This is a genomic window from Shewanella sp. 10N.286.48.B5, from assembly GCF_002874355.2.
Classification (GTDB): Bacteria; Pseudomonadota; Gammaproteobacteria; order Enterobacterales; family Shewanellaceae; genus Shewanella.
The window spans coordinates 3,402,614-3,460,284 of sequence record NZ_MCVG02000001.1; the positions used below are offsets into that span (position 1 = coordinate 3,402,614).

The 57,671-nt window shown below is 43.3% G+C and carries 40 protein-coding genes (1 of these 40 cut by a window edge); 9 read left to right on the forward strand and 31 right to left on the reverse strand.

The window, feature by feature from the left end; genetic code table 11:
• Positions 1-170 precede the first annotated feature (170 nt).
• The 10 genes from BCU57_RS14555 to BCU57_RS14600 form a co-directional block, all read right to left on the reverse strand.
• Positions 171-299 carry a hypothetical protein gene (locus BCU57_RS14555; protein ID WP_277869103.1) on the reverse strand — a complete coding sequence of 43 codons (129 nt, stop codon included), beginning with the start codon at positions 297-299 and terminating at the stop codon, positions 171-173.
• The gene (locus tag BCU57_RS14560) at positions 289-1,431 is read right to left on the reverse strand and encodes a PcfJ domain-containing protein (RefSeq protein WP_102439968.1); all 1,143 of its coding nucleotides are present in this window, start codon (positions 1,429-1,431) and stop codon (positions 289-291) included. Before BCU57_RS14560 ends, BCU57_RS14555 begins: the two co-directional genes overlap by 11 nt.
• 180 nt (positions 1,432-1,611) lie before the next feature.
• Entirely contained in the window at positions 1,612-3,750 is a 2,139-nt protein-coding gene (locus tag BCU57_RS14565; protein ID WP_102439969.1) for an AAA family ATPase, read from the reverse strand.
• On the reverse strand, positions 3,747-4,163 hold the full coding sequence (locus BCU57_RS14570; protein ID WP_102439970.1) for a VPA1267 family protein: 417 nt from the start codon (positions 4,161-4,163) through the stop codon (positions 3,747-3,749). The genes BCU57_RS14565 and BCU57_RS14570 overlap by 4 nt, the downstream gene beginning before the upstream one ends.
• A 4-nt stretch (positions 4,164-4,167) precedes the next feature.
• The gene (locus BCU57_RS14575; protein WP_102439971.1) at positions 4,168-4,608 is read right to left on the reverse strand and encodes a hypothetical protein; all 441 of its coding nucleotides are present in this window, start codon (positions 4,606-4,608) and stop codon (positions 4,168-4,170) included.
• Positions 4,609-4,610: 2 nt separating this feature from the next.
• Positions 4,611-6,656 carry an integrase gene (locus BCU57_RS14580; RefSeq protein ID WP_102439972.1) on the reverse strand — a complete coding sequence of 682 codons (2,046 nt, stop codon included), beginning with the start codon at positions 6,654-6,656 and terminating at the stop codon, positions 4,611-4,613.
• Between the two features lies 1 nt (position 6,657).
• Positions 6,658-8,214: a site-specific integrase gene (locus tag BCU57_RS14585; protein ID WP_198589968.1), complete on the reverse strand. Its 1,557-nt coding sequence runs from the start codon at positions 8,212-8,214 to the stop codon at positions 6,658-6,660.
• Positions 8,207-9,490, reverse strand: a complete 1,284-nt coding sequence (locus tag BCU57_RS14590; protein WP_157936452.1) for a site-specific integrase — start codon at positions 9,488-9,490, stop codon at positions 8,207-8,209. The genes BCU57_RS14585 and BCU57_RS14590 overlap by 8 nt, the downstream gene beginning before the upstream one ends.
• Positions 9,491-9,641: 151 nt before the next feature.
• Entirely contained in the window at positions 9,642-10,364 is a 723-nt protein-coding gene (locus tag BCU57_RS14595; RefSeq protein WP_102439974.1) for a single-stranded DNA-binding protein, read from the reverse strand.
• A gap of 65 nt (positions 10,365-10,429) precedes the next feature.
• Entirely contained in the window at positions 10,430-11,797 is a 1,368-nt protein-coding gene (locus BCU57_RS14600) for an MFS transporter (protein ID WP_102439975.1), read from the reverse strand.
• 340 nt (positions 11,798-12,137) lie between these two features.
• Between BCU57_RS14600 and uvrA the strand changes: the two genes are divergently transcribed.
• The 3 genes from uvrA (at position 12,138) to BCU57_RS14615 (ending at position 18,341) form a co-directional block, all read left to right on the forward strand.
• Positions 12,138-15,056 (forward strand): excinuclease ABC subunit UvrA, encoded by a 2,919-nt coding sequence (gene uvrA / locus BCU57_RS14605; protein ID WP_102439976.1) that lies wholly within the window; start codon positions 12,138-12,140, stop codon positions 15,054-15,056.
• Positions 15,057-15,145: 89 nt separating this feature from the next.
• Entirely contained in the window at positions 15,146-16,186 is a 1,041-nt protein-coding gene (locus BCU57_RS14610) for a M20/M25/M40 family metallo-hydrolase (RefSeq protein ID WP_102439977.1), read from the forward strand.
• 325 nt (positions 16,187-16,511) lie between these two features.
• Positions 16,512-18,341 carry a DEAD/DEAH box helicase gene (locus BCU57_RS14615; RefSeq protein WP_102439978.1) on the forward strand — a complete coding sequence of 610 codons (1,830 nt, stop codon included), beginning with the start codon at positions 16,512-16,514 and terminating at the stop codon, positions 18,339-18,341.
• 132 nt (positions 18,342-18,473) lie between these two features.
• On the opposite strand, the gene BCU57_RS14620 is transcribed toward BCU57_RS14615, so the two are convergent.
• Positions 18,474-19,409: a DMT family transporter gene (locus BCU57_RS14620; protein ID WP_102440044.1), complete on the reverse strand. Its 936-nt coding sequence runs from the start codon at positions 19,407-19,409 to the stop codon at positions 18,474-18,476.
• 269 nt (positions 19,410-19,678) lie between these two features.
• On the opposite strand from BCU57_RS14620, the gene BCU57_RS14625 reads away from it, so the two are divergent.
• The gene (locus tag BCU57_RS14625; RefSeq protein ID WP_102439979.1) at positions 19,679-20,782 is read left to right on the forward strand and encodes a phosphoribosylaminoimidazolesuccinocarboxamide synthase; all 1,104 of its coding nucleotides are present in this window, start codon (positions 19,679-19,681) and stop codon (positions 20,780-20,782) included.
• A 90-nt stretch (positions 20,783-20,872) separates the two neighbouring features.
• Here the strand turns inward: BCU57_RS14625 and BCU57_RS14630 are convergent, their stop codons facing one another.
• The 3 genes from BCU57_RS14630 to BCU57_RS14640 all read right to left on the reverse strand — a co-directional run bounded on the left by BCU57_RS14630 (position 20,873) and on the right by BCU57_RS14640 (position 26,102).
• Positions 20,873-22,006 carry a DUF1624 domain-containing protein gene (locus BCU57_RS14630; RefSeq protein WP_102439980.1) on the reverse strand — a complete coding sequence of 378 codons (1,134 nt, stop codon included), beginning with the start codon at positions 22,004-22,006 and terminating at the stop codon, positions 20,873-20,875.
• A 228-nt stretch (positions 22,007-22,234) separates the two neighbouring features.
• Positions 22,235-24,343 (reverse strand): ExeM/NucH family extracellular endonuclease, encoded by a 2,109-nt coding sequence (locus tag BCU57_RS14635; protein ID WP_413211458.1) that lies wholly within the window; start codon positions 24,341-24,343, stop codon positions 22,235-22,237.
• A 274-nt stretch (positions 24,344-24,617) separates the two neighbouring features.
• Positions 24,618-26,102 (reverse strand): S10 family peptidase, encoded by a 1,485-nt coding sequence (locus tag BCU57_RS14640; RefSeq protein WP_241903575.1) that lies wholly within the window; start codon positions 26,100-26,102, stop codon positions 24,618-24,620.
• A 324-nt stretch (positions 26,103-26,426) separates the two neighbouring features.
• Here BCU57_RS14640 and BCU57_RS14645 point away from each other — a divergent pair, with 324 nt between their 5' ends.
• Complete coding sequence (locus tag BCU57_RS14645; RefSeq protein WP_102439983.1) at positions 26,427-27,443, forward strand: phosphotransferase; 1,017 nt, start codon at positions 26,427-26,429, stop codon at positions 27,441-27,443.
• A 110-nt stretch (positions 27,444-27,553) separates the two neighbouring features.
• On the opposite strand, the gene BCU57_RS14650 is transcribed toward BCU57_RS14645, so the two are convergent.
• Positions 27,554-28,918, reverse strand: a complete 1,365-nt coding sequence (locus BCU57_RS14650) for a hypothetical protein (RefSeq protein ID WP_102439984.1) — start codon at positions 28,916-28,918, stop codon at positions 27,554-27,556.
• Between the two features lie 194 nt (positions 28,919-29,112).
• Positions 29,113-30,456 (reverse strand): metalloprotease PmbA, encoded by a 1,344-nt coding sequence (gene pmbA, locus BCU57_RS14655; protein WP_102439985.1) that lies wholly within the window; start codon positions 30,454-30,456, stop codon positions 29,113-29,115.
• A gap of 355 nt (positions 30,457-30,811) precedes the next feature.
• Here pmbA and yjgA point away from each other — a divergent pair, with 355 nt between their 5' ends.
• The 4 genes from yjgA to BCU57_RS14675 all read left to right on the forward strand — a co-directional run bounded on the left by yjgA (position 30,812) and on the right by BCU57_RS14675 (position 35,696).
• A complete protein-coding gene (yjgA, locus tag BCU57_RS14660; RefSeq protein ID WP_102440045.1) occupies positions 30,812-31,345 on the forward strand; it encodes a ribosome biogenesis factor YjgA in 534 nt (177 codons plus the stop codon).
• 24 nt (positions 31,346-31,369) lie between these two features.
• Entirely contained in the window at positions 31,370-33,925 is a 2,556-nt protein-coding gene (locus BCU57_RS14665) for an Ig-like domain-containing protein (RefSeq protein ID WP_102439986.1), read from the forward strand.
• 244 nt (positions 33,926-34,169) lie between these two features.
• A complete protein-coding gene (locus BCU57_RS14670; protein ID WP_102439987.1) occupies positions 34,170-35,048 on the forward strand; it encodes a LysR substrate-binding domain-containing protein in 879 nt (292 codons plus the stop codon).
• A gap of 150 nt (positions 35,049-35,198) precedes the next feature.
• Positions 35,199-35,696 carry a hypothetical protein gene (locus BCU57_RS14675; protein WP_102439988.1) on the forward strand — a complete coding sequence of 166 codons (498 nt, stop codon included), beginning with the start codon at positions 35,199-35,201 and terminating at the stop codon, positions 35,694-35,696.
• A 197-nt stretch (positions 35,697-35,893) separates the two neighbouring features.
• On the opposite strand, the gene BCU57_RS14680 is transcribed toward BCU57_RS14675, so the two are convergent.
• The 15 genes from BCU57_RS14680 to BCU57_RS14750 form a co-directional block, all read right to left on the reverse strand.
• Positions 35,894-37,042 carry an ABC transporter permease gene (locus tag BCU57_RS14680; RefSeq protein ID WP_102439989.1) on the reverse strand — a complete coding sequence of 383 codons (1,149 nt, stop codon included), beginning with the start codon at positions 37,040-37,042 and terminating at the stop codon, positions 35,894-35,896.
• A complete protein-coding gene (locus BCU57_RS14685) occupies positions 37,039-38,223 on the reverse strand; it encodes an ABC transporter permease (RefSeq protein ID WP_102439990.1) in 1,185 nt (394 codons plus the stop codon). The genes BCU57_RS14680 and BCU57_RS14685 overlap by 4 nt, the downstream gene beginning before the upstream one ends.
• Positions 38,224-38,261: 38 nt before the next feature.
• Complete coding sequence (locus BCU57_RS14690) at positions 38,262-39,236, reverse strand: HlyD family secretion protein (RefSeq protein WP_102439991.1); 975 nt, start codon at positions 39,234-39,236, stop codon at positions 38,262-38,264.
• Positions 39,226-40,626: a TolC family protein gene (locus tag BCU57_RS14695; protein WP_102440046.1), complete on the reverse strand. Its 1,401-nt coding sequence runs from the start codon at positions 40,624-40,626 to the stop codon at positions 39,226-39,228. The genes BCU57_RS14690 and BCU57_RS14695 overlap by 11 nt, the downstream gene beginning before the upstream one ends.
• Positions 40,627-40,819: 193 nt before the next feature.
• A complete protein-coding gene (gene tldD / locus BCU57_RS14700) occupies positions 40,820-42,268 on the reverse strand; it encodes a metalloprotease TldD (protein WP_102439992.1) in 1,449 nt (482 codons plus the stop codon).
• A 90-nt stretch (positions 42,269-42,358) separates the two neighbouring features.
• Positions 42,359-43,189 carry a carbon-nitrogen hydrolase family protein gene (locus BCU57_RS14705; RefSeq protein WP_102439993.1) on the reverse strand — a complete coding sequence of 277 codons (831 nt, stop codon included), beginning with the start codon at positions 43,187-43,189 and terminating at the stop codon, positions 42,359-42,361.
• Entirely contained in the window at positions 43,113-47,480 is a 4,368-nt protein-coding gene (locus tag BCU57_RS14710; protein ID WP_241903574.1) for a YhdP family protein, read from the reverse strand. Before BCU57_RS14710 ends, BCU57_RS14705 begins: the two co-directional genes overlap by 77 nt.
• Positions 47,480-48,970 carry a ribonuclease G gene (gene rng, locus BCU57_RS14715; RefSeq protein ID WP_102439994.1) on the reverse strand — a complete coding sequence of 497 codons (1,491 nt, stop codon included), beginning with the start codon at positions 48,968-48,970 and terminating at the stop codon, positions 47,480-47,482. Before rng ends, BCU57_RS14710 begins: the two co-directional genes overlap by 1 nt.
• 94 nt (positions 48,971-49,064) lie before the next feature.
• Complete coding sequence (locus BCU57_RS14720) at positions 49,065-49,652, reverse strand: Maf family protein (RefSeq protein ID WP_102439995.1); 588 nt, start codon at positions 49,650-49,652, stop codon at positions 49,065-49,067.
• A 2-nt stretch (positions 49,653-49,654) separates the two neighbouring features.
• Positions 49,655-50,143, reverse strand: a complete 489-nt coding sequence (gene mreD, locus BCU57_RS14725) for a rod shape-determining protein MreD (RefSeq protein WP_102439996.1) — start codon at positions 50,141-50,143, stop codon at positions 49,655-49,657.
• Positions 50,140-51,042 (reverse strand): rod shape-determining protein MreC, encoded by a 903-nt coding sequence (gene mreC / locus BCU57_RS14730; protein WP_102439997.1) that lies wholly within the window; start codon positions 51,040-51,042, stop codon positions 50,140-50,142. Before mreC ends, mreD begins: the two co-directional genes overlap by 4 nt.
• Positions 51,043-51,105: 63 nt before the next feature.
• Complete coding sequence (locus BCU57_RS14735; RefSeq protein ID WP_076538556.1) at positions 51,106-52,155, reverse strand: rod shape-determining protein; 1,050 nt, start codon at positions 52,153-52,155, stop codon at positions 51,106-51,108.
• Between the two features lie 309 nt (positions 52,156-52,464).
• On the reverse strand, positions 52,465-57,129 hold the full coding sequence (locus tag BCU57_RS14740) for a DUF6701 domain-containing protein (RefSeq protein WP_102439998.1): 4,665 nt from the start codon (positions 57,127-57,129) through the stop codon (positions 52,465-52,467).
• 1 nt (position 57,130) lies between these two features.
• Positions 57,131-57,607 (reverse strand): MSHA biogenesis protein MshP, encoded by a 477-nt coding sequence (locus BCU57_RS14745; protein ID WP_102439999.1) that lies wholly within the window; start codon positions 57,605-57,607, stop codon positions 57,131-57,133.
• Positions 57,597-57,671 carry the 3' portion of a PilW family protein gene (locus BCU57_RS14750; protein ID WP_102440000.1) on the reverse strand. The gene runs 792 nt beyond the window's last position, so only the last 75 of its 867 coding nucleotides appear in the window; the start codon falls outside the window, past its right edge — the gene reads right to left on this strand; the stop codon is at positions 57,597-57,599. The genes BCU57_RS14745 and BCU57_RS14750 overlap by 11 nt, the downstream gene beginning before the upstream one ends.

The window sequence follows — 57,671 nt, forward strand, 5'->3', positions numbered from 1 at the left end:
TGATAAAAATCAAATAGATCTAAGTTCTTTGTTGCTGCGCTTACCTTTACACTTAAAAGGGTCAAAAACAAAAAACTATAGAAACATCCGAGTATACTAAAGTGTCGTGTCAGAAGTTTATGAATCAGCAGCTAAAGCTATAGATAGGCTACGCTTTAACTGCTCAAAACTTAAGACTGCTTATTTATGAGTAGAGCCAATAAATCTAGAGAAGAATATTTTGTTTTTCCTGAATCCAACCCTATTTTCACTTTAGCTTTTACTTGCTCTTTAGCTTTTGCTTGCTCTTTATTGTTCATACTTACCTCTTTTTATCCACGTTGTTATGAAATCAGATGTTTCTTTGTTTACTTTGGCGTTTTTGTAGCCTCTTACTTGATCAAGAGTGATATTACCGTCAGCATCAACTCTAAATCCAATAGTGGCTCGCTGTGGCTTAGTAACTCTGTAAGCACAGTAACTGCCGAGCTGGATGCGCTCGAAATACGAGCTAATGCAGTGGGCTAAAGTGATGCCTTCTACACTCAGCTCCCCTCGATTTCTAATCGCTTCAATCCCATCAACATCTGGCAAAGGAAAAAAATGAAACGGTGTATCGTACTCTTCAACGGGTATGTCTTCGATGGACTTAGCGTTTACCCTCGTCACCCATCGTTCATGGAGCGCTTGAAGCTCTTCTAACCCCTTTAAGGAGCTAATTACTCGCTTTTCATTCCCAATACTAAGAGCTGAAGCGAGCATTAAACAATCATCGATCAATGAAATAAAACTCTTCCTTTTTACTTTTTGTAAATTTCTAACACCCCGCCATAAGACTGTCGAAATCAACCACGGATGAGCATTTGCAACTCTCACGGTCACATCAGTAATGTATGCCTCGTGCTGAAATGCGTCACTATCAGGATTAGATCTAAGGAACTCCAACAGCCTGTCCATCGATGACCTATCAAAACGCTCACATGAATACTTGCTAAGCACTTTTAGTGACCTCTTGGATTCAGGCATGCCAAGTATTTGTAAAATATCTCTCTGAGGCTTTGAAGCCGTTGCAATCAATGCTTCATGCCCGTTGATGTTAAAAAACAACAATGCAAGAAGAGCTGGTCTCACTGCTACAAGATCGTATATGCCTTTATGTTCGCTTGCTAGTTGAAGCACGTAAGCCGATTCATCACTGAACTGAAGTACATTAGATTTAAAGGCAGAACTCAGCTCATTCCACCACCCGATGCTCAATTCATTATCCGCTAGGCAAGCTGCTAAATTGATACCAGGTGGTGTGGATTGAGGCTCAAATTTTTCATCGTTTACAGCAACACTCCAGCTCAAGTTTTCATCCCAGCTTTTAAAAACAACTCGATACCTATTGCCATTGCACTCCTCCGTATCTAGAAGCAATTCTTCACGAATAACCAATTTTACAGTGAACATGTTTCCTCTCCAACATGGCTAAAATACTCGATTAGCACTCAAATGTTAGTGTGGTATAGCACTGAATTTAACTGATACAAAGTACGAACTTGAAGTAAAAATCAGTTCACATAACGAAAGTATTGAATAAGTTAAGTAAAATAAAAAATATTTTTTGCTCTAAATGAATTGTTTAGTGCTTTATTGCTGAAGCAAGTAAGCAAGATGAGTTTGACGCTTATGATGAGCACTGAGACTTCGCACTGACTTTTCAAAGCATTCCTGTGAGCCGACAATGTGTAATTCATCCTCCGAACGAGTGACGGCTGTATACAACCAAGCTCGATCCAGCATCTTTGCGCTACTAAGTGCGACTATGACTCGCTTAAACTGAGAGCCTTGAGCCTTATGTAAAGTGATGCAGTAACCAGCTTCCAACGAGTCAAGAAGTGCTCTAGTTATAACAATTTCGTCATGGCTATCATCTAGTTTTACTAAGCCATGGCTATCTGCTGTTTGTGCCAATGAGGTCAACCGACCAAGGGAGCCATTTTGAACACCTGCATCATAGTTATTCTTGGTGAATAACACTGGATCGTTCAACAATAAATCGGTTCTATACCGCTCACCGAATTCTTCAAATTCTAATCGCTGACCATTAGCGTTAATACTATTTTGGCATTGGATATTAATGTCGTGAGTTAGCTTTTTAGTTGCAGCAACAACCTGACTGCCTAATGGGAATTGGCTATAAAGTTCGACGCATTTAACTGCTACATCATCAAGTGCAACATCATGAAAGTGAATATGACCAATAGACAACTCTTCGGGTATTTCGCCATTTTTAATGGACTGTGAGTAGCATGGAATCCCTGAAGCAGAATCCTGCCTCTGAACAATGTCTAGCTCAGTGTTCTTGATGACACCAGACTTAACAATGTCAGCCAGAATCAAACCCGCACCGATGGGTGGCAATTGATGGTAATCCCCAACAAATAGGAACCTTACGGCAGGATTGGTATGAGCAACAATTTTATACATGGTGGGCAAATCAATCATGCTAGCTTCATCAATGACCACAATGCATTTTGAGTCCGTATCAATCGGCTCCTGCCGCAAGAATGCAGCGATGGTGGATGTCGTAAACCCAATACTTTGATGTAGACGCATTGCCGCACGACCAGAAAGAGCAATAGCTTTAATGTCATACCCCATATGGCTATAGGCTTTTAATACTGTTCTGAGTACAGTCGTTTTACCCGTGCCTGCGCCACCAGTGATGCATGAAACGTGTGAAGCTAAAGAGGTGAGCACTGCATCAGTTTGTTTACTTGTTAAACTGTAGGGCAATTCTTTACATGCTTCCGCATAGGCTAAGTCGAACTCCAAACTGGTTCCATCCTCCCTGCAATTTAGAGTTAGCAGTCGCTTAGCCACTACCTTCTCCATAACAAGTAAAGGCGTGTGATGATAGCTTCCTGTCTCGCTGTCGATAAAATAAGACTTACCAATGTCAGCAATTTTTAACGCTTGAGATGCTAATTCTTTGCTACCAAGCAAAGTCCATACTGAGCTATGTATATCTTGATGTGATGCAACCGTATGACCACCACTCTTTGAGTGCTTTTTGAGAGCGTACTCAACAGAGCCAATCAATCTTCTAATGTCACCAAATGGAATGTCGAAGCTCTCGATAGCTATGGCATCAGCAGCTTTGAAAGGCATCCCGAAAGTCACTAATCTGTATGGGTTATCGATAATCGACTGAACAGAATTTTCTTTGTGGTACTTGAAAAGTTTCTGCTGAATATATGGCGGGATTTTTCTATCGGAGAACCACGTTGAGTATTTGAGATTGGCGTATTTTTGGAACCCGTCAATCAAACTTTGAGCTGATTGCTCAGACAAAATTTTAGTGAGTCTACTGATATCTTTTTGCTGAAGGAGATTAAAGATGCTGCTTTGGAAGGCTTGCCAAAGCTCTCTGGCTTTTACTTCACCTATGCCCCTAAAGTCTTTTTCTTTGGCAATAAAGCGAATGAAATTTTCACCATCATGGGGCAGAGTAACCTCACAGCGCTCTGGGTCTATGAAATGGTGCTCGTTCACCTTGAAATCACCATGAGCCGCAATACGACTCGTAGATACTCCTGTTATTCGCCAATGTTGCCCTACAGCAGGTTTTATTGGCAACAACTCAGGTTTGGTCTTAACTACAACAATATCTTTTCCGCTGGTGCGAGCAAAGCCTTCGCTAACAATAGGAACGCCTGAAAAGCATGCCCACTTCCTGCTGTACACCCACACAGAGGTGATTCTAAGATCGGCAACTTCATTCATAATTCATCAAGCCCCAGCTCGTGAATTACTTCTGAAAGCTCTTTAAAGCGCTCTAGCTGCATTTTTAACGTCAAGATCTCCTGTTCTAGCTCAGCAACACGCTTTGAGTCTTGTGAGCGTCTTAAGAGGGTTCTATCGTGAACTTTAGGTAGATCTTGAACTGAATTTGCAGCATCAGTCAGTTGAGGCAATACACCTCGCTTTCTTAAGCCAACTTCAAGCTCATCTAATAGTGCTCGTACCCTAGGGTTTTGAAGCAGGACAGACTTTGCACAACCTACCCCCTTTGAAACCTCAACTCGATTTAACTGTCCACGGTGAACTATCTGACGAAAACCGTCATCTGTCATCGTGCTTGACCAGCTAATAAAGGCTTCTAAGTTCTGCTGTGCTTTTTGCTGTCCATTAGCCACTACCTCACCCTCCTTTGGCTCGATTTACCGCTGTTAAAGGTTTATTTAAGACATCAGCTACATCATCAAGCCGACTGACTCGAACACCATTCAAATACGCATTGTACTGCCAAAGAATGAATCGCTCTTTGTACTTTGAATTCTCATTTTTTAAGAGTGTCACTTCAGCTTGCAGGTTTTTGACTTGATTCTTCAGGTACTCCACCGTCACATCATCAGAGACTCTCTGAACCTCATGCGATTTAGTGCGCAACTCTTCTTTTCGCTCGCTATAAGCTTTTTGAATTGCTGTATAAGCAGCTAAAGATTGACGCTCTACCTTGTCAACCTGAAGTTCTCTGGCAATCCTTTCGCACAACAACCCCCACGTTAGCTTCCCCTCCCAAGTAAGGATAAGCTTCAGAACTGTATTAATATTTTCTTGTGTAATTACAATTTTCGGCATCGTTACAACCCTAGCAATTTATACACATCATCATCTAATGTGATTGAGTCTGATTTCTGAACTTCGGTGTCATAACCCTTTTCCAATAGAACCGTTTTAACAGGAGAAGGGTCAAACTCTTCAGGAATGCGGATCGCAGAGCCATCAGGCACTCTGTCGTCTTCGAGTAAGCGAATTTTGGTTCGAATATGAGAAAGTCGCCACCCAAGAGAACTCACCCAGCGATCTGCTCCGAATGATCCCATTTCATGGTCTTTACCTGCTTTATTGAACTGGGCTTCAACTTCTTTCTCACGCTTTTTAAGAAGCTCTAGCGATGATACGAAACCTTTAATACATACAAGTTCTTTACAGGTCTCGCAGTCACCGTGGCGCTGACATGGCATCATAGAATAATCGTGCTCACAAATTCCAAGCTCAGTGACGATAGCAATACCGAGCATGTCCTTTCTGCCAATATCTTCATAAGACACGGGTAAATTCACGTTAATTTTATCAAGAGCATTGGCATCTTCTGGAAGCAGCAGACTTCTGGCTGCATCGCTCTTCTCACTTTCAGTCCTATGGTCATAGTGTTTATTATCTGAAATTTTTGCACGACCAGCCCAATTTGCCAGCGTTAACTCATCCATACCGCCACGTTCTGCCATCGTAGATAGCCAATGGCGGGCATTGTGAGACTGAAGCGATATTGGTGAACCATCTGATTGTTGGATGTTTAACTTTGACCAAAGAGACTGTGCGCCTCTAGCTCCAGACTGCACAAAACGATCATTGATATGATTTACCGTGGGTAAAACAAAAGAAAAATTACGAGGTGAGAAGTCAGCATGAAATTCATTTTCACGATGTAACAACAAGGCTTCTGATACTTTTACACTGGATTTTTTATCTGCATAAGGCCAATTATTGAACTTAGAAGTATAATTCTCATATTCATGCCGCCCAAGTGCTTTATAAGATATAAAACCATTGTTTGTCTCAAGTAACTTTAAAAACCACAGAGTTTTATCTTTGCTGGGAGATAAACTACTTAATCGCAAACTCAATGCTTCATTAACTTGCTGCACATTTAAGGCCGTATCTTCGCCAATATGATTTGATCGCATAAAAACATTAGGGTTATCTTCTGCAAATTTTGCCGCCAAACGTGCTGACGCACCAATCCTCTCTAGCCTAGCAACAGCTTCAACAACCACATCCTGCATAACGGAAGGAACCCATTTTAACCCCGCCTTACCGCCTTTTGCTGGATTCCAGCGAATGCCGAGCTGACGTTTTCCAGCTCTATCATCTTCCCACTCTAGACAGTTAACAGGTACAACCGTCAATTCTGAACTGCGAGAAGGTGCAACCATCAAGAGTGCCATAACGGCGCTGTAATACTCGGCTTCGACACCCAAACTTGGGGCATCATTGAACAGTTTAGAAACCAACATCATGACTTCATTTGATGGCAGCTTATTGGACCGATATTCCGTTCCTTTCTCATCCAAAGCGATAGTTAAATCTTTTGGTTTTGAATAAGGGTTAGACCACTCTGGCAGAGAGGGCGTTATTTGTTTGGAACGACAAAAATCCAAAATTCTTTCAAGTTGGTAGCCGATCTTATTCAGCGCTGTAGTGCTTGGATATCTTTCAGGTAGGGTATTTGTTAATGCACTAAGCACACTTCCATCTAGTTCGGTAATATCCGCTACCCCTTTGACTGAAAGCAGCGACTCTTCTAAGCCTCGTAATGCTTCCATATAACGCTGCAAGTTTGAAACAGGATTTAATGAGTAAAAGTAACGAATGTATGCTTTAGCAAAGTCAATAAATGGGTCAGCCATTGGTTCAAAACTGTAACTTGTAGAGGGCTGTGTATTAGTCGAGAAACGAGCATTAACTTTTTTATTAGACTTGCCGTAAAAGGTTTTCCAATTGTCACCTTCCCAGCACTCTTCACCAAAAGCGGTTAGCTCATCCCGACAAAGATTAATAAACTCGTTGAGGTTTTCTTTGGCTGTATGTACTGACTTAGGTTGAAACTGAACAATGTCACTCATATTATGCTTCTCCCTTTGTCACTTTAATTTCCTGACACATGCTAACGACTTGCTCAACAGCCAAAATTAAACGGTCTTTAACGCTTGCATACTGAACGCTACCCGTATTTTTCAACCGCTGTTCTTTTTCTTTGTAGAGGTTTTCCAAAAACTGCTCATGAGGGGCGTCTAACAAAGGACGGAATTTATGGCAGACATAGCATGACTCGTATCCATTAACGCAAAAGTCATTTGTTCCGCAAGCTCCAATAGCCTCATTGTTATCATTAGGGATTTGAGCCGTAAGGTCATTACCTCGCTCGCCATCTTCTAAATTTTCAATAACTCGACCTAGAAATGCATTGGCATATTTAGCTAATTCTTTGCCGACAGCTTTATCAATATACTGAACAGTATCAGCCGTGTTCTCAGTATAAACTTTGGCATTTTGACTATCGGATTGATCTAGAGCTTCGGCAATTATATTTACACCAAAGCCTTTGCGACCAAGGTTGGTGCCACGAGTATTTCGAAACCTGCGTGAGGTAATGTGAATGGTGTCACCTGTGCGTTCTGAAATTGCCCTCTGCTTTTTTGCAAATACGTTCATCAAGGAATGCCCAAGATCTTTTGCGGCTAGGTGCATCACATCTAAGTCCAATATCTCAGTAATTGATGCACCAGAAGAAAATAGATGACGACAATAGCTTACATCTAAAAATAGAGGAACTTTACTCTTATGTTTTTCATCCAAAGTTAATTTGAATATTGATTCAACAGCAGCGATCTGAATATCTAGTAAATTCCTCAATATGAGATACAAATCCTCGGTAATATCTAGTCTATTAAAAGCGCCTCTAAAACCTATTCCACGTTGCTTTGAACGAGGGATGTTGAGGCTATATAACCTTACACCTTGAATCGTATTTTGAAGTAAATCCCCCGCTTTCAGTTGCCGTAACTGAATAGGTCGTCTCGCAGACGCTTGAGTTAAACTGACATATGCATAGCATTCCAATGAAATATATTCATCACGTAGCAAACGATTCAACTCATCGTTGATTGCTAATACTTCATTTTCAGTAAAAGCCCCCGAATACGGGCAACGATTAGCAATAGCTACTCCTTTTTCATTTCCTGCTAATCTTAAACTTTCTAATAGCTCAACAGTTTCACGAGTAATTCCATCGTAGCCATAGTCAAACCATGATATTAAGAAACCTCGAAGAGCACCTAGATACCATTCATGATCTTTACCTAAAGCAGCTTTCCAGTTTAAAAGAGTTGGAACATCAATTTTATTGCACTCAGTATCTCTGACAAATCGCTGAAACTGAAAATACATGTTTGATGTATGGTGTGCAGACAATTCCTCGGCGTACCTAGCCAACGTAGATCGAAACCCTTTAATAATCCTCCCATCAAGTGCTAATATCTCTTTCTGAAAAGTTATATTACTATCTTTATTCAACATCCAGTTATCAGCATTCTTATCGAATGAGTAGCCATCTTTAGAAACACATAACGTTAACTTGGATTTTTTCGTAACTCTACTACTAGCTTCCTTTTCTCTATTCATTATTCATCCTTGTTTGTCTATTACGAAGCTTATCCTCAAGATCTAGCTGCTGCTCAAGTGAGGCTTTACGAGCTTTTTTTCTGGTATGCCTCTTATTATAAATATCACCCGACTTTTCCGATGAATGACCCATTAGATACATTCTCATTTGGGCCTCTTTCTCAGGAGGAATCCCATTAGCATCACATATTCTAGAAAAGTCATGATTCCACTCATGCCTAAATAGATGAGCATTAATCACTAAAAATCTTGGATCAACACTCTTCATTTTGCCGATAATATCACTATTAAAATAGCTCACACTAATAGGCTGTCCTTGTGTTGCGCACTTTCTATGGGTAATAAAAAGATAAGGGTGCTTACTTGAATTTGGAGTAGATGCTCGCTCATTTAAAATGTAGCTATCAAGTAATTGAGCAAGCTCTTTCGAAATCGGCAATTTACGCTCTTTCGTTTTGGAAACAGGCTGATGAAGCCTTGAATCATGCTTGTCGTCATGCTTCCGCCTTACCCAAATAAATGGTTTATCTCCATGTAATTCAAGATATGACATCGACAAAGATAGCACCTCCCCACGCCTAATCCCTACACTTCTCAACAGCCTGAAAATCAGAGAATTCCTTACCTTAACCTTATAATTTTTGAAAGGATTTAACGGGTTATCAAGATTGGCCACATCCATAAAATCACCGAATAACCCATCAGGAAAATCATTCGAATCCAGCTCTTTAGACACATTATGGCCACGCCCTTTGGGTCTATGCTGCTTTATAGTTTTAGACATGTGACTTATAGCTTTCGATACTTCGGGGGAATTACGGTGCTGATTGGTTACAGTGGCAAGGAAATGTAGATATGCTGCAACCGCAGTCAATCGATTATAGTGATGGTCTCGACCAACCGAAGCTACCGTATTAGTAATGCTAGCTGAATCATTCAGATTAATGACTCTGCGCTTTAACTTTGATTTTCCTGTGTCATATTTTTTTTGTTCAGCAGCATTTAGCTTCATATGGTCACGAAGGCTTAGTATATCTTCAACAGTTAAAAATTGTGCTTGCTCAAATTCTTCAATTAAACATCGAGTATGCATCTTTTCCCACTCGAATAACCATAAAATTGCCTTGAGCCTATTAGCAATAGTATTGAAAACCATCTCGGTACGGAGTTTTGTCGTGACATACAAGGTCACGTAAAAATGAGGCATACCGTCCTCACCCATTAAAATCGGATAACGCTCTCCGTTATCAAATATATGTATATCCTTCTTATACATAACCACTCCTTTTCTGACACTATTTATAACCGCTAGTCTAATATAGAACATATTTAGACAAATAAAAGTGTCAGAAAAAGAAAACCCAGCTTTTATGCTGGGTTCATATATAGTTTGAGCTTTAACTTTACAGTTTTAAATAAACCGCCTGCTAGAACGGGATATCATCATCCCAATCACCGCCTAAATCAGGTGTAGTATTTTGTGGCTGTGGCGTTGGCGCTGGGCGCTGTGCTGGAGCTGGTTGTTGAAAACCACCTTGCTGCTGCGCAGGAGCAGCTTGCTGATATCCACCTTGTGCAGGTTGGTGAGCTGGCGCTTGTTGGAAGCCACCTTGTGCTTGTTGGGCAGGCTGCTGAGCTGGCGCTTGAGGCTTAGGCGTGTAAGCAGGCTTTTGCGCTTGAGCTGGTTGTTGGAAACCACCTTGAGCTTGTTGCTGCTGACCATAACCACCTTGAGCTTGCTGAGGAGCACTTTGTTGCGGCGCGTTACCGTAACCTTGGTTCATGCCACCTTGCTGACCACCACCTTGACCGCGGCTATCAAGCATTTGCATTTCCATCGCATTGATTTCAGTTTTATAGCGATCTTGACCTGTAGTCTGATCTTGCCATTTACTGGTTTGCAATTTGCCTTCTAAATAAACTTTAGAACCTTTCTTTAGGTATTCGCCAGCAACTTCAGCTAAACGACGGTACATGACGATATTGTGCCACTCGGTGCGCTCTTGCTGCTGACCCTGTTGGTCTTTCCAAGTTTCACTTGTAGCTACAGTAAAGTTGGCTACGGCATTACCGTTTGGCATGTAACGAACTTCAGGATCTTTACCTAAATTACCAACCAAAATTACTTTATTTACACCACGACTGGCCATCGAAAATCTCCTGCGATTTTATCTATTATCTAATCTAAATTACAAAACTGAGCGATCAAAACGATCTAATTGACAGAGCCTAACACAGCTCGCGCTTCACTCAAATCGAATTGATCATCAACTTTCAAATAAGCTGCTCTCTCTTCCATGACGACAATGGCTTCTGCTACCCCAGATAGCTGTGATAGCTGGGTTGCCATGTCTTTCGCCTGATTTCTATCTTTAACTTGTGCCTCAAGGGTATAGCTTTTTAGCAGTACGGGTTTTTCCATGCCTATGGTTAATAATAACCAAATAAACATCAGTCCAAGTGCCACATAAAATACCCCTGCAGCGCCAACCAGCTGATAAGCTCCGCCACCTAGCATACCGCCACAAAATGCCCCTAAAAATTGGCTAGTGGAATAAACGCCCATAGCTGAGCCTTTATCGCCCACCGGACAAAATTTAGCAATTAAACTAGGCAATGACGCCTCAAGATAATTAAAACCAGTGAAAAATAACACCACAGCGGCACTTAATACCCAGAGGTTATCAGCATAAGATCCCATAGCTGCCAATGCCAGCATCATGATCATTAGTGATATTTGGAACATGGTTTTAGTGTTGTTACGTTTAACACCAATAATAATTAACGGCACCATTAAGAAAAACGCGCCGATAAAGGCAGGGAAATACAGCATCCAGTGTTTTTCTTTTACTAAACCTGCATCCACTAAATCTAATGGCAAGGCCACAAATACGGCGGTAAGCACTAAATGCAAAATAAAAATCCCTGCATCGAGTCTGAACAGTTGCGGGTCCATTAACATACGCTTTAATTTAGTGGGCGTAGCAACAGTATCGCCTTTGGGCGCTTGTGAGACTGGGTTAGGTACCAACACCTGCACAATGATCATGCCCACTACCGCTAAGATAGCGGTTAAAAAGAATAGCCCTTCTAAACCTGCATATTGGGCCACTATCGGCCCTGCAAGCAATGACAATGCAAACGAGAAACCAATACACATGCCAATAATAGCCATCACTTTAGTGCGTTGCTCATCGCGGGTTAAATCGGCGGCCAGCGCTAACACTGCAGCGGCAATAGCACCCATCCCTTGAATGGCTCGGCCAAGCACAACCCCATAAATATGATCTGACATTGCAGCAACCACGCTACCTATAGCAAACACCACCAGCCCAGCCAAAATAATCGGCTTACGGCCATATTTATCTGACAACATGCCCATGGGAATTTGTAACACCGCTTGGGTCAAGCCATAAGCACCGATAGCGATACCCACCCATAGAGGTGAAAAACCCTCTAAATGTTGGCCGTAAAGCGCGAATACGGGCATGATCATGAATAAGCCCATCATTCGTAAACCAAACACGCTGGCTAACGAAAACGCGACTTTCTTCTCAATGCCTGATAATCCATTGTTGGCCATTCAGTTGCCCTTAAATTGTGTATCTATAGAAAAATGCGAGTTGCGCATATTATCACAGCGTTCTAATTTAGCTCAAAAGGAATAATGAACCAATAGGCAACTGTTTGTCGTATTTGTTAATAAGGTTAAACAAACAGGTTATAATGTGTTTTATATCCCAGTCGTTTTTTTATGGTTTCAGCCGCTATTAGTCTGGCTCCCTGGGTACATTTAGTGTCACCAACACTGTATAAAACACTGTATAAGCGAGTTAATTAACGATACACTAACGGCTATTTACTAAGCTAACTCAAATTTTGCTACTTTGACAAGGTAGCTAAAACAACCTCTAGAGTGATGAATGGATACCATTGAAATTCGCGGTGCACGAACCCACAATCTTAAAAACTTTGATTTAACCATCCCCCGAGACAAACTTATTGTCATCACAGGTTTATCTGGCTCAGGTAAGTCATCGTTAGCCTTTGATACCTTATATGCCGAAGGCCAGCGCCGTTATGTTGAGTCACTATCAGCCTATGCGCGCCAGTTTCTAAGTTTGATGGAAAAGCCTGATGTGGATCATATCGAAGGCTTAAGTCCTGCTATTTCAATTGAGCAAAAATCCACATCCCATAATCCACGCTCAACCGTGGGTACCATCACTGAGATTTATGATTATCTTAGACTGCTGTTTGCCCGTGTTGGTGAGCCGCGCTGCCCAACCCACGGCCAAGCATTAACCGCGCAAACGGTCAGCCAAATGGTAGATAAAGTATTGGAACTGCCTGAAGGCAGTCGCCAAATGCTATTAGCTCCCGTGGTCAAAGCCCGTAAAGGTGAACATGTAAAATTACTCGAAAGTTTGGCTGCTCAAGGTTATGTGCGCGCCAGAATTGACGGTGAGGTTTGTGATTTATCCGATCCGCCAACCCTTGAGCTACATGTTAAACACACCATTGAAGTGGTGGTTGATCGCTTTAAAGTGCGTGATGATTTAAAGCAGCGCTTAGCTGAGTCTTTTGAAACGACGTTAGAGTTATCAGGCGGTATTGCTATTATTGCCGACATGGCCGGAGAAGCAGACGAGTTGATGTTCTCGGCTAACTTTGCCTGTCCATATTGTGGCTACTCCATGGCAGAGCTTGAGCCACGTATTTTCTCATTCAATAATCCCGCTGGCGCTTGTCAAACCTGTGATGGTTTAGGTGTGCAGCAGTACTTTGATGCAGAAAGAGTGATTGCCAATAGCGAGCTGTCATTAGCAGGCGGGGCGATTAGAGGCTGGGATAAACGTAATTTCTATTACTTTCAAATGCTCAGCTCCTTAGCTGAACATTATAAATTTGATGTCGAAACCCCCTTTGAGCAGTTAAGCGCTAAAGTACAAAAAATTATTCTATCTGGCTCAGGTAAGCAAAACATTGCCTTTAAGTACATTAACGATCGTGGTGATGTGGTTATTCGTAATCATCCATTTGAGGGGATCCTCAATAATATGGATCGCCGCTACCGCGAAACTGAAAGTAATTCGGTACGTGAAGAGCTATCAAAGTTTATTAATACCCAATCCTGTAAAAGCTGTGACGGCTCGCGTTTGCGTGAAGAAGCCCGTAACGTATTTATTGGCGAGTTAAACTTACCGCAGCTGACTCAGTGGTCCATCGGTGAAGCCATGAGCTATTTCACTGAGATTAAATTCGAAGGGCAAAAAGCGCAGATCGCTGAAAAAATTCTTAAAGAAGTTGGCGATCGTTTAGGCTTCTTGGTCAATGTCGGTCTTAACTACCTAAGCTTAGACCGCTCAGCAGATACTTTATCAGGGGGTGAAGCCCAGCGTATTCGCTTAGCCAGTCAAATTGGTGCCGGCCTTGTGGGCGTAATGTACGTGCTGGATGAACCTTCAATTGGCTTGCATCAGCGCGATAACGAACGTTTACTGCAAACGCTAATACACCTGCGTGATCTCGGTAATACCGTGATTGTGGTTGAGCATGATGAAGACGCAATTCGCATGGCTGATCATGTGATTGATATTGGCCCCGGCGCAGGCGTTCACGGCGGCGAAATCATTTGCTCTGGGCCTCTGCAGGCCATTCTCGACTGTAAAGAGTCTGTCACTGGCCAATATATTTCTGGCACCAAGCAAATCCACATTAGTGATAAACGCACCCCAATGGATCCGAAAAAAGTCATTGAGCTATGCGGCGCCACTGGTAATAACCTTAAAAATGTCGACTTAACCATTCCTATTGGTTTATTTACCTGTATTACTGGGGTATCAGGTTCGGGTAAATCAACCTTAATTAACGACACCTTTTATAAAATTGCCCACAGAATGCTAAACGGCGCTACCATTGATGAGCCAGCAGCCCATAAAAGCATTACCGGCATGGAGCAATGCGATAAGGTGGTTGATATTGATCAAAGCCCAATCGGGCGAACACCGCGTTCAAATCCTGCTACTTACACCGGCATATTTACCCCTATTCGTGAATTATTTGCTGCAACTCAAGAGTCTCGAAGCCGCGGTTACTTACCGGGTCGCTTCTCTTTTAACGTTAAAGGTGGCCGCTGTGAAGCCTGTCAGGGTGATGGCTTAATAAAGGTTGAGATGCACTTTTTACCAGATGTGTATGTGCCTTGTGATTCCTGTAAAGGTAAACGCTATAACCGCGAAACCTTAGATGTTAAATACAAGGGCAAAAATATTCACGAAGTGCTGCAAATGACCATTGAAGAAGCGCGTGTTTTCTTTGATCCAATCCCTGCGATAGCAAGAAAACTGCAAACCTTAGTGGATGTAGGCTTGGCGTATATTTGTTTAGGTCAAAGTGCGACAACACTGTCCGGTGGTGAAGCTCAACGAGTGAAGTTAGCAAAAGAGTTATCCAAACGTGATACCGGCAAAACCTTATACATTCTTGATGAGCCCACTACAGGCTTGCACTTTGCTGATATTCAGCTGCTACTAGATGTACTGCATCGCTTAAAAGCCAAAGGCAACACCATAGTGGTCATTGAGCATAATCTTGATGTGATTAAAACGGCAGATTGGCTAGTGGATCTAGGCCCTGAAGGCGGCTCCGGCGGCGGCACTATTTTGGCAAGCGGAACCCCTGAAGAGGTGGCAAAACATAAAACATCCCATACTGCACGCTTTTTAAAGCCGCTATTGACCAAGAAGGCTGCGGCCCCAAAAGGTGTCGCTAATAAAGGTGTCACCAATAAAAGTAGCGTGAAGAAAACTCCAGCAAAGAAGGCCACTAAAGCCAAATAGCGATTACACTGTTAGTAATTGCACAGAATACACCTGCTGCGGTATGCGCACCATTGAGTTAGTTTACTCATCAAGCCAGAGGGATATAAATGGAATTTTACCAAAATACTCTGGCTTATTTATCCTCGGTATTAGCATCATTTCTGCAAAAATATCATTTTCAAAAACCACCCTGTTTCACTGTATCGATTAGATTGACGCCAGTGGCATTGTGTTTTTTGCTAAGCGGCTGCGCTTCGCAAAACTGTGGAAATGACACTTCCAGTCAATGGGCTGATAAAAATCAACTCATCGAAGATATTCGCATATTAACCAGTGATGATTTGGCTGGCCGTAAAACCAATACCATAGGTGCAGAAAAAACCCGCCAATACCTAAGTGCGCGCTTTATTGAACTGGGGTTATCACCTTGGCAAAAAGAATTTATGCTGCCATTTGTTTATCGGCAAAACTTTGCTGATAAACAGGGTATTAACCTCATTGCCACGATTAAATCAAAGCAAGCATCCCAGCGCTGGCGCATTATTACCGCCCACTATGACCATTTAGGCAGTCGTGGCAGTAAAGTCTTTGCTGGGGCTGATGATAATGCTTCAGGCATTGCTGCAATGTTAGCGATTGCAAAGCAATGGCAGCAAGATGGCGATCCGGCGGTTAACTTAATGCTAGTTGCCACCGATGCTGAAGAGCCGGGGTTATTTGGCTCATACGCGCTAGTTCAGCAACTGTTAACACTGCCAGATATGCAGCTAGAAATGTCGCTAAACTTAGACATGATTGGCCACCCTTCTAGACCCAAAGCCATTTATATTGAAGGGGAGCAAAATGTATCTCAATTTAAGCAGATAAAACACCAGCTCCAAGACTATAATAATCTATGTGTGAGACAGAGTCGTTCAAGGCTAAATGATGGCAGTATGCTCAAAATTAATTGGCTGCGAGCATCAGATCATTACCCGTTCCACAAAGCTGGTATTCCTTGGCTCTATTTAGGCGTGCCAACCCATAAGCAATATCACACTGTTGAAGACACCTTAGATACTATCGATATTAACTTTTTAGCAGCAGTCACTGAAACGGCATTCACGCTACTTAAACTGGATAAACAGCGCATCATTGTAAAGCGCTAGAAATTGAGCACTAAGGCGATTACTGCAACTGCATTTGCGAAAAGGCTTGTTTATCCGCTATAAAAAATGGATTAAATGAATCACGGCCATAAAACAACCGTTTCTGATTTAATTACGTCAAAAGTTACTTAGTTAATCGCTCAGTAAGCGCTACAATAATCAGGCCAATTTTAGTTATTTGTTAAAATTAGATAGTCAACGAGGCCAAAGCTTGCTATAATATCGCCCCTTTGACGCGGGAAATCGACACGGGGTTGATTTTCTGTCTGTGAAACTCTAGTACGAATGCCAATAACTTCGTACGCATCCACAAGGCTACAACTCAATGTCATCCGATGAAAGAACTTTCCGCGAACTTGGTTTATCCGAGAATTTGCTTCGTGCCCTTGACGATCTAGGTTACGAAAAACCAACTCCAATTCAGTCTGCTAGTATCGATCCTTTAATGGAAGGTAAAGATATTTTAGGCCAAGCTCAAACAGGTACAGGTAAAACAGGTGCTTTCGCACTGCCTTTACTAAGTAATGTTGACCAAAAGCTGAATGCTCCTCAAATCCTAGTGCTTGCACCAACACGTGAACTTGCTGTTCAGGTTGCTGAAGCATTTGGTAGCTACGCTAAACACATGAAAGGCTTCCATGTACTACCTATTTATGGTGGTCAAAGCATGCATCAACAATTAAGTGCGCTACGTCGTGGCCCACAAGTTGTTGTTGGTACGCCAGGTCGTGTAATGGACCACATGCGTCGTGGCACTCTTAAACTTGATGCACTACAAGCACTTGTTCTTGATGAAGCTGATGAAATGCTAAAAATGGGCTTCATCGATGATATCGAATGGGTTCTTGAGCACAAACCAAAAGACAGTCAACTTGCCCTTTTCTCTGCGACTATGCCAGAGCAAATCAAGCGCGTTGCGAACAAGCACTTAAACAACCCTGTTCACATTAGTATTGCTGCTAGCCATACTACTGTTGAGTCAATTGATCAGCGTTATGTTCAAGTATCACAACACAACAAACTTGAAGCGTTAGTACGTGTTTTAGAAGTTGAAAATACTGAAGGTATTATCATCTTCGTACGTACCCGTAACAGCTGTGTTGAACTTGCTGAAAAACTTGAAGCGCGTGGCTATGCATCTTCACCATTACACGGTGATATGAACCAACAAGCTCGTGAACGTGCTGTTGACCAACTTAAACGCGGCAAGTTAGACATCCTAATTGCTACTGACGTTGCGGCCCGTGGTCTTGACGTTGAACGTATTGGTCACGTAGTTAACTACGATATCCCATATGATTCAGAAGCTTATGTACACCGTATTGGCCGTACAGGTCGTGCTGGTCGTACTGGTATGGCAATTCTTTTCGTTACCAACCGTGAAATGCGTATGCTTCGCACTATCGAACGTGCAACGAACAGCCGTATCTCGCCAATGAAAGTACCTAGCCCTGAAACTGTTGCTGAGCGTCGTTTATCACGCTTAGGTGAGCAAATCCAAGAAACCGTTAACGGTGACTTAGATTTCATGAAAAATGCAGTGGCTCAGTTATGTCAGCAGCTTGAAATTGACACTGACTTACTCGCAGCAGCATTACTTCAACAAGTACAGGCTGAGCGTCCATTACAACTTCCTGCGATTCAAGAGCGTCAACGTGATTCACGTGACCGTGATGATCGTGGTCCTCGCGACGCTGGTCGTGAGCGTCCTCGTCGTGATTCACGCGGCAGCCGTCCATTGCCAACAAGCTTTGGTAGCGCTGAAGGCCTGAAAGATAAGCCTGATGTTAAAATGTGCCGTTACGTAATCGATGTAGGTCGTGATAACGGTGTTGGTGTAGGTAATATCGTTGGCGCCATCGCTAACGAAGCAAACATTGACAGCCAGTTCATTGGTCAAATTCAATTATTTGATCAAGTTACTTCAATTGACTTGCCAGACGGCATGCCAAAAGATGTACTAGGCCACTTAAGAAAAGTACGTGTTTGTGGTAAAGCATTAAACATTCGTGAAGCGAGTGATGCCTCTTTCCCAGCTGAAGCACCACGTCGTCCACGTAGTGACCGTCCTCGTAGCGACCGCCCTCGTGGTGATCGTCCACGTAGTGACCGCCCTCGTAGCGACCGTCCACGTAAGCCACGTGACAGCGAGTAAATACTTGCAGTCCAACTAACGTTGGTTTAACGCATAAAAATGGAGCCTTGTGGCTCCATTTTTTATGGCTGAAATAAAACTCATCCTACAAGCACTAATAACGCTAAAGTTATTGCGATAAACGCTTTGGTCTTAAACGCTTTCGCCTTCGACATGGGCTTGCCGCTTTTGCTTGTTGCCCAAATACAAGGGCCATAGTTGCATGGTAAACACAGCGCCAACAATCAATACAATCCCCAGCAGCGACCACAGATCAATCACATCAACCTTAAACACCTCAGGCCACCAGCCTAAATACACCACTAAAGCGTTAACGCTAAAACTGAGCACTGGCGTCAGCGCGAGCATGGCACTCACTTGCGCCGTGGGCCAGTACTTCATCGCCTGACCAAAACAGCCATAAGCAATTAAGGTATTGATGGCACAAAAACCGACGATCAACCAATGGCTGCTATCCATAAGCCCAAAGTGACTAAACTCGCTAAAAGGCGCCATCACAAGGATCCCTAAGCCATAGATACATAGCAACACATTATTGGGTGTTAGCTTAGTAAACAATGACTTTTGCAGTAAGGCATAACTCGTCCACGACAACACTGAAAACTGCACAATCAGCACCCCAAATAGAATTTGACTGCTATTTTCTGCCGACACATCAAGGCTTGGGTGAAAGAACAGCAACACCCCTAATGCCAGAGCTGCAAAACAGCTTAGCTGCACCGCCGTGAGCCGCTCTTTAAAAAACAGTGCGCCACCAAAGGCTAAAAAGAACGGTGCAGTTTGAAAGTTAAGTTGCGCAGTACCTGGTGATAAGTAATCCAGTGAATACACAAAAGAGGTGTAATTGAGCATCAGTAAAATACCTGCAGCAGCAAGCTTTAGCCAATCACCCCCCTGCAGTTGACTAAATTGCTTCAAATTACCAAAGCGCCATAGCAGAATAAAGGTCACCACAAAGGCCACTAAAAACCTAAACCAAGTTAACGTAACCGGATCAATAAACCCTCCGGATAACTTAAGCGCTATGGGTAATATCCCCCAAAACACAACGGCAACGCTGACAAACATAAGACCTAAACGGGTATGGCTCACAAGATATTCGCTCTTTAATGGTAAAGCTGCAGAAAATTCATTCTAAAGAGCTATGCCAATAAAGCCAATGGCGAATAGCGAGTTTAATTTGCCTCAGTATTCGCTATACAGGATTAAGAGTTTAGCCGCCTGATAAGCATGGAAATCTGCCTTAATACAGGTAAAATAGCCGCCATAAAAATACCTAACTATCCTTATCAATAAAGGATATCTTCCTACACTCAATTTCTTAAGGAATACTGGCCATGAGTCTTGCTGATTCAGTTCTCGCTATCAATAACGATTTGCCGATCCGAACCGATAAGCCAGTACACAGCGGTAAAGTTCGCAGTGTATATTGGTTAACTGAGGCTGATAGCCGCCGCTTAATTGCCGATAAAGGCTATAACGTGCCAGCTGATACCCCATTAGCGATAATGGTGATCAGCGATCGCATTTCAGCATTTGATTGTATTTTTCATGGTGAAGGTAATTTACAGGGCATTCCAGGTAAAGGGGCGGCACTTAACGCTATCTCTAATCATTGGTTTAAGTTGTTTGCTGAAAATGGTTTAGCCGATAGCCATATTCTTGATATCCCACACCCATTTGTATGGATTGTGCAAAAAGCGCGTCCAATTAAAGTTGAAGCGATTTGTCGTCAATACATTACCGGTTCAATGTGGCGCGCTTATGCCAAAGGCGAACGCGAATTTTGCGGTATCACACTGCCTGAAGGGTTAACCAAAGATCAAAAACTACCAGAGTTATTGATAACCCCTTCAACCAAAGGCATTTTAACCGGTATTCCAGGTGTGCCTGAGCAAGATGATGTCAACATTAGCCGCGCCGATATTGAAGCCAACTACCAAGCCTTTGGCTTTGAAAAACCAGCCGATATCGACTTATATGAAGTATTATTAAAGCAAGGCTTTAAGGTCATCTCAGATGCGCTAGCCACCCACGACCAAATGTTTGTCGATACTAAATTTGAATTTGGCTACGTCAATGACAAAGACGGTAACTCCAAACTGATTTACATGGATGAAGTGGGCACACCAGACTCGTCACGTATTTGGGATGGCGCAGCGTATCGTGATAGCAAGATTGTTGAAAACTCCAAAGAAGGCTTTCGTCAATTTCTGCTCAATCATTTTGACGATGCCGATATTCTGCTTAACAAAGATAGAATGCCTGAGCGTGAAGCCCTCGCCCGTGATAACGACTTACCATTAGATGCGATGATGAATGTCTCTCGCACATACACTGGCGTGGCAGAAAAGGTAACCGGCACTAGCATCTCGCTACCTGACAACCCAAAAGCGGATATTATTAACGTTTTAGCCGAGCAATATGACTTAATCGACTAATCCTAAATCCACACATAAAACGAAAAAGGCGCTTAATGCGCCTTTTTACTATCTACTGATTAACCACAACATTTTGGTTAACGCCATTGTCTAGAAATACTTAATCCAGCCCTGTTTACTTTGATGCTTGTACTGACTAAACCACTTAGTTGGAAAGTACAACAGCAGCGCCAATATCACCGTCACCGCCCACACCCAGCTTATATCGGTAAAGCCATATAAATCGCCATAGTTAGGCCCAATGACATTAACGGCAAAGCGGTACATAAACAGTAATAAATATAAGTGCACAATATAGAAAAACATTGGCGCTGATCCAAAGGTTGATAACACTTTACCATAGCGCGGGTTCAGCTTTTCAAGCGTCCGTAAACACAATAATGTGCCGCCAAGAGTCACCAGTAAAAAGTCCAATGAAGGTGGATATTTGGTTAAGTTAAATACCGACTTTAATGTCATTACTAGGGTTTCACCTTGCTGCCAATCAAGTGTTTCGCCGTAAATATTAAAACCGCGTAAGACTGCAAAAATCGCAAAGCAGCTTAAGCCAAGCCCAATGAGCAGGTTATGACGTTTGTTATCATCAAAGCTTGCACTGTAAATCGGTGCTATCACATAGCCTAACAAAATCACCCCAATCCAAGGTAGTACCGGATAACTGGCTCTAATGCCGATAAAGTCATTGGTTAAGATATTGCCGCGGTCATGCAATATGGCCCATAACGTATAACCCCACTCCCCTGGCGAGAAGCTAATGGGCGTAAGCATGTTATGACCAAATACGATCACTAAGCCAATAAGCCCAAGCCAAAATCTTGGTAAACCGATTAATAACGCTAGCGCCAACATACTGATGCCAATTGCCCACATGACTTGCAGCCAAATCATCTCGTAATTGCCCATCCACTGAAACGTAATCACTGTGCACTCTAATGCGATAATAAACAGGCCACGCTTGATTAAAAATGACCTTGCGGAGCGCTGTGGGCCAAATTGCGGATGGCTATATAACCACGCTGATACTCCGGTTAAAAACACAAAAGTAGGCGCACAAAAATGCGCAGCAAATCGGCTTATAAATAATCCGGTACTGGTGCTATCCAGTGTCATCGGATCGGTGACTTGCTCATGAAAGAAAAACCGCTCTCTAACATGATCCAGCAGCATGATAAGCATTACAATGCCGCGCATAATATCGATACTATCAATTCGCTTTTTTAACATTGGAGCGGTTACGGTATTCAACTTTTCGACTCTCTTTAACACTCAAAAAACACAGCCATTAAATGGTGCAATTACTAGCACAACACTATAACAGGCGTTTTTTTTATCACGGTGATTTAAAGTAAATTGCCTGTAAAGCAAGCACAAAGCGCAATAAAATACGCTCAAAAAATTTACAAACCACCACCGATTTTAAATGATAATAATTTCTATTAAATAATACATCGATTAGGCTTTAGGGCGAAAACCTAAAGCAGACAAGAGCAATAAGCCTAAGTAACCTAAGCTACCGCCATCATCTTTGGCTGTCATTATAACATCTGCATCTTTAGTATCCTGTACTTCGGGATATGCCAGGGCGATGATCACCGGATCGTGATCTGATGATGAATAGCCATTGTCAGACTTAACTAAATCGCCGGTGTATTTGCTACTGTATTCAAACAAGCTCGATTCAACCGCATTGATATGCCAGTCTTCAATCGCCACTACCCGAGCCGCTAAGCTTGTATTACCTAAAGCATGGTCTAAATTACCTAACTCACCACCATAACTGTACGAGTATGTAGCAGGCCCATGTGCTTGGGTGTTTAAGTTGATTAGCCCATAGCCCTTATCAATCACACGTCCTTGTGCATCATGCTCTGCGCCATTTAAGCTGGTGTGTGAGGCGGTTTTTATCACATGTTCAGTTAGGCTGGCATCATAGTCAGTGAGTACTGCTAACGGATCTTCTTTGCCATAGGCATTTAAATCGCCAATCACCAGCACATCACCGTCTAAGCCGGTTACCGACTCACCGATCACTTTAGCAGCAGAAACGCGAAAGGCATTACACTTGCCCTGTAAATCTACAGGCTCTGAATCTTCATTAAAGCTTAACCAATCTTCTAAACAGCCTGAGCCTTTAGATTTAAAATGATTAACCACAATCGTCAGCTTGTTACCATTAATGCTAAAGCTTTGCATTAGGCTGTGGCGCTGATATTTATGGTAGGCGGGATTTGTTTCTGTTACGCCCTCATTGATACGGGTTAGCGCTCCTTCTGCCACGTGTTGCTCAGGGGTCGCGATTATTTGAGCTGCGTCAGCTAAAGCAACAACGGCGGGTCGATATAATATGCCGACTGCGATAGCATCAGTGCCGATGAAACCGTCATTGTCAGTGACTTTAACAAATTGATAAGCCTGCTCAGGTGCCAGCTTGGCATTAAGGGCATCAACTAGATTTTGAATGGCACTTAACTTACCAAAGCCATTATTTTCAACTTCCATTAAGCCAATAATATCGGCATTCATCGCCGCCATCGCATTCACGATTTTTGTGCGCTGCAGCAGCATTTCAGACTCAAGCTTTGCCCCGCGATTGTGGCCTAATGGGTTTTTATCACCGCCAAACTCACTATTAAAGAAGTTCAGTACATTAAAACTTGCTACCCGTAAGTCACCTTGGGCCGCAATGGCTGGCGCTACGGTGCGATCATGATGGCGAATAAAATCACTGGCACTAATGTCATTGGTTGGCATAAAGCGATATTGCTCATAACTATAGCCAATCACACCTTCAATATTGGTCAACTGATCGCCAACCCGAATATAGCCGTTATCGGCATTAAAGCTTGGGAAATACGGCACCTCGCCATGTTCAGCTTTATAGTCTGACTCAACCACCAGCTGGTTGGCGATATTGGCGCGATTCAATGCTATCGCCTCTGCTGATAATGGTGCATAAACCTGCGTGGCTTTCATCAGTGGCGCTTTATGTGATAACACCATGTTGTTGCGATATGAGTCATAATCTAGGCTAAATGAACGGGTAACTTTCATGTCACTTGCGGTGTCTAATAGCACTTTCATGCCTTCAACACGCTCCAGCGCTTCGGCAAGTGATTGACCATCAGCAATATGTAACGGGGTCGCTGGCAACTCACCAACATAGTTACCTAAGTGAAATTGTTGCTGCTGTGCAATATTGATTTGGGTAAAGCCTGCATATTCTTGTACTTTACCAGTGACGCAAATCTGCATCCCCGGGACAATTTCTGCTGGCGCAGTGTCTCCCCAATGGACAAAAATACCATCAGATGTCAAAGGCGAGCCGTCACCTTGGGGATCTTGAATAAAAAAACCTTTATATAATCTTTCTGCCCGCGCAGTAACCACACCTTTAGTGGTCACTTCATGAATGGATTCATCCGCGCCTGCAGCGATAAATGGACTCATCTCACCAGCGCCTTGGATCTCATAGATAGGAACAGTGGTTTTGCCTTCACATGAAAACTCATTCGCTGTCACGTCTTGTGTCGTTACGGCTTTGGCCTGTGCCTGCATACTCATAACCAATGTGATGGCTAACGATATTGCAGATAACTTGCTTACTCTCATTTAACACTCCAACTTATTATTCTTATGCTTATTGAAGCCATATTACAACGGACTATTTAATCGCTAATTGGTTAAATTACAATCTTAAAATGGCATTGTGCACACAGCTATTTATTCGCATTCATTTCGCTGAGTTTAATATCGAAAAAGGAGCCGAAGCTCCTCTTTAATCAATAGCTCAGCCACCTAAAATGAGTGCGACTTTGCTATTTTTAAACATTAGCAGTTAATATTTTGCTGCCGCATCTTCTTTTGGCAAACTGTTCTCAATAAACTCACGTAAGTCTTGATTTGATTGCTTTAAATCTTCGGCACGTAAATACATCATATGACCGCTGCGGTAGCCTTTAAAGCTAAGGCGTTGTTTCATTTTGCTGCTCGGATCTAATTGCCACATGCTATATTTGGCATCGAAGTAGTTCGTCGCGCCGTCATAGTAACCCGCTTGAAATAACACATTTAAATATGGGTTTTGCGCCATCGCCTGACGTAGGTTTTCACCGGTTTTATTTTCGGTGCGATCCCACGGGTGTACATCACCCAGCATGTAATATTTTACATCGGTTTTGTAATTTAGCTCTTCACGCATGTAAGCATTAATTGCAGGGGTAAAGGAGTGTAACCAAGACATAAGTTCAGCGTTAAAGTCTGGGCTATCACCGACATCTTGTTTATCTATGCCAATATAACGTGAGTCTAAACGGCCAATGGTTTGCCCACGCTCACGCAGTAACTCTTTCCAAAAGTATCGAGTTGACACATCAAGGTTTGATTTCAAAATAACATCAACACTGAGGCCTGAATACAGCGCCACTTTCTCTGCAATTTTTTGTTTATGATCTGGAGCGATAAAGCCGCCCATAGCTAGTGCAGGGATATATTCATTAATGGTAAAGGCTTCAACTTCAGGCAAAAAATCAGCAAGGTCGGCTTGTTGAAGTTCAGCAGTTAAGGCTTTGTGATACCAAGCCGCTGCTGCGAAATACGGTAAGCGGTTAGCTGATTTAACCGGGCCTTTGCGCTCAATACCCATGTCAGTCGGCGAGACTAAAATAACCCCATTCACATACATCCATTGGCGATTTTGTAACTCAAGTGCCAACCCAGCAACTCGGGTGGTGCCATAGCTTTCACCAATCAGATATTTAGGTGAGCGCCAGCGTTCAGTACGACTGACAAAGGTATTGACCCATTCAGCTAAATATTTGATGTCAGCGTTAACCCCAAAGAACATCTCTTGCTGCTCATCTTTGCTCGGCATTTCGCCGTCTTTATTAGCTAGCACTCTTGAATAACCAGTATTAACCGGGTTTACATAAACAATGTCTGCAATATCTAAAATCGAGTATGGATTAGTTTTCACCCCATAAGGTTGTAGCGGGTAACCTTCATCATCAACATTAATTGCACGCGGGCCGGTATAACCAATATCCATCCACACTGAAGCAGAACCAGGGCCACCGTTAAATGAAATCAGTAGTGGTCTTTTGGCAGTATCTTTTACATTATCTCTTTGATAATAGGTATAACTTAATGTCGCAACCGCCTCGCCTTTTTTATTCCATACAGGCTGAGTGCCAACCGTTGCGGTATAGGAGAAGCTATTGCCATTCACTTTAGTTTTATGGCTGGTGACAACACTACTGTCGACAGGAATGTGACGACTATAATCCTGCTTTTTAGCTGTAGCTTGCTCTTCAGCAAGCGTCATTGTAGATACAGAACATAACAATAAACTTGCTATGATGGCTGTAATCATCTGTGTTTTCATACCTTCTCTCTTATTATTGATATTGTCGATTGATAGTTGCTTGTGGCAATTAAAGATTCAATGATACATTTATGTAAATATATTTAATGTCTATATGATTAAAAGTGCAATACCAGTGTGTGGAGCGATAAAGAAAACCCTTAAAGTACTCATACTTATCAATTACTTAATCGTTAACATTAATCGTAAGCAAACGTATATTCACATTTTAGATATCGGTAAGGCTATGCTAAAAGCAACAATAACAACAATAGAATCCAAATAATGACTTCCCCCATAGCGCAAAAGCGTCTGCAACAGAATCAACAAACACCTCATCAACTCCCCTTGCAAACATGGCAAGCTTCAAGTTGGCCTAAAGCAGCAAACCTTTGGGTAACATCTGTATTGGCAGCTCATAATATTGAGCCAATAGGTGACCTTGTAGAAATAAAGTGCTGGTCTCTAGGGCAGGTTTTACAGCAAGCAACCACTCAAGGTGATGTGTATTTTAAAGCGACGGCTTATTTACCATTATTTTCAAATGAAGCGAAACTTTGTCAAAAGCTGGGTCAATTATTTCCGCAACAGTCGGCCAAAGTGATAGCGATTGATGAAGCAAAGCAATGGATGCTGACAGAGGATTTTGGCGTAGCCTATGAAGATACTGTGCAGCTCACCGCATGGGCTGAGGCTTTTGCTTCGTTTGCACAAATGCAAATACACAGTGCTGATCATATTGACGCAATAGCTCAATCAGGTTGTTTAACTCGCGATATACACAACTTACCGCTACAACTCAAAAGCATATTTGATGATGACAGTATTTTAACAAGGCTGCCAACGTCGATGGCGCTTACCCATCAACAATATCAGGCGATATTAATCTCACTTCAACACTCAATTACAGCCTTGGCGCAATTCAATTTACCCAATACGCTAGTGCATAGTGATTTACACATTGAGAACATCGCTAAGGTAAACGGTCGGCATATTTTCTTTGACTGGAGTGATGGCTGTATTAGTCACCCATTTATTGATGGCACTTACTTATATCGAATGAAAACCACTAATGAACAACAGGCTGTAGTTCATCAGTACTTATCACAATGGCGCCATTTACTCTCAATAGAGCAATTACATGACGCATGGAATATCGCTGAAGTCGTTTGCTATGCCCATCAAGCGGTGTCTTATGCACACATGATCAATCAACTACCGCCACAGGGTGTTGAGGATGTACAAACTGCTTTTGAAAATGCCTTTAAGCGATTGTTTAATATGGCGTTAACGGCAACTTGAATGACATAATTAATTGCTGTTAAAGCTCGCAGCGAGACTCAAATTTAAAAAAATGCCGATAATATTTATCGGCATTTTGATTGATTTACTGTTTTTATGACTCTCAATAACTAAAGCTGTACCAAGTTATACCCAAAAGAGCTGCTGCTATCTGGCATTAATACAAAGCTGTAATTACTTTCACCGTCAAAGCTAATAAAATCAGATTGATATAATAAGGTTTTAGTACCGTTATCTGACTCATAAACCACATTAACTTCATAATTATCATGGAGTAATACTAAGCTATCTTGATCGGTAAAATCCAAATCCGTGATGCTATATTCTGCCGACTCAATCGTCTCCGAGCTGCGAACAAAATACACGCTTAAATCATCATAATCCTGCGATAAATTCACGATATCAACGTTGTTTTCAAAGGCTCTTGGGCGCAAATCATGTTCAATGACCATGCCTTTAATTGTGTCATCTTGGTATAGCAATAAGGTACGGACATCATCTTGATTAAAGGTCACTAGTACATTGTCTAACAGTATTTCTGCAGTGGCTGAATCTGTGACACTGACGCCATAATCATTAAAACCGGTTTGTTGGTAATCGCTTACAGTAAAAGGAGCGATATCAAGTAAGTAATGCGACTCAGCTTTACTGATCACATCGACATCTAAACTACGTTGCTCTAGCCCGTTAAAGACCCGAAAATCTGCAGTAGCATCGATGTTAGTGTAAGACGTTGGCGTTGTGGTTGAATCGACACTGTCGATCACCACTTTTAAATCACCTGAACCAAAACTGTTTCTAATCATAAATTTATAAACAGTTTCTGTGGTTAAGCTCATACTGCTTGTGGTGTAGACCACATTATCTGTACCCTTGTCGGTGAGATAAACAATATAGTCATCAGTGTCGAGCATCAATTCTGAGGTGACCCCACGGTAATCGACACTACCAATCATAGTGGCATCGGCGTATGAGTCAGTGTCGAGGGAAATGTAAGCATCAAATGCCATTTCCTCTGCAGTAACATTGGCAACCAGCACCTGCATTTTACTGTATTCATTATCTTCATCGCTATTGAGGTCATCCATATCCGCGCGGTCATAAATAACCTTGAGTAGCTCCGGCGAGTGATAATCACCATAAAGGACAAATAAATGATTCTCTTCTTTATCTAGATCCATGTCCTCAGAATAAATACTGCTTGAATCACCATTTTCATCTGAACCATAGATCTCCATGGTGACACTACCAGTAGCGTAACTATAGCGGGGCATACTGTCGCTAAACGCCACCGAAGTGTATTCATACTCGTCCATCACCAATGATGTGGCTGTGCTGTTAGCCGACGCATTATAAAACTGGATATAAGCACTATCAGTTTCACTGTTATCATCACTATCAGAAGAATCACAGCCCATCAGAGTTAAGGAGCTCAGTCCCAACATCATTAATCCACACATTTTTTTATCAAACATAACAACTCCATTAACGATTTAACTACATATTAATGGATAGGACTAAGCTTGAGCGTAATCGATTGTCAAGAAGTGTAAAGCTCATAAAGACTATGTAAATTAGAGGGTTCCATTACTCTGACAAAAACAAAAAAACACCGACAAGTCGGTGTTTTAAAGGTTAAGACAGTAAACTTATTACTGCAGCGCAGCGCTTAGCTACCGGCTATTTTCATTTCACTCAGTAAGATACCGCCAGTGCGAATAGATGAACGTAAGTCTCTATCCTTAGCCACACCTTGAATGCCCATGAACATGTCTCTTAAATTGCCTGCAATGGTGATTTCTTCTACTGGGAACTGAATTTCACCGTTCTCAACATAAAATCCAGCAGCGCCGCGAGAGTAATCGCCTGTGACCATATTGACACCTTGGCCCATCACTTCTGTGACGATAAGACCTGTGCCCATGGCTTTTACTAATTCATCAAAGGTTTGGCCGCTATGACTTAAGGTCCAGTTATAAATGCCACCAGCATGACCTGTATTGACTAAATCTAACTTGCGCGCTGAATAACTGGTTAGCAGGTAAGTGGATAAATGGCCAGCATCGATAATATTACGCTGCTGGGTAGCCACACCTTCACTATCATAATTTGCACTGGCTAAAGCGCCAATAAGATGTGGGTTTTCCTCGATGTTAAACCATTCAGGAAACAGCTGCGTATTAATCGAATCTTGTAAAAAACTCGATTTACGGTACAGACTGCTACCACTTATCGCACCGATCAAATGACCCATTAAACCAGTGGCGATTTCAGGCGAAAATAGTACAGGCAGTTTAGCCGTGGGAATTTTACGGGCATTGAGACGACTAGCCGTTTTGTTAGCGGCTAAAATCCCCACTGACTCAGGCGTCATTAACTCATTATATTTACGTGCAATGGTGTAATCATAGTCACGCTGCATGTTGCCATCGTCTTCTTCACCGATCACCACACAACTTAAGCTATAGCGTGAGCTGCAATAGCCTTTTAAAAATCCGTGACTATTGCCATAGACCTTGGCTGCAGTATGAGCATTAGCGGTCGCGCCATCAGAATGCTGCACCCGACTGTCTACTGACAAACTGGCTTCTTCGGCGCGAATGGCTAATTGAGCTAGTTCATCAGGAGTAATATCTTGAGGATGGTATAAATCTAAATCGCGGATGGTTTGCGCCATTAACGCTTTATCAGCAAGGCCACTAAAAGGGTCTGATGAGGTATAACGGGCAATATCATCAGCGGCTTTAACGGCAACGGCAATGGCTTCAGGACTAAGGTCAGAAGTTGAAGAGCTGCCCTTACAACCATCACGATAAACCGTAATACCTAAAGCACCATCTTTATTAAATTCAACGGTTTCAACTTCTTTTTCACGGGTTGAAACCGACAAACCTTGTTGTTTGCTAATGGCAACTTCAGCCGCACTCGTGCCTAACTTTTTTGCATGCTCTAATGCGACAGCAACGGCATCTTGTAACGCCGTTAATTCAGTATCAATATTATTGGTAGACACAAATTTACTCTTTAGTTTCCATTGTTAGGCTTAGCATATCAAATTCAAAACTGTATTGATAACCATCAAAACAAGGATTTACCCACCACAATGGCGCTAAATAAACTAACCTTAAGTTAATCAGTGAGTATCATATTGAATTCTCGCAGATTGATTCTATGAAGCTGGTTGATAAATCGGTCTCTACAGGCTTGCTCTTTTGGCAAGCTGAAGACGATGGTAAGCATCAAAGATTGACCAGCCTTAACATATTTAAAAAATATTCATCGGCTTAAGCTTGAAAACCCGTTATACAGTGGCCTACACCACCCTGAAAGTGCTATTATTCGCCGATATTTATGAGAGGTTTATTACTATGAAAATTGTCGGCGATTCAGATCACTTTAAACAGCCATACGACAATGACGATGAATACGTCAGCAGAACAGAATTTAAAAAAGAAAGCGAAGAAGCTCAAGAGCTTGGCATGCGCTTAATTGCATTAAGTAAAACGCAGCTTGATAAAGTCGAGCTAGAAGAGTTTTTATACGATGCAGTATTAAAAGCCAAAAATATTAAGCAAAAAACAGAAGCCTATCGTCGTCATTTACAATACATTGGCAAACTAATGCGTGGCTATGATCATGAGCCAATCATTAAATCAATCGATAATGTATTGAATAAAAACAATAATGAATCTGCACAGGTTCATAAAATTGAGAAGTTACGTGCCCGCTTATTAGAAAACCCAAACGAAGAAGTTGAAGCTTTACTGGCTGAATACGCAAGTTTTGAGCGTCAAAAGTTACGTCAATTAATCAGACAAACCAATAAAGAACTCGCTAAAGGCCCTGAGTCAAAATCATTTATCGAGTTGTTTAAATATTTACGTGCTGGAATAACCGAATAAACACCACTTACAAGGATGTTGCTGATGCCACTAAATACAATAATACGTGCACTGCCTTTTTCTATTGCTTCACTATTTTTAATGACCGCTTGTAATGGGCCTTCTGATGATAACGATACTGGCAGTGGAGGCGAAGGCAGTTACAGCATTAGCCTAAGCTACCAAAGCGTTGTTAATGGTCAATGCGCTGAAACCACTGATGAATTACGCTTTGATGTAACTGAGAGTTTTTGCGCAGTAGCCCAGTTAAAGCAATCCAATAGTAATGTCAGTGGCGCCATTGTCAGCTTTGCCCCAAGTTTTGGTCAAGCCAGTGTCGATAGCACACTAACAAACAGCAGTGGTATCGCCAGCGTATTCATCAGCACCACAGATAATGCTGTCGGCGCAGGTACCTTAGTGGTGTCTCATACCCCTACAGATACTGAATCCGAAACTGATGACAGTGTTTCTGCCTCGCGTAATTTTGAATTTATTAATTCAACCACCACGCCAACACCTGAAACTATCACAGTCAATGCCAGTATTACTCAGGCAGGGCAAACGGTTACCCGTTTTAAAATTGATCAAGCCGTGTTGCTTACGGCAGCAGTTTTAGATGGCAGCAATCAACCATTAGCGAATCAATTAGTGAGCTTCCAGGCTGGCAGCGCCAGTTTATCGCCAAATACCGCCTTAACCTCTACTGATGGTATTGCCAGTGTCAGTTATACCCCAAGCAGCAGTGAACTTGGTGCTTATAACTTAATTGCCAGCACTGACGTTGATGGCACCACTGTTTCAGGCAGCAGTGCCTATGAAGTGCTAAGTGGCGATGAAGTGATCCCTGAAGGTACGATTAAGTTTGGTTATATTGTTGACCCTGACACATTCATCGAAGATAAGCTAGGTTCAACCTTAATCGCTGATGACCCCGACGCAGATCCTCTAACCTACACCATCGGTGCAGGGGCAAGTTTTGGCGTTTATGCTGATGTGATTATTGAAGCGGCTGACGGTACATTCGAGCCATTACAGACCCCCGTAAGCGTATCGTTTAGTTCTGATTGTGTCGCCAATGGCGATGCGAGTCTTGATACCCCGGTTACGACATCCTCAGGCAGAGCCAACTCAACCTTTCAAGATAGCAGTTGCAGTGGCAACAGTATTCGCAGCCAACGAATTATCGCTGCAGCCGTTATTGGTAATGACACCTACAACGCCAACTTCGATTTCTCTTTAGAGCGCCAAACTTTAGGTAGCTTGAGCTTTATCTCTGCAGAGCCAAATCAAATTCGCATCAAAGGCGCTGGCGGTACTGGTTCCACTGAAAGCTCATTAGTGACTTTCTTAGTCAGCAGCGCTAATGGTCAACCTGCAGCGCAGCAAAAGGTAACCTTTGGTTTAGACACCGTTATCGGCGGCTTAGTTTTTGCCAATGATGAAACCACAGCAAAAGCGACCAGTAATGCCAACGGATTAGTTAGCGTTACAGTGCAATCTGGCACAGTGCCGACCCCAGTGAGAGTGTCAGCCTCTGCAGAAGATACAGATTCGGGCATCATCATTACCACCCAATCAGAACAGTTAACGGTTAATACAGGTCTACCTCAACAACTGGGCTTTAACATTTCTCCTTCTTTATTTAACCCTGAAGCGGCTAACGTCAACGGTGTTGAAGTCACCATGACCGCCTATGCCTCTGACAGCTTTGGTAATCCAGCGCCTGATGACACTACGGTTAATTTCACCACCGAGGGCGGCCAAATTCAGCCGTCATGTTTAACAGTAAATGGCAGCTGTTCAGTGGTTTGGACTTCAACCGACCCACGTCCTACAGATCATCGCGTGACCGTATTGGCTTATGCCTTAGGTCATGAGACCTTCTTTGATACCAATGGTAATAATATCTATGATGATGCCGATGGCGGCGCAATCGCAGAGGCATGTTTAGATACCGAAGGCGTAAAAACAGCATGTACCGGTAACGGTATGGACATTGAAACCTACCATCAAGGTGGTTTTAGTGACTTAGGTGATGCCTTTAGAGATGATGATGAGTCAGGTGTTCGCCGTGATGGTGAACCTTATTTCAATACCACAGGCAAGCCTTACAATGAACTCGGTGATACATTGTTTAACGGCCCACAATGTGAAGGCAGCAATTGCGGCACATCACAAGAGCAAAACAATAAAACTTACATTCGTGCCGCAACGGTATTAACGATGTCAGGTTCAACGGCTCAAATAATTCCGACTGTTGATGAAAGCCCCATTGTAGATAACAAGCTGACTGTTAGCTCTGGTAGCATGACGAGTATTGATGTTGAACTGTATGACAGTGCCAATCAAATGATGCCAGCAGGTTCAACTTTAACGGTTGCAGCAGTCAATGGATCTATCACCTTTAGTGGCTACGCCGTACCCAATGCGACTTGTTTCAGTTACAAAAGCATTACGCCTCCATTGTCATGTGATGTAGAAGCGACTCAGTTTAGCTATACCGCAGCAGATGAAACCGGTGAAGATGTGATTACTTTAACCGTCACCACTCCGCGCGGAATTAAGACTGAAGAATCGGTTGAGGTAACAGTGCAATAGCACTGCTATAACCCCATTACGATCTGAAACTATTAAGGCCTGCTAATGCAGGCCTTAATTTTATGTGGCCTTACCTTATTCAGGAAAAGTCACCACATCAAGCTAATGCACCAAATAAGTGCTTAAGAAGCACTATTGGTAACTGTGACTAATAATTAAACTTTTAAATATCTGTTTTATCTACAATATTTAGTTGGTCTAGTCTTTGCTTAGCCTGCATCGACTTTAGTAAAAAGGATTTTAAATGCTACCTTTACATACCTCATTACGAGGTTTGCGTTGTTTTTGTGTTGCAGCCGAATGTCTCAGTTTTAAAGAGACTGCTCAAAAATTATTTCTCACCCCTTCAGCGGTGAGCCATCAAATTAAACAGCTAGAAGAAAACCTACAACAGCAATTATTTATTCGCCAAACTCGCTCAATCACTTTGACAGAAACAGGGATGCGCTTTTATCAACAAATTACCCCGTTAATGTTGCAGCTGACCGAAACAGTCAATAACTTCAATAATGCCCACACCATGCATGAAGTCAGTATTTCCATGCCAGAATTTTTTGCCAGTGAGCTGTTTGTACCGCAATTGGTGGGTTGGTCAAACGAATACCCTAATATTAATTTAAAGCTCGAAACCGTTAAAACCCGCGCCAAACAAACGGCCAATACAGATCTGTCGATCGTGTTATCTGGTAGTCGCCAAGACCCTGATAAATCGTATGATTTATTTCCGCTTAATTATGTTCCAGCCTGTAACCCAGCACTGTTTAACAGGCTTGAACATAAAGGCTTTAGCGCCCTGTTAGAAGTCCCGTTAATCATGCATCAGGCAAGACCCTATGCCTGGCATCAATGGGCTGAAAGTGTTGGCCTTGATCATTTCAAACCCAAACAAATCATTCAATTAGATAGTATGTTTAGCGTCGCAAGAGCTGCTGAGCAAGGTTTAGGCATCGCATTAATCCCACTGCCTATCAGTAAATCATGGTTTGAAAACAATCAGTTAATTTCATTATTTGAGCAATCTTTAACCAGTCACGACCGCTACTATCTGATCAACCATAACAATGTCACCAAGCCTGAAGTGCAGTTACTTATTGATTGGGTTGTCGCCCGCTTCCATTTTTAAACCACCTCACCAGGGCTGACTAATAGGTTAACCACTGCATGAGTGAATAAATCTCACTTATCAAATTGATTTATCTCGTTTGTCAGCCTCAGACTTTTTTCCTAAATTAGCCCTGTAGCAACTAGCTACTACCTATAAAGGAATATAACCATGAAAAAATCAACACTCTCTATCATCACCGCAGCTAGTTTATTATTATCAAGCTCTGCTGTGATGGCCAATGCCATCGAAACGAGCAAATATAAAATGGTACTTATTGAAGACACACCTGGAGTTGATGCCATTCAATCTGGTGACATCAGTGAAGGCATCGCCCTAACAGAAGCTGCCACCGCCACTGTCATTGACAAATACACTCGCAGTTTGAGTCTTTGTGTTGGCTACACTAAGCTTTCAAAGTTTGATATTGCTGAAACAGCTTGTACTGAAGCGGTAGAAATGGCCAATAAGGCTGCTAAGTTACCCTCAATGCAAATGCGAGCTTATGCCTACAATAACCGTGGTGTTATGAAGTTAATGGCTAATGATAATCTAGGCGCACTGGCTGATTTTAAGAAAGCAGCAAAAGCCAACCATGAGCCAATTTACCAACATAACTTAAGTCGCTTAGAAGCGGAATTAAGTCGCTCTGAAACAGGAACGTTATAATTTGGAAGACGATCAACAGCGACAGCAAAGCTTAATGATTAAGCTCAAAGACATGAAAAACAAAATAGGTATATTTCATCTGAATATACCTATTTTTATTTATCAAAAAAATATCAATATCACGATCACTGGATAATTAAGCTCAATACGCCATAATTAACCAGCTAATTCACAGCCCTAAAGGCCGCCACTCAAAACTAAACACTGGCCCCTTCCTTACTAAATAATCGACGTCTTACGCCAATATAAGCCAGCAAGATAAACAGTAAAAATAAGCCCCACATTTGCAGCCACATTGGCATGATGGCATCCCATGAGGCGCCCATTTGATTTAACTGCAACATACCCATAATGGCAGGTACAGCAGGGATAATTTGCGAAGCTTGCACTAACGGCTCAGGAATTAATGCCAGCGGCCACACAAAGCCTGAGACAAATAAAATCGGCATTGAGACCAATAATAATACTTGAGTGGGTAAGTCACGCCTGACAAACAAACAGCTTAATGCAACCCCGCACGCCGCAGTCGATAATATAAATGGCACCATAAACAGCAACACTTGGCCTAAACTCGCTTGCACACTAACGCCGTAAAAGTAGTAGCAATAGCCCAAATAAAAACATGAAAAAAAGCTATAAATTAAACTGAAAACGGCTATTCGTGCGGTGATCAACGCCAGTGGCGATACCTGCTGCCAATAGCCCTGTTTACGCCATTGGCCTGCGCCTAAAATACTGGCACCTATCAAGAGGGTTTGATGCAAGATCAGTAAAAATAATCCCGGCACCACATAAGGGGTATAGCCTAAACTTGGATTAAATGCCGGCACACTATTTAAATTGACTGAATTAAGATCTTGTTGAATTTGCTGCGGATTCTCGCCCCGCGCCAGTAAGCCTATCATTTGCACTTGTTTACTGGCATCCATGCCTGCTGCCACTAACCCTTCTGCTACCGCAGAATAAATTAAGAAGTAACTGGCATCACCACCGTAACTTAAGGTTGCCCCTTTACCCAGCAGTAGGTTACGCCTAAAGCCTTCTGGAATAACCAATAAACCAAAGGCATCGCCGTTTGAAATCCACTGCTGCGCCTCATTGATGCTGGCCACTTGGCTGACTATTTTTATTTTGGGGCTGGCATCGGCATGACGCACTAACTGTCTGCTCAATGAAGAGTTATCATGATCTACCACGACAATTTTTTGCTCGGTAGGGACTTGATGTAAATAAGGCAGAGGGTATAACACCGAGTAAAACAGTAAGCCGCCAAAAACCGTCAGTACAATATCTTTATCACTTAACAGCGCTTTAAAATCAGCGATAACAAGTTGCAACCAATTCATCGTGCCTCCTGCTGTTGGCTCACAACAGCTAACGACTCAGCACTATTTACCGGCGCTTGTTTTTGACGAATGATTTTTGCTAATAACCAAGCAATAGGCAATAACACGAGAAAATATAACAAGGAGCTAGATTGCAATAATACCTGCCCAGCCTCGGCGCCATAGCTAACCACAATAACATGGGTGTCCATATAATGACTTGAAGGCATTAACAATCGCCACCACTGCGCCAATTGCGGCATATCATTAACTGGAAATGTAATCCCCATAAAGGCAAATGCTGGCGCAAACATCGCCGAGCCCATACTGATACTGCCAGCAGGCTCGCGCATAACCACCACCACTAATATGACCAATAGCCACAAGGCCCCTAGCATCATGGCCTGAGTCAGTACTAACAAGCCTAAGCTGCCAGCAATGGGTAAGCCTAAATAGCCATATAACCAAACTAAAATAAAGCCGCCATGGAGCAACATGATTGGCGTGTAGAGCATGACTTTAGTGGCCACTAATTGCCAAAAATTATCAGGCAATAAGCATTTATCTTCACCTTTGATCAAACTAGCATTTAAGCTATTCACGAACACCATCATTGATAATAACTGCAGCAATGCAATTAATACTGGCGGCACTAAAAATCCGACGTAGTTATTATTACGATTAAATAAAGCCGTGGTTTGACTGGTCACTGGGGATAAATTTACTGCAACAGATGCTTTATTGGCACCGCCTAAAAGTTGTTTTAGCCCCGCCACTTGCATTAACCCTGAGCCAAGGCTTAATTGTAATTGACTGGATAACAACTTACCGACTAATAAGAACTGGCTGTTATAACGAATATCTATGGTCGGGCTAGCGCCTGTTAATAAGCCATGCTTAAACTGATGGGGGTACACTACCAGCGCATAGACCTCTGCAGTACTCATAGCTTCTTGAGCCAGTGCCAGATTAGGATAAGTTTTAGGGCTGATAACGGAGTTAGCACTGAGGTTGCGAGTCAATGTTCGCGTTAGCTGGCTGTTATCTAAATCAACCACTGCTACGGGTAATTGTCGTGGTAAACCTGCACTAAATAGCCACCATAAACACAACATGCTGATGATGGGAATGTAAGTCACCAAGGCTAATTGCCAAGGTGAGTTCCACAGTGTCTTGAGTTCTTTCTGTAATAAAGCTCCCATGAGCGCCTCTAGCCTCTACTGGCTTGTAAATGCTGAGATTAATCTAATGTCAGTAATACTGACATGCCCACTCTAAGATCATCAATGGCTTCATTGGGGCGCAGCTCGACTTGAAAAGTACGCATATCAAAGTCGTGACCACTTTCAGTGGAGCGCCAAGTCGCAAAACTGCCCATCACACTGATGTGCGCCACTGTAAAGTCCGTGGTCAGTTTTAATGCCGGAATGGTTAGCGACACAACATTGCCCACTTTAAACTCAGCCAATTGGTCTTCACGTAGTTGCAATACGGCCCAGGCATCCGACATATCAATTAAACTGACCACAGGAAAACCACTTGGGGCTAACTCGCCAGCTTGTAATAACACGTCACTGACCTCAGCCACTTTAGGCGAGCGCATTTGGCTGTCGGCTAAAATGGCATTCACTTCTTTGACTGCACCTTCTGCCATACGGGCATTACCCGCCGCAGCAGCTTTAGTCTCGACTCGCGCGCCTTCATCGGCCATTTCATACATAGCTAACGCCGCTTGCTCAGTGTATTTAGCTGCTTGCCATTGGGTAAAGGCTTCATCGCGCTTTTGTCTGGCAACCACTCCTTCATTAAACAAGTTTTCAACTCGCTGATAGGTGGTTTGCATTAACTCTGTCGCCGCCTTAGCTTTGAGCCATTGCTCCTTTGCTGCGGTAACTTGCTGTTGTCTTGCGCCGTTATCCGCCTCTTGTTGCATGGCATTGGCGGCGTCACGACCGCCCTCCGCTTGCATTAATTTAGCGGCTAATTCCGGGCTATTAATGGCAAATAATAAGTCGCCAATGGCCACTTTGTCGCCGCGCCTAACCATGACTTGCTCAACGCGGCCGGGCACTTTAGAGGAGATATTGTATTCTCTGGCCTCTATTTGCCCCTGCAATACACTGGGTTTAGGCTCAAATGCCAATCTCAAGCCGTTAGCTAATATGCCCACCAAAAAAATAATGGCGATAACTGCAATAATCTTATTAGCCCGCATGCTGGCTCTCCTGTAATTGGGTTCGACCGATAAATTCATCCACTTGACCGCTGATGGCCATTAATCTGGCATATGCTTGTACATAGCGATATTGCGCCCCCAGTTGCTGGGTTTTAACAGCGCTGAGTTTAAGCTCTGCATCCACCCGATCGATTGAGGTTGATAGACCTTGATTAAAGGCAAGTTCACGTAATCTCAGGTTTTCGGTAGCGAGAGCTAAAGAGGCATTAAGGGCGTTAACTTCTTCATCTGCTTGCTGGAGTTGGCGATAGCTTTGATCCACCAGCAGGCTTAAGTCTTGCTGAGTTTGCGCCTTAGTATGCTTAGCTTGCAACAAGGCGCTTTGGGCGGCTTTGACTTTACCGCTGCGGCCATCACGGCTAAATATTGGCACATTTACGCCTAATCCAACCATCCAGTCGGGTTCAATTTGCGAAAATAAACTATCGTCCTCGTAAAGGGTGTAATTACCGTATAAAAATACGGTGGGATGATACTTACCCTTTTCGAGTTTAATTAGCCCATTCGCTTGGGTTTCTTTAGCCTCCAGCAGTTTTAGCGCAGGGTGCTGGCTGATGGTTAATTGGCTTAAGCGCGGCAATGATGGCGGCTGCGCCAGTGAGAATAACCCCGATGTAGGAGTAGTATTGCTCAGCTGCAACATTCTCGATAAAGCAATGGTCGACATTTCATATTGGCGTTGGGAGCTGCCTAAATTAACTTTGGCATTTTCTAGCGCCACTTGGGCATTTAAGCGCTCAACTTTGGCAATCTGCCCTTCGCGCTCTAATTTCTGCGCGTGTGACGCGTGCTCGGTTAACGAATCAACCAACTGTTGATTCGTTTGCACTAAGGTTTTGGTCACTGCTACTGCAAAGTAGCGATCGACAAGCTGGGTAAACAGCTCGCGGCTGACTAAGGCGTACTGATGCTTTTTTTCTTCCACTTGGGCGGCTTGAATACCTTGAGCCGCAGTAATTTGTCCACCAGTATAAATTGGCCACATGGCTTTTAAACTGGCTCGAAAAACGTCTTGCTCGGTAAACGGGGTCACAAACAGTGAGCCGGGGATCGCACCAATGATATTGCCAAGGGCTGGCGGCAGAGCGGCGGGATCTAATGATGCAATGGGATTAAGATCCCGTAAATCAAGTTCTACGGGTTTTTCTAAGCGGGTATAACTTCCTGATAGATCAAGCGAGGGCAAACTTAAGTCTTTGCCCGCATCTTGCTCCGCTTCAGCGCGGCTGACTTCTTGAGATTGCGCCTTTAACTTATCACTGACCGTTAGCAGTTGTTGCCAAGCCTGATTAAAAGCCAAGGGCTCAGCCTGAGCTGCGCTAATAACGCTGATCCCCACAACTAAAAATGCGGCAAAACGACTGCACATAATACGATTACAAATGACCAAATAGCCCATTACACCACCCTGATTAGATTTTTTACTCTATGTTATTAGCAAGTCGTGACTAACTTTACTTTTTACATCAACAACAGTTAGTTAAGTGTAGCTAAATATAAAGCAATGTCGATTAGAATGGCCTAAATAACTAAGGTGCTATTAAGGCACCTTGGTTTCATTGTTAAGCAGTGCCGCCAACGGTTAAACTGTCTAACTTCAAGGTAGGTTGCCCCACCCCAACTGGTACACTTTGACCATCTTTACCGCACACGCCGACACCTTGATCTAAGGCCAGATCATTACCCACCATAGATATTTGGCTCATGGCTTCTGGGCCGTTGCCAATAAGCGTAGCCCCTTTAATTGCTTGGGTGACTTCGCCATTTTCAATCAGGTAGGCTTCTGAGGCTGAGAACACAAATTTGCCTGAGGTAATATCCACTTGGCCGCCACCAAAATTAGGCGCATAAATGCCTTTCTCTACTGACTTGATCATTTCTTCAGGCGTTGAAGTGCCAGCTTCCATATAGGTATTAGTCATACGTGGCATTGGCAGGTGCGCATAAGATTCACGGCGGCCGTTACCGGTTGTCGGCTCGCCCATTAGACGCGCATTAAGCTTATCTTGCATATAGCCCTTTAAAATACCATTTTCGATTAAGGTGGTCTTTTGGGTTGGCACCCCTTCATCATCAATACTTAATGAACCACGGCGATTAACAATGGTGCCATCATCCACTACGGTAACTAATTCTGAGGCCACTTGCTGACCGACTTTACCGCTAAAGGCACTGCTGCCTTTACGGTTAAAGTCACCTTCTAAACCGTGACCTACTGCTTCATGCAGCAATACGCCAGGCCAGCCGTTACCCAGTACTACGGCCATTTCACCTGCTGGGGCATCAATAGCATTGATATTCACTTGGGCTTGACGCACCGCTTCACGGGCAAAGTCAAAACACACAGGTAAACCGGCGTCATCAGTTGCCATAAATACGCTGTAATCATGACGACCGCCGCCACCGGCACTACCGCGCTCACGCTTACCGTTATCTTCTAAAATAACACTACAATTAAAGCGCACTAACGGACGAATATCCGCCGCTAAGGTGCCATCACTGGCAGCCACTAAAATTTCTTCATGTACGCCAGACAAGCTCACTACCACTTGAATAATGCGGCTATCTAGGCTACGAATATAGGCATCAGTTTGCTTGAGCAAATTAATTTTTGGCGCTTCTTCCATGGCCGCTATTGGGTCATCACTACTGTAAAGCTTATGGGTGTCATGACGTTTAAAGGCATGTACTTTGTGCTCTTGGCCCGCCAAGGCAATGCCTCTTGCCGCTTCTGCTGCTGCGCGTAATGCTGCTGGATTAATTTCATCAGCATAAGCGAAACCGGTTTTCTCGCCAGTAATGGCACGAACACCGACTCCGCGCTCAATATGAAAGCTACCTTCTTTGATAATGCCATCTTCAAGCGCCCAGGTTTCATGGCGGCTGCCTTGAAAATATAAATCTGAAAAATCAATATTATGCTGATGAATAATGTTCAGATAATCTTGCAGCCCGTCAAGGGTGAGTGCGCCTTGTAATAAACTTTGTTCTACTTGAGCTAAAAATGGCATTAATTCTCTCTTTAAGCCCCATGGCCTGTATGTGGATTCTTGTCTCACCGAACTTAATTCATCTGCTCGGTATGTTTGCTAATTCAGTATTTATTTTAACTGGGGCGCGATAAAGCGATTGTGCGCCACCACTGGAATTTGTTGTCTTATGGTCGCTAAGGCGGTTACATCAAGCTGGGCCTGAACCCAACCAAGGCCAGTTTTTTTCTCTGCGATAACCCTGCCCCAAGGGTCAACGATCATACTTTGGCCCCAGGTTTCTCGGCTACCTTGGTTATGCTGACCCCATTGATCGGCAGCCAGAAAATAACACTGGGTTTCAATCGCCCTTGCTTGGATCAAGGTTTGCCAATGGGCTGCGCCTGTTACCTTAGTAAATGCAGATGGCAAGGCAATAATTTCTGCCCCCGCTAACCTTAATGCCCTGAATAAGTCAGCAAAACGTATATCGTAGCAAATGGCTAAGCCTATCTTGCCAAATGGGGTGTCAATGACAGTGATACGATCCCCTGGGCAAAAAGTATCACTTTCTCGATAGGATTGCGTTTTATCGGCAACCTCAACATCAAATAAGTGTAACTTATCATAGCTGCCTAAGGTATTGCCTTCATCATCAAATAAGTAACTGCGACTATAGACCCTAGCTGCATCTGCAGAAATCGGGATAGTTCCGGCCACCATATAAACATGATGACGCTGAGCTAATGCGGCCAGTTGCTGTTTAAGTTTGCTGGATTCTTCCACAGCTGCTACGGCCAATTGCTGCTGCTCGTGGCCACCAAATAGCAAACTGCACTCAGGCAGTACTACCAGTTGCGGTTCATTAGCCTTTCGAGGTAATAGACTAAGCTGCGAGTCGATAAAGGCCAGATTGGCTTTGACATCTGTGCTGCTTTGACATTGCAATAAACTGACTTGCATTGGCGCCTCCTTGGCATTGTCGATGATACAGGCTAAAGGACACGATATTGGCTGCGGCCTCTGTGGCTGTTTCATCTGCTTTTAGGTTTATGTCAGTAGCATCTACTTCATTAACACCAGCGTCATTAACATTAGCTTTATTAACATTAGCTTTATTAACATCAGTTGCATTCGGCTGACTTTCAGAGCGGTTTAGTTCTACACTCTCAGCTTTAGAGCTAATAGCTTCCGAGCTTACCGTACCTGCCCCGACCTTATCAGGGCTGACTTGTGTTGCTGGCGTTCTTGGCAAAATTGATTCTGGGATTTCGATTTCTTTACTTTTTCGCTCAAGCTCTTCTAATTGTGGCTCGGTCATAGTACCACCAAGGCGAAAACGAATTTCAGAAATAACCTCAATCACAGGCTCTAATACCTTGGTCAAGGCAAAGGCACCTAAGCCTAAAGTCCATGCGCTGGTACTTAGCAATACCACTGTAGGCACACTTGATGCCAATTGCGGAATAAAGCGAATATCATAATTTAAACTTTGGGTGGTTAAATCAGTATAACCACGCACTTTCATATTACCGGCAATCGCATCCATTTCAGTGTCAGTGGTTTTAACCACACCGTTATCGATATTAAGTGAGCCCCCGAACGAGTCAAAGTGTAACCCTTTACCAAACACATCAGAAAAATCTAAAGATAACTTACGCACTATAGAATCTAGGCTAAATAGCGAGAATATCCGCGCACCTTTATCACTAATTTCAGATAAGTAACCTTTGCCCATATCAAAACGTAATTTACCGTTTAGGGTGTCTAATGAGAAACCATAAGGCGGGCCCTGCCATGAAAACTCACCAACTAAATCAAGGGGGGCGTCTTTTAAGCCGGGGTTAATCCCAAGGACTTCTGACAATGCATCAAATTTACTGGCTTTCAATTTAACATCAAACTTAGTCAGGTTTTTGCCATCTTTAAAGGTCCAATCGCCAGTAGCTTGCAAGCTAACAATTGGCCGGGTGAGGGTTAATGTTTGAAAGCGATAACCGTCTTCATAAGGAATACCCTGCAGCACTAAATGGCCCAGACGCCTATCGTAGATGCCAAAATCATCCACATCCACAGCTAATGGCGGTAAATTATCGAGCATATTATCTGGGCTGAACTCCGCTTCTTCAGCAGGTTTAACCCTGGGCGTTAAATGCAATTTACTGGCAACAACTTTTAAGCCTTGTTCACGCCAACTGGAATAAAAATCAACCCGCCCATCAAATTCTTGTGACAAAACATCAAAACGCCATACATGCTCTAACGGCTTGGCGCTAAAACTCAGTTGATTAAAGTCTTGGGCTAAAATATCTAATTTACCCACCTTGGCATCAATTAACGCTAGCGGCGGGAAGAAGCTAGCTTTTTGCCGCGTTAGGGTAGCTTCTGTGGTGCTAGGCTGGTTTTCAGTGGGCGCTGAGGTTTCCGCTGCATGGGCTGTCACAGTATCAACCACGGCTGACTCAGCTGCAGGCTTATTGGCAAAAATACTGGCCATTTCCTCTTCAGTATTTACCAGTGCCGCAGCCGTGGTATCTGGAAGATCGATACTTGAGCTTGCCTTATCGGTAAATTGACTGATGATCGGCAGCCACTGAGTCAGCACCGCATCAGGTAAATCAATAATGATATGACCTTGGTCTTTGGCAAGCTTGTCGCCTAACTTAAACTGACGCCCCAAGATCAGATCATAATGGGCTAAATTATCACCACTTTGTTGATTGAAGCCGCCCCAAAACTCAGCTTGTTTCGCTAGTTTAAGCCCCAATGAGGCCTGTTTATTATCGCCAATAAGCTCTGCACTTAATCGGGTAGGCGTAGCGGCTGCTTTTGTAAACGGCGCAGGTAAGGATAATTCAGCGCCAACTAAGTCTGAGTTAAGCTGTACTTGCAGGCTGTAACCTGTGGCATCAAATATCATAGTGACCCCGCCATCCCAATCCAGTTGACCGGAATAATAGTCAGATAACGGGTTATCAATATAATCAGGTAGATTGTCTAAATCCCACAATCCTTTTAAACCAACGCTTAAGGCTAAATCATCAGCTGAGGTTTTGTTGGTGCCAAAATCAAATGTCAGTGGCTGCTCAAATAAATCTGCGTTGATTTGATTGCCGTTAACTTCAGCATTAATAAATGCCACAGTGCCATTTACTTTTTCCAAGTTAAGCCCTGGTGTGGCGATAAACACCTGGTTATCGTTAAAATGAATTAAGCCTTTATTGTCAGCAACACCGCCCTCATACAGCGGAATGGTTAAATCTAAATCACTGATAATATCCCCTGAAATTTGTACCACATCCAAGGTCGTCCCCACAGATGATTGCAAAGGCGAGTTATCAATAAGCGTTTTTGCAGCCGCTGCTGTTGCCGCGATTTCAGCTTCAATTTTTAAGGTGGTATCTTTACCCATAAACGGAATATAAACATGGGCGCCAGCAGCATTTACGTCTAATAATTTGCCCTTATTAATCATGATATCCATGGCGGCATTTTCAAATAAGGCATATAAGCTCAAATCATCAACTTTGGGCCAATCAGGCTGAAACTCAAATGCGCCGTCATTAAGGTTAAACCCAGCTTGAAAAATACCTGAACTGTCTTGATAAGGAAAACCGCTTAGATCACCATGCCACACAACTTGCGCATCAGGAATATGACCTTTGAGAATAGCCTGGTTTAGATAACTGACTAAATCATCACTCATGGTTTTAAGAGGGAAATAACGCCCTGCATTGGCAGCATTGCTGATAGCCACATTAGCATTTAACGCCAAGTGCGCTTGCGCAGCCATATCCAGCTGCATTGATGCGGCGAGATCAATATCATCATTGTAAAAATGGACTTTGGGTAAGGTAAGCCGTGATTTAGCTAAACTATACTGCGCTTTAAATGCATCAGCCGATAATGTTAGCGGCGCTTCAAAACCATCTTGAAAATCTAGCTGATATTGCTGCGCAGGAAACTCGGCACTTAATAGATTATTAGCCCAAGAAAGGCTGCCATCAATGGGTTTACTGCCGGGAATATTCCCCGCAGCTTGCCATTGCAGTTGTTTAATATCAGTTTTAAACAATAGCGGTTTATCGGCAACTTTGAGTAATTGCAGTGGCCCAATACTGCCCTGTGGTTGCAATTTACCCCATTGTTCAACCCCTTTAAGGCCCATTGACGGGATTAACGGCAATAATGGTGTCAGCATTTCTGGGGCGATTTGATTAACGCTAACGGATAAGTCACGGTAGTTGGTTTTTAAAGATAGTTGTAATTCAGGCCAAGCTTGCTCATTCGATTTAAAATCAAGGTCATAGCTATTAATCTGCCAGCCGTTATCACTGGGCTGCCAAGTTAACGCGCCGCCACCAACTTCAAATTTCTGCGACTCAGTAGTCCCATGCCATTGTAGCCAACTTGGCTCAAAGACTAATAAACCAGTATTAATGGTGCGGTGCTCAAACCCGAGCCAAGCTTTTAAATTTACAATGCCTTCAAATTCAATGCTATCAAGCTTTAACTCTTTCTCATGTTGTCTTGATGCCCATTCCCCCAAGTCCAACGACTCAGCCGAGATATACACTTGGCCCTTAAGATTATCGGGTTGATAACCACTGCCTTTTAAATCAACTCTTAAAGCCAGTAGCTCTTTTTCTGAAGCTTGCTCATCAAGATGTATAAAGCCTTTAGCTCTGTGCATGCCCGCCATATTATGCCAAGTTAAATTACTAATAAATATCGGCCGATAATCATGGCTGTTACTGAGTAATTGTAAGGTGCCATCACTGATTGAAAAAGTCTCTAGTTGCTCTAACAATAGCGCATAGAGCCAATCGAGATCTGTGGCAGCAGCTGAGGTGGCCTCAGAGCTTGCAAGCGCATCCATGTTCAATGCCACATGAATGCCATCAAACTTGACCGTTTCGATTTGCGGGCTAAGGCTAAGTAGCGTTTGCCAAAAATCCAGTTTTAGATGTACCTTGCTGGCAATTGCAGTCACTGGTATAGCTTGCTGCGGCGGGATCACGATATTACTGACGGTTAAAGCGGGGCCATAGGCCTGCCATTCAGCAGAAACCTCACCCACTTGAACCTCAAGCTGATATTGCTGATATAAATAATCAACAATTTCTGAACGCACTTCAGGTAAATGTGGCAGTAAACCGCGGATAAGACTGACCGCTAGCGCGAATAGTACCAAGACTACGGCTACTGATTGAAAGCATATTCTGCACGCAATTAAGGTTTTACTCTTGGGCACTACACCATCACCACGTCATACTTATTTTGGGTATATAAGGTTTCATTTTGCAGTCTAATACGTTTACCGATATACACTTCAAGCTCGGCTAATAAATGGCCTTCTTCATTGCTTAAGCTCTTATAAACCGCAGGCGAGCAATACAATAAAAACTCATCTGCTTGGTAAGCACGATTCAAGCGAATGATTTCTCTAAACACTTCATAAGAAACAGTTTCAACGGTTTTCATTGAGCCAGTACCTTGGCAAGCTGGGCACTCGCCGCAGACGACGTGCTCTAAACTTTCACGGGTGCGCTTACGGGTCATTTCCACTAAACCTAAACCCGAAAAACCGCTGACACTGGTTTTAACTCTGTCGTTCGCTAAAGCGCTATTTAAGCTGTCTAGCACCCGCTTTTTATGTTCATCATTTAGCATATCAATAAAGTCGATAATGATAATGCCACCTAAATTACGTAACCGCAGCTGCCTAGCAATCGCTTGAGTGGCTTCAAGGTTAGTATTAAAAATGGTCTCGGCTAAGTTACGATGCCCCACAAAAGCGCCGGTATTAATATCGACTGTGGTCATAGCTTCAGTTTGATCAATAATTAAATAGCCGCCAGACTTTAATTCGACTTTACGCCCCAATGCGCGCTGAATTTCATTTTCAACGTCATAGAGTTCAAAAATGGGGGCTGGCCCTGAGTAATGTTCGAGCTTTTCAGCAATTTCAGGCATAAACTCTTGCGCAAAACCCTGCAGTTCTGCAAAAGTGCGTCGAGAATCCACTTGAATATGGTCAAGTTCGGCGCCAACAAAGTCACGAATAATCCGCACCTGTAGGGCTAAGTCTTGATACAACAAAGTCGCGCCTTTGCGCTTTCTACGTTCACAAACTTTTTTCCATACCCGTCGCAAAAACGCCGCGTCTTGAGCCAGTTCATCATCGCCTACGCCTTCAGCAGCGGTGCGAATAATAAAACCACCATCTTCATCAACATAAGGTTCGGTAATCGCTTTTAAGCGAGCCCGCTCAGTCTCTTCTTCAATCCGCTGAGACACGCCTACATGGCTTGAACCTGGCATAAAGACTAAGTAGCGTGAAGGCAAAGTAATATCTGTGGTGAGACGAGCACCTTTAGTACCAAGAGGATCTTTGACGACTTGCACTATGATGTCCTGACCTTGCCTGACTAATTCGGCAATATCACGCACCACAAAGTTGCCTTTTTCAACATCGGCAACACATTCGGTATGGGGAACAATATCTGAGGCATGTAAAAATGCAGCTTTTTCAAGACCGATATCCACAAAGGCAGCTTGCATACCAGGTAGCACCCGACTGATTTTACCTTTGTAAATATTACCCACTAAACCACGCTTCATACGTCGTTCAATATGGACTTCTTGCAGAACGCCATGCTCAACCAGTGCGACTCTCGCTTCTGTTGGCGTCACGTTAATCAGTAATTCAGAGCCTTTTTTACGCTGAGCTTTAGTTTGCATAAGCCACCTGTTTAACGTCTTGTTATACGATATGGGTTATCGAGCCAACTTCTGCAGCTCAGTGTCAAAGACAGATAACCTAAAGGAGTGTTATTTATTTAATCAGGTTCATTTCAGTGAGTAGTTCGCGAGTCTCTACTAACGGTAACCCGACGACGGCAGAATAACTGCCAATAATGGTCTTTACAAAACAACCACCTAACCCTTGAATACCATAAGCACCGGCTTTATCCATTGGCTCTTGGGTATCGATATAGGCATCAATAGTCTGGGCGGATAACTCACAAAAGGTCACCGCCGTTTGGCAAAGCCTTGTTAAGGTTGTAGTACCATTAGTCACTGCTACAGCTGTCATGACTTGATGGGTTTTCCCCGACAATGACGCTAAAATAGCTTGGGCATCTTGTCTGTCTACTGGCTTACCTAAAATCTGCTCACCTAGCACCACTATCGTATCTGAGCCTAATACTTTGGCATCGTCGATGTCAGTACATAAAGCTAAGCCTGCTGCGGCTTTTTCTTTGGCTAATCGCAGCACAAAATCGACTGCTGACTCACCAGGGATAAGTGATTCATCAATATCTGGAGCCACTTGTTTAAAAGAAAATCCAGCATCTGAAAAACCAGCTTGGGCCAGTAATTCTTTACGGCGAGGTGATGTTGAAGCAAGAACCCAACTCATACTTAGCGAACCTTATAACGTCGACGAATGTTGCGTAACACCCAAAAAAACCACCACCACATGAAAATACTGGATATCGCAGGTAGGAACATCGACCAATCGAAGCCAACCCCGTTAACCACAAATTCGACCCAATAAATAATAAAATGATATAAACACACAAACAGCGCCACCAATATAGACTGCTGCCAGCGGGTAAAGTTACGTAACCTTTGGGATTGGATCACAATAAGATAAATGACAATCGAAAAGGCTAACGAGCGCACCCCTAAGGTTGCGCCAAGCAGCACATCAAGCAGCACGCCAACGACCCATGCGGTAAGTACGCTATAACGATGTGGCAGTGCCATCGCCCAATAAATCATTACCATTAACAACCAATCTGGTCGCCAAGCTTCAACAATGGGCGGCAGCGGCATGATTTGAAACATCATACTGACAAAAATGGTGATCAACACCACCATGCGGCCATTGGCAATATGCGCACTCATTGGCTCACCTCAGTATCGGTCACTAATTCAGCATCTGCCTCAAGGGGAGGAATATCGGAGACTAATGTTGGCTTGAGAGACTCAAGGTCTTCATCAGGCCAAATCAATAATACATAACGGATACGGTCTAAGGCCGCTAATGGCTGCGCAGAAATAACTGAGTAACTTTGGCCAGCATCACGAGAAATGTTCATCACACGTGCCACAGGGTAACCTTCAGGAAAACGCTTACCAAGACCCGATGTCACCAGTAAGTCACCCACTTTAACGTCGGTACTTTTAGCCACATGGCGTAATTCGATTTCATCGATATCACCGGTGCCCTGAGCAATGGCGCGAACATCATTACGGGTAATTCGCACCGGAATACCGTGGCTGGTATCAGTCAATAATAATACTCGACTGGTAAGTTCACTCACTTCAACCACTTGGCCAACAACGCCTTTGGCATCGACAACCGACTGGCCGACGAATACCCCTGTGCGAGCGCCGTGGTTAAGTACCACATAATGCCTGAAAGGATCGCTTGCCACTTCCATCACTTCTGCGACCACTTTACGCGAGTCCATGTGTACCGGTGAGCCGAGTAAGGCTCTAAGGCGCTCATTTTCTTGTCTCAAGTGTTCAAAACGTTGTAAACGCTCAGACATCAGTAATTGCTGGCGCATCAACTCTTTGTTTTGTATCGCCAACATATTACGGGTAGCAATAGAATCGGCAGACCAATCCAGCATCACACCAGGGACATTAGCTAAATATTGAAGCGGGCTTAAAACAGAAGAAATGGACTGACGAAGAGGTTCTAGGCGATCATTAGCGATAAGTAATACCACCGACAAGATAATTGCCAGTGTTAATCTAAATTGTTGCGATATACCACGAACAAAAATTGGTTTCATAATTATCAGGCGGTGACATTTTAGCTATAGAAGTCAAAATATACACCGCCATTGGTTCGCTCTTTAGTTCTCTTCAGAGAATAAGTCGCCACCGTGCATGTCGATCATCTCTAGCGCTTTACCGCCACCACGAGCAACACAGGTTAGCGGATCTTCAGCAACCATCACCGGGATACCGGTTTCTTGCATGAGCAAACGGTCAAGATCACGCAATAATGCGCCACCACCGGTTAATACCATGCCACGCTCAGAAATATCTGAAGCCAGCTCTGGTGGAGACTGCTCTAATGCAACCATTACCGCACTCACAATACCTGATAACGGCTCTTGTAGCGCTTCTAAGATTTCATTGCTATTTAGGGTAAAGCTTCTTGGTACACCTTCGGCAAGGTTACGACCACGTACTTCAATTTCAAGTACTTCGTCGCCAGGATATGCAGTACCAATAGTGTGCTTAATACGCTCAGCCGTTGCTTCACCGATTAAGCTACCGTAGTTACGGCGTACGTAGTTAATGATGGCATCGTCAAATTTGTCACCACCAATGCGTACTGATGACGAGTAAACCACACCGTTTAACGAGATAATCGCCACTTCAGTAGTACCACCACCAATATCAACAACCATTGAACCTGTAGCTTCTGATACTGGTAAACCAGCACCGATTGCAGCAGCCATTGGCTCTTCAATTAAGTAAACTTCACGCGCACCAGCGCCCATGGCTGATTCACGAATGGCACGACGCTCAACTTGTGTTGCGCCAACTGGCACACAAACAAGGACACGCGGGCTTGGACGGAAAAAGCTATTGTTATGCACTTGCTTAATGAAGTGCTGTAGCATTTTTTCAGTCACGTAAAAGTCAGCAATTACGCCATCTTTCATTGGTCGAATTGCTTGAATATTTCCAGGAGTACGGCCTAGCATTTGCTTTGCATCTGTACCCACAGCAGCTACTGATTTTTGTCCGCTGCTGCCACGCTCGCCACGAATCGCGACCACCGATGGCTCGTTTAGCACGATCCCCTCGTCACGAACGTAAATTAATGTATTTGCCGTACCTAAATCGATCGATAGGTCATTTGAAAAAACGCCACGCAGCTTTTTGAACATGTATCTAGCCTGTATTCTGTATCGTCAGAAGAAAGAAAAATCAGGTAACTTTATCAATGCCGCTGGCTTTCCACAAGACCGAACAGGTTAACAATCGCTAATCTAGGGTTTTTTTTTCTATATTAGGCAAATTAATTAAATTTTGACTTAAAACAGCCTATAAACGCTGAAAAAAACATCAAAAACCAACCTCCATGGAATCGCGATATCCAAGACTCACGGCTTAACAGCAGTAAGTTTTGGTCAGCGTTAGCTCAAAAGTAGTATTAATGACATTAAGGCAAATGACCTAAGCGCTAAAATCAGCAGCTAACGGACTTCGCGCCAATAGATAATCCGATCATGACCACGATAGCGACCAAAAAAAGCGCTAGCTCTTGGGTCATAAAGGGTGGTGGAAGATAAATCGTCCCAATCCCAATACCATTGCAGCCACACTGGCACAGTTAAAGGCGCGCTAACTTGGCCTCTATAATCATTAGGGCCAGTGATAAGTGCATTCCATAACAAGGTAAACTCACCGTTAGCAAAACTGCTTGATTGACCAGTTCGCTCAATCGCTTGGCCAGACGTTAATGCCGGTTCAAATTGATAACCCAATGCAGCATCATCAGTTTGACGAGTTAATGCTGGCGTAACCACACTACAACTATCTTCAACATTTGTAGCCCAGCCACTGCCATCCCAATATTCAGCACGAATTGGCATTTTTAGGGTATCGTTTTCAGCACCATAGGTATTATCCATCACGATGCGTCCATGGCGAAAACGCTGAGTAGAAAGCAATTTAGCATCACAATTGCTGCCACAACTACCAGAGGTTGCCGCATTCATATCAGGATTGGCCACAAAGGCAAGATCGCCATCGTTGTCATCGACAATAACCCCGATATCAAAGTTACCATAAGGGCCATCTTTACCTGGAGCAGCAAGCCTGCTCAGTGCCGCCATATAGCTACTATCCACTGTTGCTACACCTGCAACCCAAGAACTAGCCGTAACAGGCAGCGCACTCAAGCGATTGCGTTTATCATTCCCATCTTGGCTGTCAGCCCCCACCAATATCGCAGTGGCTTTAGAGAAATTGCCTTGATAATTTTTAGTTACCTCACTGCCAATATTAAAGGCACTGATATTCATTGCCAGTGGGAATGGCTGGTCCATATAACTAAAGCCTGTGCAGCTAGGTAAAACACTCACGCCACTAATGGCGAATCTATCAGGTACAAAGCGGCCTATATTGCCCGAGCTTGCCAGTGGGATATCGTAAAAACTTGAACCTTCATAAGTGGATGGCGACTTAACTGTAAACTCAAATACCCCTACTTCACTGATAGATTGCGTAATAGTATTGGTATTATTAGTCGCAGCAATATGGTTGTAATTACCAATACTAAGACTGCCTTGCTCACCAGGTATTGGCGACACCAGTTCACTGCCCAAAGTCATCCCACTATGGATATAGTTAGGCGTAGTTAAGTTGTCACAAAAATCGCCATCATTATCAGACTGCCAAGCCATACCTTGTATCGTTAAATCAAACTCCTCACCGGCTTTTTTATATACATTGCAACTGCTATCGCCCGCTGCACAGCTAGCATTGGCATCAACAGGTTTAACGCATAAACCCACAGGAAAGCTGACAAATGAGTCTGCGCCCACCATCACTAATCCATCTTCCTCGCCAGTGCCATCGTATTGCGCATTTAATTGCATCTGACCCGCATCAGGGTAATTCACGCTAATATCGGCTTCGCCATTAGCATCAAAATCCAGCGATATCAGTGTGCGTGCGCCAACGGATGTCCCTATATCAGTTGCTGCGCCATTACCGGTTACTGCAACTTGCGCCCCAGATATAACTGAACTCGGCGAAACGTAATCGCTCCAAAAGCCCACATCTTTAGTCACATCAGCAAATTGCGGTACGCACGCTTGTGAGGCATCATCTTTTTTCACCGCAGAAACGCTAATACCAGAGGCAGGTTTATTAGCCAGCTTGTCCGGCACAGTAAAAATAAAGCCGCTGTCAGCAAAATTAAAAGTACATTGCGCTGCTGTGGGGGTATTACCGGCAATGCTACACAAAGTCGTACTAAAAGGTTTAGCGCCTGGTGTTGAACCTATTACGTCAACCGTAACAGCACCGGGCGTATTACGACGTAAGTCGACAGTAGTTGAACCACCGCTGAAGCCCACGACATTACCGCCAACCCAACCACCGCCAGTCGCAATGGATGCAGGGCTCAAGGTTGCGGTAACAAAGTCAGGGATAGTTTGAGAGCAGTCTGCATTAGCACAAGCTTTCAACGTCATAGGTTCAGCGTTACAAGTTAATGCTGCACCTGTATGAGTAAATTCAAAGTGATCAATTACCACTCCAACAGGTGAAGAATCAAGCGCACAAAACTCGACATCATCTATTGCATGGATATTGGTTGCACCGCCTGTGGAGCCGGTAATAGAAAGAATAAAATTATCAGGTATTGCAGCCTGTGTAGGAATATCTAAAACATCAAAGAGAGGGATTATCTCAACAAAGCCACTTCCTGTATCGCGTGAGACTGACACCCATGACTCTCCTGTTACTCTTGAGTCGATAATGATTTTATATCGGTGTGCAGGACTGGAGTTGTTATCATCCACTTTAGGCGATAGACAGTCACCATTGGTATTCGAAGTCCCGTTATTACAAGTTCCTCGTAAATAAGGGTAGCCACTGGTGCCACTGCCAGAACCGCGAATAGCGACACTTTGACGGCGGCGGCCTATATTGCTATCTCCACCTTCTGCTGAGAAGTTGCCATATTCATCAATACCAATACCGAGCCAGCCACCAGCAAAGCCTGCCACGTTACCTCTATAGCCATAGCCTAATGGCCCACCAGCAGAACCTGGTTGTGGTGTTATCGAGGCATCTGAAAACACCAATGCTATACCGTCAGCACCGCTACCGTTATAAGCAAAGTGATCAAATTCAATCTCTATGAGATTATCAGCTGCAGGAAATAAACGTTGGTATGTCGTTGAAGTTGCCTGGTTTCCAGCTGCTTGTGTAAGCTGTAATCTATTACTGACAATCGAAGGAGTGAAGTTACCACTTGAGCGAGCAGCGACCCAATCAGTGCCTAAATCACTGCGGTTAAAGTCATCAGTAAAACATTGGGTAAGCGGTACGGATTTCTCTAATGCAATAAAACTATAATTTTCCCAAATATGACGGCGATCGGTATCGCTATAAGTATCTTCATCAACCACCATACTGACGGTATCATTAGTCAACTGACAACGGCGCAGCCAGCCTCCATCACCGCCACGTCGACTGGTTTTACCTGACACTAAGACTGGCGCATCGCTAAAGCCCGTTAAACTAGTAGTGAAGTTACACTGATAATCTAAGTCCTGAATATTTGCCGCAGTAAAAGTCTGCGCATTACCAAAATGAAAATTTGTACTTTCACCATTTAACTCAATAGTACCGTTACCTGCCTTTAACGACATATACGCTACGGTTTCGGCTTGAAGCCCATTATTATCTAACCCACCGTCCATACACCGATTCGGATTTGTCACCCTAACCTCAGATGCCTCTAAAGCAACTTCAGCCCCAGTCGTTGTAAATTGCGAGGTAGTGGTAAGCCAACAATTATTAACCTGAGTTTGTATTTGGTGCAAAAAGATATCTTGGGTGTCGGGTAATGTCACATCGGTATAAGGTGAGTTTGATCCAATTAGCGCATCATCTACAGCCACAGTTCCGGCGATCAATTCGGTGCCATTGGATAAGTCATGGGTGCCTTCTGTAACTGCAATCCAGTGCACCTCTACCATATTGTTAGAATCAACCTTTCGCCTTGCTGGTGAAGGCGGCTCTTGTTGCTCCCAGCTAAAGCCAGATGTGGTGACACTGCCTTGTTCTAAAAAGACTGAAGCGGGGCCATCACCATTTGCATCAGTTTCAGAAATGGTCGGCATTAAAAAGATTAGCGGTGTTGAACCTGCGGGGAAAGGCGTCTCAAAACTAACACTCCCTGTTGTAGCTCCAGTATTCGGATCAGTTATAGATATAGACTTACCGTATTGAATATGGAATGGAATAACTGGATCTGGTGGGAGGTCACAATTCGGTATAACATCGATATTTGCAGCAGTACCGGAAAAGGTTACATTTGAACTACCTTGTAAAGTGACATTTCCTCCAGTTACAGCCCCTTCTAGATTAGCACTACCTGAAATAATGGCCTCCCCCTCAGAAACCACATAACCTGTTAAATTCGCGCCACCATTTAAAGTGAAGTCACCATAGTGATATAACAAGAAGCGCTCAGCATCATCAATTAAGTTTAAGTTAAAATGAGTATAATCATTTTTAACAAAAAAACTCACAACGCCAGTGTCAGGAAAAATAAGTTTCACTCCATTGTTTAAATATAACGTTTCGATCCAATACTGTCCGGCGGTGAGCTTAATGTTACCTGAACCAATATTTAAACTTTTTATCTTGTAGACGCCTGAGCTATTATCAGAAGTAAACTCGATTGTATGAGTTGAGCCAAAATCAAGTTCTATATCTTTGTATTCCCCATCCGTAACAATTGTTGTGGTGTCCTCCCAAGGAGGAATTACATTAATAGCACTCGATGATTCACATTGAGAAAACTCAATCCTATCTGTGGGTAAAGAGGCTATGTAATTGCCCGCTTTACAATTTTTAGCATTGTCATTTTCAGGGATACACCCCTTATAATTTGAGGCCCCTCCTTGAACATAATTAAAGGTAGGAAGCTGCCCGTTTATCGGCGCATTTTTTATTGTCGCAGTATTTAAATTTATGATACCTGCTGAAGTGTAATTATTTACTCCTTCCTTAAACGTTTCACTCCAATCTGCATTCGCTGAATTCAATGAAATTAACAGTAAAAATATCCCAATATTAAGTTTAGAGATAAATGACAAATAGTCTTGTTTTAACATACTAATCACCACGGGCTTCTACCTCTACTTGTCGATTAACCCGCAGGCAATCTGTTGTAGCCGCATCGCCGCTACAATTACCGGTTTCACAAACTGCATAGCTAAGAATGCTATATTGGGTCACGCCGTTAGCCACCGTAGGGGTACAAATCACTGAAACTCTACAGCCGTGAAAACCAACGGTTGATGGCGCTATCCAATCGTGGCGAACTGAATTACAAACACCAACGCCACCAGCAACCGGAAATAAACTTGCTAATTCAGCATCTGCGCCGCTATTGGCGGCAAATAAGGCTCTGGCGCCCCACACTTCGAGGTTCACAGCATCATCGCTATCTTCCAGCATCCGAATTAATGTGCCAGCCAGTAAAAACATGACAATTAAGACAAAAATAGCAATCACCAAGGCGCTGCCTCGTTGACGTCTTGCTATTAAGCCACTAGCGCTTAGTGCCTTGTTTAAGGGGTTATGGAACATTCGTCACCTTAACTTGATGCTGATATTTGAACGTTTCGCCATTAACACTAAATCTGGGTTCAAT

What these genes read in the sequence shown, in the direction of transcription:
- BCU57_RS14635 (WP_413211458.1), bottom strand. Translation starts at nt 24,343, where the DNA reads ATGAGTATGCAGGCACAGGCCAAAGCCGTAACGACACAAGACGTGACA.
- BCU57_RS14720 (WP_102439995.1), bottom strand. Translation starts at nt 49,652, where the DNA reads ATGAGTTGGGTTCTTGCTTCAACATCACCTCGCCGTAAAGAATTACTG.
- tldD (WP_102439992.1), bottom strand. Translation starts at nt 42,268, where the DNA reads ATGCCATTTTTAGCTCAAGTAGAACAAAGTTTATTACAAGGCGCACTC.
- BCU57_RS14665 (WP_102439986.1), top strand. Translation starts at nt 31,370, where the DNA reads ATGCCACTAAATACAATAATACGTGCACTGCCTTTTTCTATTGCTTCA.
- BCU57_RS14675 (WP_102439988.1), top strand. Translation starts at nt 35,199, where the DNA reads ATGAAAAAATCAACACTCTCTATCATCACCGCAGCTAGTTTATTATTA.
- BCU57_RS14625 (WP_102439979.1), top strand. Translation starts at nt 19,679, where the DNA reads ATGAGTCTTGCTGATTCAGTTCTCGCTATCAATAACGATTTGCCGATC.
- BCU57_RS14565 (WP_102439969.1), bottom strand. Translation starts at nt 3,750, where the DNA reads ATGAATGAAGTTGCCGATCTTAGAATCACCTCTGTGTGGGTGTACAGC.
- BCU57_RS14580 (WP_102439972.1), bottom strand. Translation starts at nt 6,656, where the DNA reads ATGAGTGACATTGTTCAGTTTCAACCTAAGTCAGTACATACAGCCAAA.
- BCU57_RS14610 (WP_102439977.1), top strand. Translation starts at nt 15,146, where the DNA reads ATGGAATTTTACCAAAATACTCTGGCTTATTTATCCTCGGTATTAGCA.
- BCU57_RS14690 (WP_102439991.1), bottom strand. Translation starts at nt 39,236, where the DNA reads ATGCGGGCTAATAAGATTATTGCAGTTATCGCCATTATTTTTTTGGTG.
- BCU57_RS14685 (WP_102439990.1), bottom strand. Translation starts at nt 38,223, where the DNA reads ATGGGAGCTTTATTACAGAAAGAACTCAAGACACTGTGGAACTCACCT.
- BCU57_RS14620 (WP_102440044.1), bottom strand. Translation starts at nt 19,409, where the DNA reads ATGTTTGTCAGCGTTGCCGTTGTGTTTTGGGGGATATTACCCATAGCG.
- BCU57_RS14735 (WP_076538556.1), bottom strand. Translation starts at nt 52,155, where the DNA reads ATGTTCAAAAAGCTGCGTGGCGTTTTTTCAAATGACCTATCGATCGAT.
- yjgA (WP_102440045.1), top strand. Translation starts at nt 30,812, where the DNA reads ATGAAAATTGTCGGCGATTCAGATCACTTTAAACAGCCATACGACAAT.
- mreC (WP_102439997.1), bottom strand. Translation starts at nt 51,042, where the DNA reads ATGAAACCAATTTTTGTTCGTGGTATATCGCAACAATTTAGATTAACA.
- BCU57_RS14670 (WP_102439987.1), top strand. Translation starts at nt 34,170, where the DNA reads ATGCTACCTTTACATACCTCATTACGAGGTTTGCGTTGTTTTTGTGTT.
- BCU57_RS14615 (WP_102439978.1), top strand. Translation starts at nt 16,512, where the DNA reads ATGTCATCCGATGAAAGAACTTTCCGCGAACTTGGTTTATCCGAGAAT.
- rng (WP_102439994.1), bottom strand. Translation starts at nt 48,970, where the DNA reads ATGCAAACTAAAGCTCAGCGTAAAAAAGGCTCTGAATTACTGATTAAC.
- BCU57_RS14645 (WP_102439983.1), top strand. Translation starts at nt 26,427, where the DNA reads ATGACTTCCCCCATAGCGCAAAAGCGTCTGCAACAGAATCAACAAACA.
- BCU57_RS14705 (WP_102439993.1), bottom strand. Translation starts at nt 43,189, where the DNA reads ATGCAAGTCAGTTTATTGCAATGTCAAAGCAGCACAGATGTCAAAGCC.
- BCU57_RS14680 (WP_102439989.1), bottom strand. Translation starts at nt 37,042, where the DNA reads ATGAATTGGTTGCAACTTGTTATCGCTGATTTTAAAGCGCTGTTAAGT.
- BCU57_RS14585 (WP_198589968.1), bottom strand. Translation starts at nt 8,214, where the DNA reads ATGAATAGAGAAAAGGAAGCTAGTAGTAGAGTTACGAAAAAATCCAAG.
- BCU57_RS14695 (WP_102440046.1), bottom strand. Translation starts at nt 40,626, where the DNA reads ATGTGCAGTCGTTTTGCCGCATTTTTAGTTGTGGGGATCAGCGTTATT.
- BCU57_RS14630 (WP_102439980.1), bottom strand. Translation starts at nt 22,006, where the DNA reads ATGTTAAAAAAGCGAATTGATAGTATCGATATTATGCGCGGCATTGTA.
- BCU57_RS14560 (WP_102439968.1), bottom strand. Translation starts at nt 1,431, where the DNA reads ATGTTCACTGTAAAATTGGTTATTCGTGAAGAATTGCTTCTAGATACG.
- BCU57_RS14590 (WP_157936452.1), bottom strand. Translation starts at nt 9,490, where the DNA reads ATGTATAAGAAGGATATACATATATTTGATAACGGAGAGCGTTATCCG.
- BCU57_RS14600 (WP_102439975.1), bottom strand. Translation starts at nt 11,797, where the DNA reads ATGGCCAACAATGGATTATCAGGCATTGAGAAGAAAGTCGCGTTTTCG.
- BCU57_RS14740 (WP_102439998.1), bottom strand. Translation starts at nt 57,129, where the DNA reads ATGTTAAAACAAGACTATTTGTCATTTATCTCTAAACTTAATATTGGG.
- BCU57_RS14640 (WP_241903575.1), bottom strand. Translation starts at nt 26,102, where the DNA reads ATGACGCTTGCTGAAGAGCAAGCTACAGCTAAAAAGCAGGATTATAGT.
- BCU57_RS14745 (WP_102439999.1), bottom strand. Translation starts at nt 57,607, where the DNA reads ATGTTCCATAACCCCTTAAACAAGGCACTAAGCGCTAGTGGCTTAATA.
- BCU57_RS14595 (WP_102439974.1), bottom strand. Translation starts at nt 10,364, where the DNA reads ATGGCCAGTCGTGGTGTAAATAAAGTAATTTTGGTTGGTAATTTAGGT.
- BCU57_RS14650 (WP_102439984.1), bottom strand. Translation starts at nt 28,918, where the DNA reads ATGTTTGATAAAAAAATGTGTGGATTAATGATGTTGGGACTGAGCTCC.
- BCU57_RS14555 (WP_277869103.1), bottom strand. Translation starts at nt 299, where the DNA reads ATGAACAATAAAGAGCAAGCAAAAGCTAAAGAGCAAGTAAAAGCTAAA.
- uvrA (WP_102439976.1), top strand. Translation starts at nt 12,138, where the DNA reads ATGGATACCATTGAAATTCGCGGTGCACGAACCCACAATCTTAAAAAC.
- mreD (WP_102439996.1), bottom strand. Translation starts at nt 50,143, where the DNA reads ATGAGTGCGCATATTGCCAATGGCCGCATGGTGGTGTTGATCACCATT.
- BCU57_RS14575 (WP_102439971.1), bottom strand. Translation starts at nt 4,608, where the DNA reads ATGCCGAAAATTGTAATTACACAAGAAAATATTAATACAGTTCTGAAG.